The following is a 57,671-nucleotide window of genomic DNA, read 5'->3' as shown; positions in this document are numbered from 1 at the left end:
ATTCTTAAAGAATTAGAAAAAAGAGAAGTTCCTACAACAGCAGAAGATATTTACAATGCTATTTCAACAAAAGGCGATAAATATAGTATATCAAGTGTATATAGAGCATTAAATCAATTTTGTGATAAGAATATCGCTAAAAAAACAGCAGAAATCGACGGAACTACTTATTTTCAATTAAATCAAGGACATACTCATAGTTTAATCTGTGAAAAATGCAAAAAAATAATGCCAATTAATCATTGCCCAATACATAATTTAATTCATGATATAGAACATAAAACTGATTTTATTGTTACTGGTCATTATTTAGAAATTAAAGGTATTTGTAAAAATTGTCAGGAAAAACTTTCAGAAGAAGAACTAAAAGATTTACAAGATTCTAGTAAAGAAGCTCATAGTACACATAAATGCAAAGACGAAAACTGTATATAATTTAAAAAATTTTTAAAAAACTATTGACAATTTTTTAATAAATTGTTATAATATACAAGCGTTTAGAATAAATGCAAAGTTTGGTGGGTGTGGCCTAGCTGGTTAGGGCGTCAGATTGTGGCTCTGAAGGTCATGGGTTCGAATCCCATCATCCACCCCATATATGCAGGAATGGCGGAACTGGCAGACGCGCTAGACTTAGGATCTAGTGTCATTGACGTGGGGGTTCAAGTCCTCTTTCCTGCACCATGTTACTATGGATAGTAGTTAAAAAGTAGAGTTTTTCGACTCTACTTTTTTTCTATTTAAAATCATTTTAAGAAAGGAGTTGTTATGAAAAAAGTTGTAAATATTGAAAAAACTGATTCAAATTTTGAAAATTATACTTTATTTGATATTGAAACAACAGGTCTAAACAGAAGTAAGGACTTTATGTATATGTTTGGAATTTGCGAAAAAAAAGATAATGAATTGATTTATTCTCAATATTATATCGAGGATGAAAAAGAGGAAAAAGAACTGATTTTAGAGCTTTCAAAACTTTTAAATAATAAAAAAATTATCTCATATAATGGTGATAGATTTGACTTTCCTTTCATCAGAAAAAAAATGGAAAAATATAATATTCCTAAATTCAATTTTGAAAACATTGATATTTATAGGCAACTCCAAAAGCTAAATTTCTTTTTAGGAGAGCCTAGTCTTAAAGCTATAAATTTAGGAAAAAGACTTGGTTTTGATGTGCATGATCATGTTAATCAACAAGAAATGCCAAAGATTTTTAAGATGTATCAAGAGCTTAAAGACAATGAAATGCTATCAAAATTAATATATCATAATTATATTGACTTACAAGTTTTAAGCCATATTTATGAATATAAAGAGAGTATTTTAAATAGAATACTTACAATTAATAATAAGAAATTTACTGGAGTTTTGAAAACTCTTTATATACAAAAAAACTTTCTAGTTGTTAGACTTTCTAATCCTAAAAATCTAATTTTAAATTTTCATCAACAAAATTACAGCATTATAAGTAATAAAGACGAAATAAAAATAGAATTGGAATTAGAAGAAGGTCTTATAGAAAACAATATTAAAGCTAAGGTTTTTAAGTCAAAATACGACAATAAAATCTTTAAAGAATCTAAAAATTTAACTGAAAATTTCATTCTTATATTAAAGCAAAATAAATTAATTAAAGAAAATTTACTGCTTTTACTCAATATTATTTAGTGTATAAAACATAATAGTCCTTTAACTTTTTTTGTATTTGGTGTATAATAGTATTGGAGGGTCGTTATGTAGTTGTTGGTTAAATTTTTAGGAGATTGCTATGGATGTTGGTGAAAAAATATTTTATCCTATGCATGGAGCAGGTTTTATTAAAAACATAGAAAACAAAGATCTCGATGATGTTCAAGAACGATTTTATGTTATAGAGTTCCCTTTTGAACAAAATTTGCATATTTTCATCAAAGAAGAAGATATAAAAAATTTTCAATTTAGAGAACTCGTAAACCTAGATACACTTGATAAAGTTTTTGATTATCTTAGTTACGAAAAATGCCCTATGCCGAACAATTGGGTTCAAAGGTACAAAGAGAATACACAAAGACTTAAGTCTTCAGATATTTTTGAAATAGCTTATGTTTTTAAAGGATTGGCTGTAAGAAATGAGAAAGGTAAACTTTCTCTAAAAGAATTGTTTATGTTAAACCTTGCTAAACGAATTTTGATTTCAGAATTTGTTATGGTAAGTGGTTTTCCAAAGAACAAAATAAACAAAATTATAGAATATTCAACAGAACATTAGGAGGAAAGTATGTTTAAAGTTTTAAGGTACTTGACCTTTGTTTTTGGTGGCCTTATTGGCATCCTGATTGCCTATGGCTTTGGTCAAGTTACGTCGTTAGAGTTAAGCAAAGATGTTTTAGTTTCAATTTATGCAGTGTTTGCAATTATTTTTGGTATTATTTTTTATTTATTATTCCCTGTCATAATTAAGAAACTTACAGATATATTTGAGGATATTAGAAAAAAAGCTCAAAAAACTCCAACTTCAGATATTGTTAGTGCAATTGTTGGACTTTTAGTTGGTTTAGTTATAGCTTTTTTAATTTCCCTACCGATTTCTAATATAGAGCTTCCTGTTGTAGGAACTCTTTTAAGTGCAACAATCACAATTTTCATTTATATTGGACTTGGATTTGCAGGAATTAAAATTGCAGTTGATAAAAAAGAGGAACTATTAAAGTTTAAACTTTTTTCAAGGGAAAAATCCGTAAAAAAAGGACAATCTTGTCCTAAGATTTTAGATACTTCAGTTATTATAGACGGTAGAATTTACGATATAGTTAAGACTGGATTTTTAGAAGGCCCTATTATTATTCCAATGTTTATGGTTAAAGAATTGCAATATATTGCCGATTCCGAAGATCCTAATAGAAGACAAAGAGGAAGACGTGGTCTAGATATCTTAGATTTGCTTAAAAACGAAAAAGATGTGGAAATAAAAATCGTAGATAAAGATTATAAGAATATTAAAGAAGTTGATCATAAGCTTTTAAAACTTACAGAAGATTATCATGGAAAGCTAATTACAAATGATTATAATTTGAATAAAGTAGCTTCTCTCCAACAAATTTCAATACTTAATATAAACGAGTTAGCTCTTGCAGTTAAGCCAGTTGTAATTCAAGGTGAAAAACTTATTGTAGAAGTTATAAATCGTGGTAAAGAACCTGAACAAGGTCTTGGATACCTTTCTGATGGAACTATGATTGTAGTTGAAGACGGAAAAGATTATATTGGACAAACTATTGAAACAACGGTAACAAGCATATTACAAACACCTGCAGGTAAAATGATATTTACTAGAAAGAATTTAAAATAAAATGTTTATTTCAAATGAATTGATTTCAACATACTTTTTTATATAAACCAAAGTATGTTAATTATAAAAAATTTATTGAAAGGAGAAATTTATGAACGAAAGAATCTACAAATCAACTTCTTTTCAATTTGTAAAAGAATTGATAACGTTGGTTATTGCTTGTGCATTTTTAGGCTTTATTTTACATTTCTTTGTCCAACTATATGTCAATGTAATAGTTGTAGCAATTGTAGGAATTGTGTCATTATATTTTACACTTAGTGATAAAAAACTATATGTTAAAGTTACTGATGAAACTTTAACAGTCGTAAAAGGCAAAAAAATTGATGAATATAATATAGAAGAATGTGCAATGAAAGCTAGAATAAAAAATAATGATATTCTAACTTTATATGTAACTGATTCAAATGATAATACTAAAAGTTATGATCTTTCATTATTAGGTTATAAACAATTTCAAAAGCTCATTGAAGATCTTACTATTATCGGAGATAAATCAGAACCGATTACGCTTAAAGCGGAATAATTTATAGGAGGGACATTATGGATAATATTTCACAAATAATTAAAAATATGGGAGTTATGGCTTATATAATTCCTGCAGTTTTAATAGTTTATGTTATCGGAATTGTAATTTGGATGAAAAAGAGAAAACAAGGATATGAAAAATGGCTTTCTGACCATCCGGATGCAGTTAAAATTTATCTAGTTACTAGCTTTAATGCATTTTCAAACAATAGTCTTGCCGGAAGAATTTTAAGTTCAAATGCTTATCCAAAAATAGCATATGAAGGAACTAAATCAGTAATTTATGCATTACCAGGAACAGTAGATGTTGAACTTGCTTATAGTTATACAAGACCAGGCTTAGTACATAAGAACGTAACTAAAACTTGGGGACCTACTAAACTTTCACTTGAAGTTGAAAAGGGAAAAACTTATGAATTAACTTTCGATAAGGATGAAGAAACTTTTAAATTTAATGTACAAAGATAAAAACAAACTTCGACAAAAGTCGAAGTTTTTTTAATATTTTTGTTTTTATTGTGAAATAACAAGGTTCCCGAGTACCCAATGTATCTACGATACATTTACTTTTGCTTGTAAACAAGCAAAGTTAGAGCTAAATTCACTACGGTCGAGATGACGTATAAAGGAAGTCTCTTTGTTTAAGAGCTAGACGTTAAAAGTAAATAAACTTCAAATTATTTTTATGAATATAGTAGAAAAAACATAATAACTTATTTAAAAATATAGGCTATAAAACAAAATAGTTCACGTCATAGCAATTAGAAAAGAAGTACCCCAAAACACGTCATCTCGACCGGAGTTGAGCTAAGCGAAACGAAGCGGAGAGATCTCAACTATTGCTTGTTTACAAGCAATAGTATTTCTGAAAGAAATAAAAAATATAATTTCTGTATGTATCTGCGATACATTTACTTTTGCTAAAGCAAAAGTATGAGATCTCTCCGCGTTGGTCGAGATGACGTATAAAGGAAGTACCTTTGTTTAAGAGCTAGACGTTAAAAGCTAATAAACTTCAAATTATTTTTATAAATGTAGTAGAAAAAACATAATAACTTATTTAAAAATATAGGCTATAAAACAAAATAGTTCACGTCATAGCAATTAGAAAAGAAGTCCCCCCAAACACGTCATCTCGACCGGAGTTGAGCCAAGCGAAACGAAGTGGAGAGATCTCAACTATTGCTTGTTTACAAGCAATAGTATTTCTGAAAGAAATAAAAAATATAATTTCTGTATGTATCTGCGATACATTTACTTTTGCTAAAGCAAAAGTATGAGATCTCTCCGCGTTGGTCGAGATGACGTATAAAGGAAGTACCTTTGTTTAAGAGCTAGACGTTAAAAGTAAATAAGCTTACGAAAAAAATAATAAGAAAAACCCTAGCATAGTAATAGCTAGGGTTTTTCTCTAACAAAATCTCATTCTATCAGGATTAATATCTTTTTCTTTTTCGTAGAATTTTAAAATCTCTATTTTATTTTCTAAAATCAACTTTTCTATCAATTCTCTATCCTCAATATTATAATATAAAATGCTTATTCCACAACAGTGATCTTCTGTTTTTGGTGTAGGTGCTATTGTGCATTTTATACCATTTTCTTTCATTAATTGATAAAGCTCCTGACCATTTTTTGTGTCCTTAAAAAATATATAATATAACATTAGCTCATCATCTCTATGAATGCACCAATTCTAGTTTTTAATTGTTCACTATCTGAATCTGTATAGTCAGTTTCGATTCCAAGAACAGGAATTTTTGCTTCTTTCAAAGCTTTTTCTACGATTGTTCCCTCTGTGTCATAAAGTGTACAGAATTTTAGGTTAATATCAATAACTCCGTCAATATTATATTCCTTAACCAATCTCATTATATCATCAACTCTTTCAGTATTTGGAGTAAAGCATGCACAATTTATACTTCCTAAATATCTACGAGTTAAGTTTTCTACCATTTCATCAATAGTATTTCCACTTTCGTCAACAAGATGTTCTGAATATCTATTACCTGTACACATTTCTTCGCATACAACCATTCCACCAATATTTTCAACTATTTGATGAATCTTCCAGTTAGGAATTGAAAGTGGAGTTCCTGTTAATAAAATTCTCTTTGCTCCTTTTTGATAAACACTTACATTATTTTTAGCTCTTTCTTCAAGTTCATCACAAAGTCTATTTACTTGTGCTGTAAATCTTACTGGATCATCATAAAATGCAATTTGTGTAATAAGTAAAACATCTCTACCTGAAATAGGAACATTTTCTAATTTTCTAAAGCTATTTAATCTTTGTAAAGCTCTTCTCTTATTATTCAATGTTATAATAGCATTCTTTAAACTTTCTTCAGTAATCTTATTTCCAGTTAATTTTTCTAATTCAGCCATATAGGAAATAATTTCTTCTTTCCACTTAGCAAAGTCTTTTTCTCTTTTCATTTGTGGAATATCCATAATATACATTGGAGCATCTTTCGCTAAAATTTCCCAAGCTTTTTTCTTTCCATCGCAAGTTGTTTCGCCAACAAAAAGGTCAGCAATTCTAAAGAAAGGACATGTTCTATCAAATCTTGCTCCAAGTGATGCTTTAATTAATGGACAAGTTGATGTTGGAAGAACTTTTTCTCCACCTGGAACCCAAAATTGAGATCCACTACAAAGACCAGTAGCGATTGCTCCTGCCCCTAGTACAACTTCATCAGGAACGTGTATACAGAAAGAACCTACAACTTTTCCACCTTGTTTTTGGAATTCAATAAGCTCAGCAGGTCTAATTCCGTGAATTTCTGCAACAACCATATTGAAATAATCCATACTCTCTGGTCTGTTTTCTTGACTTAAAAAAACATCTCCAAATGCAACAGGTAAAACTTCGCATAAGATATCATGAGTATCAACGTCCATATTTAAATCTTCCCACATTTTTCTGTAATCAGCCATTTTTTGCCTCCTAAAATAAATTTTTATTTATTATCATAGGGACAATTCTCAAATAAAATATCTAATTTATCAACTCTATTTTCATTATATTTTTCTTTTAAAAACTCATAGCCACTTTTTTTATAAGTTTTAAAAACTTCTCCTAGACAAAAATTTTCTACAATCTGATAGTCTTTATATTTCTTATCTATATCGTCCAAAACTTGAATTGCTCTTGGTACATACAACTTTTGTCTTTTTTTGTCTACAACTTTGTAATTCGACAATACCCTATCAATCATAGTAATTTTATCTTCCAATGAGAAGATAAATTGAGTATAAAATTCAACTTCGTATAAAAATCTGGAATCTATATCTGTTTTGGAAAGTTTTTCAAGCTTTGAAGAAATAATTTTGGATAATTCAACTGCATTTAAAAATTTATTTTCAAAAAAATCTCTATTGTAGACTTCTACAACTCTATTTTTTAATTTTTCTACATTTCCGTCATAGAAATAAATCTTATCTTTAAGTTTTTCTTTCATTGTTTTTAAAAGTAAAGGACAGGAATTATCCACAACAAGTAATTTTGCATTATAAATTAAAGGACATTTTTTTGTTAAAGCATAAGTTAGTGTTGAATTAACTATGCTACATAAATTTTTTTCATTAGAATAATTTAATATGTATCTATCTACCCCATCTAAAGGTAGAGGTACTAAGTCAAAACCATAAAAAATCTCTTTTGGAACAGTTTTTCCTAAGTATCCTATTATGTATCTTTCATTATCTAATCCCATTATTGTCTCTATAAATGCATTTCTTCTTAGCTCTAAAATTTCTTCTCTCAAATTTCCCATAATCTCTTTGATATAATCATATTCCCTTCTTTATAGTACATTATCATTTAGATATCTCTCAAGAATTTCTATGATAAATTCAATCTTTAAAAGTAAGTATTTGGCAATTTTTAACCATCACCTCCAAAAAATATTATCATTTAGTCAAACACATTACCTTGTATTACTATAATTGTATTATAACACTAATGTATTATTAAGTAAAATTAGAATTTTTAATTAATAATGCTTATTCATAATAAAGTTTAATAATAAGCTATTGATTTTATAATAGTAAGCATAAAAAACTCCGATGATATTATCGGAGTTTTTAATAATAATATTTATTTAACTAATACACCGTTTGAGTCAAATGTATAGTTTACATTGTTGATTTTAAGAGTTTTGCCTTGTGCGATTAATCCGCCTTTTTCAGCATAATACCACTTTCCACCTACCATGAACCATTCACTATCTGCAATACGTCCACTTGCATTTGCAAAGTACCAATTTCCATTTACTAATACCCATTCGTTTTGTGAAATTCTACCATCTGCATTTGCATAGTACCATTGTCCATTAACGATTATCCATTCGTTTCTAGACATTGTTCCATTTTTCTCAATATAGTACCATTTTCCATTTTCTTCAAACCATTGATTTGATAACATTTTTCCGTCTTTATCAAATCTATACCATTCATTATCTATTGATTTCCAGCTTTCTTTTACAGCTACTTGTCCATCTGCTGATTGGTATGTCCATGATCCATCATCATTTTTAACCCAATTATATGTTTCTGGATTTTCTGGATTTTTTGCCTTATATTCTACCCCATATTTAGAGAAGTGAGTTGCTACAAATGTTACAAAACTTTCGTCTTGTGTAAATTCCATTTCTTTATTTTCGTTATTATCGTTCAAATAGAATACCTTAATAGCTTCCCTACCATTTTCTTTTGGTATTTTAACAGTATATTCATCTATTGGTAATTGAACTTTTTCTTTTGTAACTGAATCTATAAAATAAATATCAAAAACAGCAACATCTTTTGACTTAATTATATCTACTTTATTAACTACTATTTCTTTTCCAGTTAAATTTTTACCTGTTACAGAAATATTAGTTTCTGAATCCGTAAGAGTTTGTACTTCATCTGGAGTTATATTGCTCTTGTAGATAAAAGTTATTTCCTTAATATCTTTAACTTTTTCTTCGTGAATATTTAAAATTTCTTTTTCTTCAACACTTCCATCAGCTCTTACAACTTTGTATTTAATAGCTTCAAAGTCTTCATTATCTTTAGGTCTTACATTAAAAGATCTAAGTTTAGACCATTTATATCCTTTAACAGTAGCTCCTTCAAACACTTCTTTTCCATCAACAGTTTCGTGTTTTACCTTAACTTCAGAGATTTCATCTGCTGTAAGATTTTCTTTTTTACCAACTTTGTCATTAACAACAGTTGCCTTTACATAAATTTCTTCATCAAAATTTTCTCCGTCAACTGCAACTATGAATTTGAAAGTCACATCTCCATTAGGATTTGTAGGAATAGTAACATTTCTTGGGCAGATTAGTTCAAACATTTGTGTATTTCCGTTTCCGTAAATTCCAGTTCCATCTGCACTTACCATTATGAAATTATCCATACTATCTGATGTTCCTTCATTTTGTAATGGATACCATTCAATTCCATTTTCATCTACAACTTTAATCTTTGTTAAAGCCTTATTGAAATTTGCTCCAAACATAGTAACCCAAGTTTTTTTACTTTCTTGTCCTACTGGAGTGAATGTATGAGTTACATCTGGATGATCAGTTCCACCACCTGTTGTACCATAAGATTGGATTGACATAAAGCTTAAAATTGGCTTGTCAGTCAATTTTTCTGTTGGTAAAACTGTTGCAACTAATCTTTTTGCTCTATTTTGTAAAATATTAACTCCAATTGCTGAAGAATATGTTTTACCTTTATCTAAAGATACCATAACTGAATAAGTTTCAGCTTTTTCAGTAGAATTTTGTGGTAAAACAAAAGTTATATTTTGTTCTTTATTATTTACTACTTCTACTTTTACATTTGCTGTATCTGTAATTTCAGAATTAGAAGTTTTATCTTTATTATTCTTTAAGATTTTAACCATTACAGCTTCACTTAAATTTTCACCAACTAATTTTACTTTTACATTTCCACCAATTTTAGTTAAAACTTCGCCCTCAACAATATTTGCCTGATTAACAGTTGGTAAAGCATCGTTTATAAATCTTTCAAAAGCTCTATTTTCTCTGTTTTTACCATCTTTGATTACTCTATCTTCTAATTTTACTTTTGCAGCTAATTTTATTTCGATTGGATTTGCTAAAGTAACTATAACTTTATCTTCAACAATTTCTACCTTATCTTCTGCTTTTAAAGTTTCAAATTCATCAGTTCCAGATTTTTTATATGAAATCCCAGATTTTAGAGTTTCAATATCTTTTACTGCAAATATTTCTTCATCAAATTTTAAAGTTATTTTTGTCTTACTATTATCAAGATATACATTACTTGGAACTAAGTCTACGATTTCTCCGCTTTCTTCTCCGCCAACAGTAACAATAACTTCTTTATCATTTAATTTAATCTTATAAACATCTTCTTTATCTGTCATTGACTTAGGGAATTCCAAAGAAGCACTTTGCACTTTTTCTGTTCCGTGGAATTCATAAGGTAGATTAACTTTAGTTTCTGCACCATTTTCAACTTTGAAAATTTCAAGTTTAATTTTGTCAGATTCAAGCTTTTCACCTCTTACAGTGATTGTATTTAAACCACCATCTTTAGGTAAATTTGGAGTCTTTACTTTAATTTCATTAATTACCATATTACTTTCTTCAGCACCAGGAGCAACAGTAACATTAACTGTTGGATTATCTTGGAATTCTGTTTCAGAGCCATTTGTATTAAATTTTAAAGTATAAACTTTTTCACTAGTAGTATTATTTTTAGGAAAATCAATAGAAATAGTCTTTCTAGCCTTATCTCCTTCAACTACAGCTTTCTTTCCTAAATTAGTATCAACATTATTTAATAATACTTGTACCTTTACTTGATCAGCTGTAATATGATTATCATTAACTCTTTTAGTAATTAATTCTAAATTAGCTTTTCCACCTTCTGTAGGTAAGTTTTGATTTTCCGGCGTAACTCTAACAATTGCATTTTCTTCAATTATTTGTTCACCTGGAGCAACTTTAATTAAGAATACTGGTTCATCTTGAAATACTGTTTCAGAACCATTTGTATTAAATTTTAAAGTATAAACTTGTTCACTAGTAGTAGTATTTTTAGGGAAATTTAAAGTCATTGTCTTTTTAGCTTTTTCACCTTGTACTTCTACATTTTTGCCTATTTCAGTTACAACTCCATCTAATGATACTTGAAGTTTTACTTTATCTGGAGAAATGTGTTTATCATTAATTCTCTTAGTAAATACTGTTAAATTAACTTCCCCACCCTCTGCTGGAAGATTTTCAACATCTGCAGTTATATTTACAATTGCATTTTCCACAACAGGTTTAGGATCTTCAGGTACTACTGGAGTTACTACCCCACCACCTTCAGAAGAAGATTTTCTAATTCTAACAACTTTTTTAAATTCTTCGTAAAATGATCCATTATCACCATTTACACTAAAAGTAACTTCATATTGTATACTTTTTCCAGTTTCATTTTTTGGAAAAGTTAAAGTAACTACCTTTCTACTTGAACTTTCTTTTGTGTCTTCAGAAAAAGTAATTGAGTTTTCGACATCTGCTAGACGTTCTGTCTGACCTTTAACAACTACCTTTGCCTTAATATCATTATCCTCTAAATCAGAACCTTTAAGTGTGAAAACTCTCTTTCCATCTTCTTCTGGAGATGTAATACTAGAATCCACCACTTCCGTTAGAGCGCTTGATTCTTTTGCATATGTACTTATTCCAATAGAACTAAATACTATCGAGAACAATAGTACGAATGCAAAAATCTTTTTAAGCATTTTCATAATAAATTACCTCCGTAAAATAAATTTTGTGCTATTAAATTATATACCATAAAAAAATAAATTGCAAATATTTTGACAATTGATTAGTATTCCTTATGAATACAGCTTTATATATTAGGATATCTTATTAAAGTTAAAAAAATTTTGTCTTTTATTGACAATGCTTATTAATTGTGATATACTCAAATTGTCTTCAGGGCGAGGGTCGTTTCCTCACCGGCAGTAAAGTCTGCGAGCATTATGCTGAATTGGTGAAATTCCAATACCGACAGTTAAAGTCTGGATGAGAGAAGAAATTGTCATGCCCTAAAGATGGCATTTTTTTTTGCTAAAATTTAGGAGGTTATTATGAATAAAAAATTTGGTATTTCAGAAATCACAAAAATTGCAATTCTTGCATCTATATCCGTACTTTTAATGTTTATTAAAGTTCCACTACCATTCGCACCAACTTTTATGGAAATGGATATTGCAGAGCTACCTGCTCTAATAGGTGGATTTGCAATGGGACCACTTGCAGGATTTTTAATTGTTTGTATCAAGCTTTTATTAAATATTATAATTAATGGAACAAAAACTTTTTATGTTGGAGAGCTTTCAAACTTAATAGTTTCATCAGCTTTCGTTTTAACAACAGCTTTTATCTACAAACACAATAAAAGCAAAAAATCTGCTTTACTAGGACTTGTAATAGGTAGTATTACAATGTCTTTAGTTGCAACATTAAGCAATTATTTTGTTATTTTCCCACTTTATGCAAAACTTTTAAAGATTGACTTAAATGCTTTTGTAGGAATGGTTGCAAAGATAAATCCACTTGTAAAAAGTTACTTTACATTAATGTTATTCTCAATATTACCTTTTAACTTAGTTAAAACAGCTGTTACTTCAATAGTAACATCATTATTATACAAAAGAATATCACCAATATTAAAGAAAAAAGCATAGATTTCTATGCTTTTTATTATTACAAATTAAGAAACAACAAAATATAAAACTAATCCTTACACGATACTTTGCATTGGATAGTTTTTTTATAATATTGTTATTTAACAATAAAAAAACGGCTATTTTTACAAATTAACCGTTTTTTTTATTTTTAATTTTCTATAAATACTTTCCCATCTGATACTCTAATTACATTATCAAATTTTTTAAGATGTTCAATTGATGTATTATGTGTTACAACTAAAACCGTTTGATCTGATTTCAATAAAATATCCTCTAGTTTTAATACACTTTCAGTATCAACACCTGTAAAAGGTTCATCTAAAACCAGTATCTCTCCTTTTCTACACATTATACGAAGTAATGCAAGAACTCTTTTTTCTCCACCGCTAAAATTTGAACAGTCAGTGGTATTTCTACCAAGAATATCCTTAATTATTGCAACTTCATTAGCATTATTCGGAATATAATCATAAGAATATGAATCAAAAACAGTTACATTTTCCTTTACAGATGCACGATAAATATGCTCATGTTGACTCATATAAAGTAATGTATTTGATAAATTGAGCTCTCTTACATTTTCTCCGTCAATAATGACTTCCCCTTGATTTGGCTTATGTATTCCAAGTAATAAATTTAAAAAAGTTGACTTTCCTGCACCTGATTTACCAATAATTGCATATTTTTTTCCTTTTTCTATTTTTAAGTTTATATCTTCTAGTTGTAGTTTATCAATTGTAAGATTTACATTATCAAAAATTAATTCATTTTTGAAATTTTCCAATTCTCTTTTATTTTCTGTTTCTATTTTTTTATTTAAAAAAGAAAGAATATTTTGTTTTGTAGAATTTACTGAACGGATAGCTGTAATGTCATAGAGTAAACTATCAATAGGGTCAATAAAAGCTGAATAATAGCTTAATGTCGCTATTGCCACACCTACAGTTATCTCCTTTTTATAGAATAAATATCCTACAATCGCAAAAGTAAAAGCCCTAACCATTTTAGTCATTAAATCGCTTAATCCAAGTACCATAGCCTTTTTCTTACCAAATTCATATCTTTTATCTGCAGTTTTATGTAGAATTTCATTATGTCTGTTTTTTATATTTTCAATTGTTTTAGAATTTATTAACCCAAAACCTTCAAGCAAATCGGAAATGGTTGAAGTATATTTTCCAAGATGCCTTTGGTAATTACTTCTGCTATTATCCAACATTTTTCCGAATATCTTTGGAATTAAAATAGCAAAAATAGAAGATAAAACTACTACTAGACCAATTTTATAGTTGATATTCATAAAAATAATAACTCCATAAATCAACATCATATTTACAGAACGAATTACATCTACAATAGGTTGTAAATAATCTTGTTCTAATGCAGTAATATCATTTGATTGAATAGAAATATATTCCCCTATTGGTTTCTCGTGAAAAACTTTACTATTCATATTAAAAATTTTATCAAAAAAATTCTTTTTAAGTCTTGTTTCAAACGCAATTCCTGATTTAAATGCTACTAAAATACAAAAATATTGCATTAATGAATAAATTCCAAGTAACAAGGCATATAATAGAATGGCTAAAATGATTTGACTTGAGGTGCTTTGTAATCCATAATCAAATAACCACTTTTGAATAAGTGGTGTTAACGCTAAACAGATAACTCCAATAAAATCCAATACTACTTGAAGAATAATATATTTTTTAACTTTAGATAAATAATCTTTCATTTTTTACTCCTAAGTATTTATAGTAAAATAAAACTCTATTTTTAAAACTAGATATATTCAATTAAATTATATCATACTTTTTATTTCTATAACTTTTTTAGCGGTTAAGTATGATGAAATTAAGTTCTCTTTTTAAAATGTTTATGGCAAACTTAATTATATCATACTAAAAGTCAAAATGAAATCTTTAATTTTTAATAAATTTATGCAATTTAAAACTTTACTTTTTCCTTTTTATGATGTATAATTGTGAAGATAAATTTAAGGAGGTAAGTTATGACGAATTTAGTTAAGCTTTTTGTTACAAATAAATCTAACTATTTTTATTTTGTTTTGACGACTCCTTTTTTCAATTTTAATAACAGACTTACTGTCTTTAAAAATATTATATTTAATTATTAATGAAATAACTTTTGTTATTTCATTTTTTTATATATTTTTTTAGACTTAAGTCAAAGGAGGTTTTATGAATAATAAAGAAATTATTGGCGTAAGGGACAAAGTACCTTTTTCAATGCTTATCCCTTTAAGTTTGCAACATACTTTTGCAATGTTCGGAGCTTCTGTTTTAGTTCCTATTCTATTCAATGTTAACCCTGGTATTGTTCTTTTGATGAACGGTATTGGAACATTGTTATTTATCTTTATCACAAAAGGAAAAGCTCCTGCATATTTAGGTTCAAGCTTTGCCTTTTTAGGAGTTGGCGGTGTTATTATAAACACTATGGGTTATAGATATGCGCTTGGTGCTTTTGCAACTACTGGATTTTTAGGTTGTATCTTGGCTTATATAATCTACAAATTCAGAACAGATTGGATAAATATTGTACTTCCACCCGCAGCAATGGGTGCAGTTGTATCTCTTATAGGTCTTGAGCTTGCAGGAAATACAATAAGAGGCGGAAAAATTGGTGCAAATATATTGACTGAAACTTCAACTAATGCAGATGTATATGTATTCTTAATAACACTTTCTGTTGCAATTTTAGGTTCAGTAGTATTTAGAAAGTTTTTAGGGACTATTCCTATACTTATTGCAATTATATGTGGATATATTGCAGCTCTTGCTTTTGGAATGATAGACTTTTCAGCAGTTACATCTTCAACATTATTTACAATACCAGATTTTCAATTCCCTATTTTTGACTTCAAAGCAAGTTTAATAATGTTTCCTGCATTACTTGTAATAACTTCCGAACATATAAGTCACCAAGTTGTAACAAGTAATATAATAGGTCAAAATCTTTTAGAAGATCCGGGCTTACACAGAAGCATTTTTGCCGATAACTTCTCAACTATGTTATCAGCTCTTGTAGGCGGAGTTCCAACAACAACTTATGGAGAAAACATAGGCGTAATGGCAGTTACTAAAGTTTACTCAGTTTATGTAATTGCAGGTGCTGCAGTAATTTCAATCTGTATGGCATTTATAGCTCCTTTAAGTATGTTAATTCAAAGCATACCAGGAAATGTAATCGGTGGAATAACATTCTTACTTTATGGAATGATTGGTACATCAGGAATAAGACTTTTAGTTGATTCAAAAGTTGACTACTCAAATAGCCAAAATTTGATTTTAACTTCAGTTGTATTCGTAACAGGACTTAGCGGAATTTCAATAAATTTCTTCGGAATGGAATTAAAAGGAATGGTTCTTGCAAGTATGGTTGCAGTAGTATTAAGCTTAATATTCCATTTCTTAAATAAATTTGGTCTTTCAAATCATAAATAAATAGGATAAAAACAAAAACTCAACTTTTTTCAAAGTTGAGTTTTTTTAAATAATATAAAAAGTTAGAATAGCAAAAATATTCACGTCATAGTACTTTTAAGATAAATCCCCCAACACGTCATCTCGACCGAAATGAGTGAAACGAATGAAGTGGAGAGATCTCAACTATTGCTTGTATACAAGCAATAGTATTTCTGAAAGAAATAAAAAATAAAACAGCTAGATATAATTGCAACGAAATTTTCCTAAAGACTTATAGTTAATATATCTTTTTTGATGTATCTTCGATACATTCACTTTTGATAAAGCAAAAGTGTGAGATTTCTCCGCTCCGTTTCACTTCGGTCGAAATGACGTATAAAGAATAATCTTCGCCTATTAGCTTAACGTGAAAAGTAAACAAACTTTAAAATTTCTTTATAAATTGAATAGAAAATTAAATATTTCACGTCATAGCAATTAGAAAAGAAATACCCCCAACACGTCATCTTGAGCGAAACGTAGTGTAGTCAATCTAGCCCTAACTTTGTTTACTCGTAAACAAAAGTAGGTCTGACGGGATAATTGTATCGTTAGATACAATTGCTCTGAAGATCTCAACTATTATTTGTTTACAAATAATAGTAAGTCCTATAAAGGACTTATAAAACATCTATATATAATCATAACGAAATTATCCTAAATACTTATAGTTAATATATCTTTTTTGATGTATCTTCGATACATTCACTTTTGCTTGTAAACAAGCAAAGTTAGGGCTAGATTCACTTCGCTATCACTTCGGTCGAAATGACGTATAAGGGAAATAGCGTCGATTAGTAGCCAGACGTTAAAGGTAAATTAACTTCAAGAATTCTTATAAGAAATTGTATAAAAATAGCATAGAAAAAACTCAACTTTTTTTAAAGTTGAGTTTTTCTATAAAATCCATAATTCTATAAATTTTTTTCTAACCATTTTTGTAATTCATCAAAATCATAAAATCCACTTAATGCTAATCCATCTTTTACTGTTGAATTTTTACATTCTTTCTTTATATAATCAATCATTTTTCCGAATCCTCCACCACCATGAGTGCAGAAAGGAATAATTGTTTTGCCATCCAAGTTGGCAGAACGTAAAAATGTAAGAACCGGTGGTGCAAAAGTCTTAAGCCAATTAGGTGAACCTATAAAAACGACATCTACATCATCAATATTTCCTATTTCTTCAGTTAAAGGTGGACAGTATCCCTTATCAATTTCAATTCTAGCTTCTTTTACAGCTGTATTATACGAAAAAGAATAAGGTCTTAGTGGTTTTAATTCCAATAAATCTCCGTCTGTGATTAAAGCAATATCTTCTGCTAATCTCCTGGTTATTCCCGAGTAGGAATAATATACAACCAAAATTTTCATCAAAATCTCCTTAAATTTCAATTTGAAACTAAAAATTTAATTGTTTTTTAAGATAGCTTTGAAAAATTCTTCGTTGTTTTCAGTTTTCTTAATATTCTTTACTAGATTTTCCATAATTTCATTAGTATTTGTATTTGAAAGTTTTCTACGAATTAAATTTGCAGATTGAATTTCTTCTTCACTCAAAAGTAAATCATCTTTTCTAGTACCTGATTTATAAATATCTATGGCAGGGAAAATTCTAAGTTCTGAAAGTTTTCTACTCAAATGAATTTCCATATTTCCAGTTCCCTTAAATTCTTCATAAATCATATCATCCATTTTACTTCCAGTATCTACAAGTGTTGTTGCAATTATAGTTAAACTTCCACCATTTTCAACATTTCTAGCTGATCCAAAAAATCTTTTTGGCTTATGCAATGCAAAAGGATCAAGTCCACCTGTAAGAGTTTTTCCAGAAGACGGTGTATTTACATTGTAGGCCCTTGAAAGTCTTGTTATGCTATCAACTAGAATAACAACATCTTCTCCAAGTTCTACAAGTCTTTTTGCTCTTTCAAGTACAAATTCCGCAAGTCTTATATGATTTTGAGGCAATTCATCAAAAGTTGAAGCAATTACTTCCGCTTTTGTAAATCTCTTCATTTCCGTAACTTCTTCAGGTCTTTCTCCAATAAGTAAAACAAAAATCTTGCTCTTTGGATTATTGATTTCTATTCCTTTTAAAATTGAACGAAGTAGGCTTGTCTTTCCTGCCTTTGGAGGAGCAACAATCAAAGCTCTCTGTCCCTTTCCAATAGGAACTAAAAAGTCAATTATTCTAGTTGAAACCTCTTCTTTTTCTGTTTCTAAAGTGAATTTTTCATTTGGATAAATTGGAATTAAATCATCAAAATCTTTTCTAGCTTTTAGTTCTGAAACCTTAATATCATTTATTTCATTTATATAGATAAGCGGAGAAAATTTTTCAGTTTCTTTTCTTTCTCTAGTTAATCCTAAAATTTTATCTCCCTTTCTAAGTCTAAATCTTCTTATTTGAGTTGGAGAAACATAAGTGTCTTCCTCTCCAGAATCATAGCCATTTGAACGTAAAAAACCATAACCATCTGCTGTTATATCAATGAGTCCACAAACTGTTGTAGTATTAGACTTTGAATCATTTTCATCTGGTTCATTTATAATAATTTTTTCAGAATCTTCACTTTCAAAACCATTATCAGCTTTCAAAATTTCAGAAATCAACTCATCCTTTTTATACTTTGAAACATTTGCTATTCCATAAGACTTTGCAATAGTCTTTAATTCATCAAGATATTTTCCTTTTAAAAGTTCTATATTCATACTATCTCTTTATCTTAGCATATTCAGGTTTTTTAGAAATTCTATGAGTTGCTTCAATTCTTCTAATTGTTCCTGTTTCAGCTCTCATTACTACTGAGTAAGTCTTAACTCTATCATTACCAATATGTCTTACTCCATCTAATAATTCTCCGTCAGTTACTCCAGTTGCTGCAAATAGAACTTCATCACCTTTTACTAAATCATTCATTTCTAATACTTTTAGTGGATCTTCAAGTCCCATAGCTTCACATCTCTTAAATTCTTCTTCATCAGCTGGAACAAGTCTTCCTTGGAAAACACCACCTAAAGCTTTAATTGCAGCAGCAGCTAAAACTCCTTCTGGAGCTCCACCAATACCAACCATTAAATCACAACCACTATTTTCAATACAAGTTGCAATAGCTTGAGCAATATCTCCAGCTTCAAAAAGTTTAATTCTAGCACCAAGTTTTCTAACTCTATCTATAATATCTTGATGTCTTTCTCTATTTAAAATACTTACAGTAACTTCACCAACTTCTTTTCCTAAGGCTCTTGCAAGTCTTCTAATATTCATTTCAATTGGTAAATCAATATGTATGCAATCAACCGCTAAAGGACCAGCCGCAATTTTATCCATATACATATCAGGAGCATGTAATAAACATCCCTTAGGAGCACATGCAGCAACTGCAATCGCATTTGGTAATCCATTTGCTACAAGAGATGTACCATCAACTGGGTCAACTGCAATGTCAACTTTTGTAGCACCTTGTTGTCCATTACCTACAACTTCTCCGATATATAACATAGGAGCTTCATCCATTTCTCCTTCACCAATAACAACAGTTCCTTCCATTGGAAGTTCATTGAACATTGATCTCATGGCTTCAACGGCAGCACCGTCTGCTCCATTTTTATCTCCTTTTCCTAAAAAGTAAGATGAACGAATTGCCGCAGCTTCTGTAACTCTGACTAAATTTAAACTCAAATTTCTATCCATAGTTTCCTCCTATTATTTAACACTTTCCCAATCTTTTAAAAACTTTTCAATTCCTATATCAGTAAGTGGATGTTTTAACATTTGTTTGAACACTTTATATGGTACTGTTGCAATATCTGCACCACTTTTAGCTACTTGAAGAACATGCATAGGAGTTCTTACAGATGCAGCAATGATTTCAGTTGTAATTGCATAATTACTGAAAACTTCAAAAATATCTTCAATTAAAATCATTCCATCAGAACTTATATCATCAAGTCTTCCTAAGAAAGGACTTACATAAGTTGCTCCTGCCTTAGCTGCAAGAAGTGCTTGAGTTGCTGAGAAAATTAAAGTAACATTTGTTTTAATGCCATCTTTACTTAAAACATTAACAGCTTTTAATCCCTCTTCAGTCATTGGAATTTTAATTACAATATTCTTATTAATCTTACAAAGTTCTCTAGCTTCTTTTACCATTCCTTCTGCTTCAAGACTGATAACTTCTGCTGAAATAGGTCCATCAACAATTGAAGTGATTTCTGTTATAACTTCAACAAAATCTCTTCCTTCTTTTGCAATTAAAGACGGATTTGTTGTAACTCCATCAAGAATTCCCCATTTGCTAATTTCTCTTATCTCATCAACATTAGCTGTGTCAATAAAAAATTTCATCTATTGCCTCCTAAAAAAATAAATCTATTCGTTTATATTTTACCACAAAATTATTTAAAATGCTAACAACTACAACTTATAATAACAAAAAAAGATAACAATTAAGTTATCTCTTTTATAATTTAAATTTATCACTTGAAACTTTTCTGTTATAAGGAGCAAGAATTAAATTTCCGTCAATATACTCTCCTAAAAATACTTCGCTATATGATTGTAAGCCCTCTTTTTTAAGCTCTTCTTTTAACCATTCTTCATCTCTATCAATTACTTCTAAAATATCAGTTTGTAAATGACCGTCAGTAATCAATGGGTATCTTGGATTTTCTTCTCCATGACGAATAATAATAAGTTGACCATTTTGTTCAACAATAGCTCTTTTTACATCTTTGATTGAATTCACTTTATTTGTTCTAAGTTTAAAAGAAACATCATGCGCAGACAATCCCATTCTTCTACAATTATCTATATTGATTTCTCCATCATCAATAATTATTAATGCTTTTCCATCTATAATCTGTTTTACTTTTACAACATGTTGTTTAAGCCATTTTAAACCTAATACAAGAGCACACCAGATACATAGAATACCTATAAAGTCAAGTATTTTAATACTATTATTGTAAATTACACCACCTATAATTCCCCCAAGTACATAGTTTTGAACTTGATCACTTGCTGAGTTAGGTGCTAAGTTTCCTTTTCCTGAAATATTTATTATAGTTATTAAAGCTAAAAATCCAAGTAATAATTTTATAGCCACTAAAAGAAATGGATTCATTTTATTCCTCCTAAAGAATTAATATTCTTAAATATTTTATCACAAAAATATATATAATGCTATATTTTTTAAAAAAGTTACATTTGAAAAAATGGGTATATTTATATTAATATTATATTTGTGAGTGGAGGATTATATGAATAAATTTTATAATGAAATATGTAAATATTATGAAGATATTTTTCCAAAAAATGAAGCACAACTTAATTTTCTAAACAGTATTTCAGAAGGAAAAGACTATTTAGACATTGGCTGTGCAACAGGACTTGTTGCTAAAAACCTAGAAAAATTAGGTAAAAATGTTACATGTATCGACCTAGAAGAAAGCATGGTAAATGAAGCAAGGAAAAAAGGACTTAAAGTATATGAAAAGAATATGCTTGAACTTGACTTTGAGGAAAAATTTGATGTTTGCTATTGCATTGGAACAACAATTGCTCACTTAGAGGATATAAATCAAATATGTAGCTTTATACTAAAAACTCTTGAACTTTTAAAAGAAGATGGAAAATTAGTATTAAGTTGGGTAAATTTTAAACCATTTATCCTTACACATGACCTATTCCTTGGAGCATTACCAACACTTGGAACAAAAGTAAAATTCACAAGAAATTATTATAGAGAAAATAGCAAAATCCGTTTCAATACAGTTCTTACTACAGAAAATGAAAGTTTTGAAAATACTCAACTTCTAGTTCCTCTATTAGTTGACGACATAATTTCATTTGTAAATAGACTAGGACTAAAATACGAAATCTACGGAAACTTCAAAAAAGAAGAATTTGACGAAGAAAACTCTCCATCAGTAGTATTTGTAATAAGTAAATAGATAAAACAAAAGCCTTTAGAAATTCTAAAGGCTTTTTTAATATTTATTATTTTCTTTTTTTAGAACTAATTACAATTCCCATTGCTCCTGTTAAAACAGTTGCCACGCTTAGTAATGCGCTTGAGTTTGCGATTCCAGTTTTTGGTAATTGACCATTTTGTGGTTCTTTTTCAACTGGTTTTTGTGGTTCCAGTTTTGGATTTTCTGGCTTTCTAGGTTCTGGTTGTGGTTCAGGTGTTTTTTCAACTAATTTGTATTCGAAAGCCACATTAGTTGTACCTTCTTTTAATTTACCACTTTCTGGAGCAGATGTAGCTGAAACTCCAACATATTCATATTCTTTACCATCATAAGTAATTTTGGCAGGACGTTCATTTTCGTTTTCTGCAGCATTATACTTAAGTAATTTTCCGTCTTCTCCATAAATAGGAGTTTCTTTTGTATCGTTATATGTTTCTTTTATTTTTGTATTTGTTCCTTTGATAACATAATCAACATCAACTTTTCCAAAATATAATGCAGAAACATCTTGGTCAGCCATATCTTCTTTTTCAGAAATATAATAAGTTACAGCTCTGTTAGCTCTTAAAGTAAAGATTTTTGCATAATGGAAGAAAGTATCTTCTTTAATATTTGTATCTTCTGGAATATTAGTCCAATCTCCATTATTTGGAGTTATATAAGTGCTTGGATTCGCAACAGATTTGATAAGATGTCCATTTTTTACATACTCTTCTGTTACTAAAGTAGGGTTCTCCTATTCCGCCATAATTAGGAATTGGAGTTCCTTCCTCATCTTCCTTTTCAGATGGTAAACCTAAAACGTGATTATGGTATTCTTCTAAGCTTTGAGCTCCAGACTCATAACCAGGTGCTCCATCTTCTTGACTTGCTTTCCATACCATTCTAGCATCAATCGGTAAATATTTAATTTTCTTTGCTTGTTCTAAAGGAACACTAATTTCAAGTTTAACAGCTTGACTTCCATTAACATTATGAAAAACACCTAATGTAGTTATATATTTTTGATCATCATAATTATATCCTAAAAGATAATAACCTTTTTTTCCTGCAGCAACTTCTTCTGCACTTGGTAAATCAATATCATCAGGGTCATCAAGTGACGGATCATCCATTTTCAATCCTTTTAATGGTAGATTTGCTTTTACAGGTTTCCCATTTTCGTCTCTAGTTCCTATTAATGTTAAATTTATTTTAGCATTTGGTATAGGTGCAAAACGAATTGTAACATCACTTACTGTTTGACCATGGTCACTTGAATGCATTCTTTGAAAAGCAATGATATAAGAGTAAATTACACTTTTACCATCTTCGCTTAATCTAGCTTCTTGTCCTTCAACATTAATATGTCCACCTTCACTAATTAAATTATCAGCTTGCGGTATTGGATCTTCAGCTTTAACATAGTTAGAAGCATTTCCAGATACTAGAACACTAGCTGAAACTGCCATGCAAAGAACTATATTTTTCAAACTCTTTTTCATTAAAATTCCTCCTAATTAAAAATAAAAAAATTTTTTAATTTTATAAAATATCACATAAAAAAATGTGAACAATATGCTTAATTGTATCATTAAAAAAATAAAAAGTCAATTAAATTTTACTGTTTTTAGCATATATTTAAGCATATATTTAGAAAAAGAAAAGCCTTTAGAAATTTCTAAAGGCTTTATTCTTTAAATAATATTTAATTATTTTCTTTTTTTAGAATTAATTACAATACCCATTGCTCCTGTTAAAACAGTTACTAAACTTAGTAATGCAGATGAGCTTGCAACACCAGTTTTTGGTAATCTATTACCCTTTCCTGGATCTCCTGGTTTTCCAGGTTTTCCAGGTTCTCCTGGTTTTCCAGGTTCTCCCGGTTTTCCAGGTTTTCCTGGAACTACTGGTTCTTCTTTAAGTTTATAGATATAAGTTACGTGCTTATCTCCTTCAACTACCTTTCCAGTTGTAGAATCTGAAGATTCAAGATGTCCTTCACTATCTACAGAACCAACTGTATAATTTCCTGCTGGTACTAAAACATAAGTTTTACCATCTTTTACAATTTCTTGTGGTCTATTGTCTACTACTGTATCGTAATCTTTATCTACTGGTTGAGCATCTTCATCAGTTACTCTAGATTTAATTACATTACCTTCAGTATCTTTATAGTAAACATATACATTACCTTTTGGTTGTGCTGGATCTGGTTGTGGTTGAGGAGTTGGATCTTCTTTAAGTTTGTAAATATAAGTTACATTCTTATCTTGTTCAGCTACTTTTCCTGTTGTAGGATCTGATGATTCAAGATGTCCTTCATTGTCAACTTGACCTACTGTATAGTTTCCTGCTGGTACTAATACATAAGTCTTTCCATCTTTTTCAATTTCGTTTGGTCTATTATCTACTACTGTATCATAATCAGAGTCAACTGGTTGTTGATCCATATCTTTTACAGAAGTTTTTAATTCATTTCCTTCTGTATCTTTGTAATGAACATATACATTACCTTTTGGTTGTGCTGGATCTTCTTTAACTTCTTTATAAACATAAGTTACAACTGATTTTGGTTTATCAACTTTTCCTGTTATTGGGTCAGAAGATACAAGATGTCCATTTTCATCAACTTTACCTACTGGATAATCTCCCTTTGGTACAAGTTTATATGTTTTACCATCTTTTTCGATAGTATTTGGTTTTTCACCTTCTTCAGTTGTATCATATGGTGTATCATATGGTGATTTTGGTGTATCTTGTTTTGGATCTTTAAGTTCATTACCATTTTCATCTACATAAGTGATAACAACTTCGCCTTTTTTTGGATCTTCTTTAAGTTTGTAAATATAAGTTACATTCTTATCTTGTTCAGCTACTTTTCCTGTTGTAGGATCTGATGACTTAAGATGTCCTTGGTTATCTACTTCTCCTACTGTATAGTTTCCTGCTGGTACTAATACATAAGTTTTACCATCTTTTTCAATTTCGTTTGGTCTATTATCTACTACTGTATCATAATCAGAGTCAACTGGTTCTTGATCCATATCTTTTACAGAAGTTTTTAATTCATTTCCTTCTGTATCTTTATAATGAACATATACATTACCTTTTGGTTGTACTGGATCTTCTTTAACTTCTTTATAAACATAAGTTATAACTGATTTTGGTTTATCAACTTTTCCTGTTATTGGGTCAGAAGATACAAGATGTCCATTTTCATCAACTTTACCTACTGGATAATCTCCCTTTGGTACAAGTTTATATGTCTTACCATCTTTTTCGATAGTATTTGGTTTTTCACCTTCTTCAGTTGTATCATATGGTGTATCATATGGTGATTTTGGTGTATCTTGTTTTGGATCTTTAAGTTCATTACCATTTTCATCTACATAAGTGATAACAACTTCGCCTTTTTTTGGATCTTCTTTAAGTTTGTAAATATAAGTTACATTCTTATCTTGTTCAGCTACTTTTCCTGTTGTAGGATCTGATGACTTAAGATGTCCTTGGTCATCTACTTCTCCTACTGTATAGCTTCCTGCTTCAGGTACTAATACATAAGTTTTACCATCTTTTTCAATTTCAGCTGGTCTATTATCTACTACTGTATCATAATCTGAATCTATTATTTCTTTATCCATATCAGTTACAGAAGCTTTTAGTACATTTCCTTCTGTATCTTTGTAATGAACATATACATTACCAACTTGTTTGTATACATAAGTTATTGTTGATTTTGGTTTTTCAACTTTACCTTTAATTGGATCAGATTTTTCAAGACGTCCATTTTCATCAACTTTACCTACTGGATAATCTCCCTTTGGTACTCTCTTATATGTCTTACCATCTTTTTCAATAGTGTCAGGTCTTTCGCCTGGTTCATCTGCATTATATGGTGTATCATATGGTGATTTTGGTGTGTCTTTTTTAGGATCTTTGATCTTATTACCCTTATCATCAACATATGTGATTTCAACTTCACCTTTTAGTTTACGGAAATAATAGTTTACATCAGTAGACCCATTTGGTGGAGTTGGAATTGAGTAGTTGTTTGAGAATGAAGTAAATCCTTCCAATCCTATATAAGTAAAACTTCCATCTGGTTGAGTTACTTTAGTTTTTGCTACAATAGCAGTAGTCTTTCCAGCAATTACATTCTCTGCATTATTACCTTTACCAGCTGCTGTAAGTGCAACATCTGGACCCTTTGTAAATGGCTTGTCATATTGTCTTGGTTGCTTATCTTCATCAGCTATATAAGTAACTTTTTCAGTCTTTGAAAACCAACCAGTTACAACAAGAGATCTGCTACCTGCTGTTTCAGTAACTTCGATATAGTAGTCTCCATTTTTACTATTTACTTTAGTAACTTTACTTTCCGGAGCTGTCCATATTTCTCCCGGAGCGTTTACTTTAGTTGTATATAATAAAGTGTATTTTGAAACATCTGTTGATCCAACATCATCTCCATTGAAATTATCAACTTCTGATGGATCAAGAGCATAAAGTCTAGTTACTGTTGAACCCTTTGAATCTACAACTTCAGAAATACGTTTAACATAGTAATGGTTAGCTCCACCTTTAAGTTCAACTAATTTTTGACCTGCAACATGTTTAACAAGACCTGTTTTTGGTTGATTGTTATCAGTTGTAGCTTCTATTCTTTCATATTTTTCAATATCTCTGTTATCTGATGCTACATATTGTTGACCAGAAATACCATTTTGAACGTATTTTGTAATAACTTCTTCATCACCTGTTGGTTTATAAGGTTGTCCTTCAGTGTATTTTGACTCATCAATTTCTCTGTAGTAAGTTATTTGTTCAGGTTTTTTAAATGGTACTGTAGTTTGAACATTTGGTTTGTCTTCATTTTCGTTTCCTGGAAGTTCAGTATCACGAACTTGAAGTGTTTCATACTCAAGATTTGCATGTACTAATGAGAATGTTAAAGTACCAGGAGTTGGTCCATTTGCAGGTACATAAGTCAATGTGTTTGTAACCCCTGCAGCATTATTTGTAATGTAGCTTGGTAATTGAATATCGCTATCTCCCGCATTAAGTTCTCTAGTATAAACTTCAGCACCTGTTGATTTTTTAACTATACGTAAGTATACTTTTGGATTTGATCCAGGATTACCTGTGATAGCATCTCTATCTACAGAAAGTGTTGCATAGTAATCAAAATTTGTTTTTGTTTTTGTGTTTGGATCTGTTCTAAGGAACTGCCAAACTCCAAATGTGTAACGACTAGTATTTGGATCTAAAGCATAACCCGCTTTATTGAACGGAGCATCTGCAATTGACGCATTATTTGGATCTGTAATTACAGGTGTTGTTGTTACGTTCTCGTCAGCTTTAACTGTATCTATCACGTTAAAATATTTAACGGTGTTTCCAGAAACTAGAACACTTGTAGATAAAGCCATACAAAGAACGATCTTTTTTAAATTCTTGTTCATTAAATTCCTCCTTTTTTAATATAAAAATTTTCCTTAAATTTACTAAATTATTATTCAAAATTAAAAAATTTCTCTAAATAATCACTTTAAATTGTATCATTTTGTATTGTAAAAGTCAAACATTTTTATAGCTTTTAGTCATAAAAATTTTTATTAATAGATTTTTTTACATTAAAAACTAAAAATAGATTATTTTTTAAAATTAAAAATGTCGATATTTTCTAATATATATCGACATTTTACCCTCTTATAAAGCTGTAATTGCAGCTATTGTTCCAAAAATAACTCCTGGTACATTGGCAACAATAATTGGCCAATCTTTTTTCTTTTGAAAAAATCCATAACTGCACCATAAAATACAGTTGATTGCAGCAACCATAGGTTGTAAAAATCCACTCTTATTACCATTTAAATTGTTAATAATTTGTGGAAAATAAGAAATGTACATAAGCATTGCAGTACCTGTTGCTATCCATCCCAAAATTTTAAGGGTTTTTTGACTCATTACTTTTCCTTCTTTCTTTTTAAAATATAGAATATATTATACCATATTTTTTTAATTTATAAGATACTGCATAATAAATTTATTTTATTTTTTATAAAATTCAGGATTAAATACAATTGTTCCATATTTTAATTTTGGAAGTTTAATTATCTCATCATATAATTCATTAACCTCTTTAGACGGCTTTATAGATAAATGCTCTATATTTTCAAGACTCAAAAGTGGAGTATAATCTTTACTTTTTACAACACTTGTAAAAAATCTAAAAAATCTTAATTGCTTCATATCTTTCAAAAAATCAATAGAATCTATATGAATGTTTTTCGGAGCAAAGCTATCTCCCTCAATAGTAAGACTTTCCAATTTTTTAAGATTTGTAAGTGGAGTATAGTCAAGAATTTTTTGAAAATTTTCAACAGTTAAAGCTACTAAATTTTCTAACTTCGAAATTGGTTCAATACTTCCAACACTTGAACCTGAACCTAAATGAAGAAATTCAAGATTAACAAGATTTGAAATCTTTGATATATCTGGATAAACTCCCCATTTAATATATAATTTTTTAAGATTTTTTTGAGAGCATACCGCATCAAAAAGTTCTTGTGGCATTCTTGTACAAAATGTAAGTTCTGTAAAAGCATTCGGATTTTTAATTAAAAAATCACACCATTCATTTACAACATTTTTTCTTGCCTTTGCAGTTTTGTACTTTGAATTAGAACTATCATCTAACTGAGTACAATTTATTATAATTGCACTTTCTCCATTATATTCAGAAACTTCAACAATACTTCTAGGTCTATTTTCATTTCTGAAGTAATAATCATAACCGTATATTAATTGTTTTTCATTTAAAACCATTTTTTACTCCTTTCTATTTAAGAAGATTATATCTAAATTTTCATTGTAAATACTTTATTCTGATTATATCATAAGAATATATTTCATTCAATTATAGCAACTTGTAAAACAATGCCCCTAACACGTCATCTCGACCGAAATGAGTGAAACGAATGGAGTGAATCTAGCCCTAACTTTGTTTACTTGTAAACAAAAGTAGGTCTGACGGGGTAATTGTATCGTTAGATACAATTGCTCTGGAGATCTCACTACTATTATTTGTTTACAAATAATAGTAAGTCCTGTAAAGGACTTATATAAAAACAAAAAATATTATAAGAAAAATTTTTTATTTATTTTAAAAAATAAAGTCATTTTATTTATATATTTTATTAATTGAAAAGTTTCGCGTCAATCTCATTTCCACAACAAAAAAAGACGATATTTCTATCGCCTTAATTTTTTATCCTTATAAATCGCATTTGACTAAAAAGTTCTTTTTACTTAATCAGTATTTAAAGTTTTTCAATTGTAAAACTCATTGGTTCAAAATCATCTTCATCATATTCATAATCACCTGGATTAGACATATTTAGAATTTCCGCACCAGTTCTCTGATAACTTTGAAGCTCATATGCATATTCTTTAGCTTCTTGTCTTGAATCAAAAATTTCATCTTCTTCTTCTCCTGTTTCCCAAACAATTTTATACTTTGCCATAACATTCTCCTTATTTTTAAAAATTTTTTACCAAATTATTAAATTTAATTTATTAATATACGACTAAAGGACAATTAAATTTTGATTTTATATTTAGCCAATTTTGTTATATATAATGCTCAAAATGCACATCTATAGGTTATAATTATTTTTTTCGCATTTTTCCCAAAACTCATCACAGTAATTATTATGTTGATAATAATTTAATATTGGTACATTTTCATCTACCAAATACTTACCTATACAATGTTCTACACCATTTCGACATTTTAATATATTTTTTACATTCTTATAACCAGTACTTTTAATGTCTAATCCTCTTACCGGAATAACTATTACTTTTGATTTATCCCATTCATTATTAAGGTGGTCTAAAAATCTCCAAGTTCCATAGTTTTTATTAGTTGAAAATCCTATGTCAATACCAGCTCCTACCAAAGCAATGTGACCGCTTTTTAAAAATTTAATCCATATAATATGTTTTTCATCGTTAATTTTTGAATTTTTAGTTATTTCTTTAGTTATTTTATTATAATCACACTTTTCAGTACTTAAATCAAACTCTATTATATCTCCATCTATATTTTTATTTTTTAAGCATTCTGATAGTTTTTTCTTAATTTTGTTCAAATCAACTATTGGTTTTTTAAATTCTTCTGTAGCTTTTTCTTTTCTTTTATCAATAGACAATTTTTTAACCATATTAGGCTTTTCTCCTTTTTATTAGATTATATTTTTACGATAAATTATATTTTATTTAATATTTTTAATACTTTTAAATCAATAATCAATTTACGAGTTATCTCTACATATTTATTTCTATTAGCTAAATACATATATAAATGAAATATCCCAATACTAATTACTAATAAAATTATTAATGCAAAAGAAATAGTATATGTTTGTACTTTATTAGTTTTAAAACTTTCTGATATTACATTTGGAATAATCGCGCCAATAATTAAATAAAAAATTTTAGAAAAAAAATCAATAATTGGTTTCATAGAATTAGATTCATTATATAATTTACTTATAGGTTCTATTTTTAAATTAAAATAGTCTATCACATAATCAATATTGTTACTATTAATATTATATTTATTCAAAATACTACAAAATTCATTATCTCTAATTTTATTTATATCATATGTATAATCATTAAATCCTTTCAAATTTTTTACTATTATTAATATAGTTAACAATATAAAAATTATCCACAATATAATTGTTATATTTGGTTTGTTATTCAATATAAAGACTAATCCCATTATATAAATTATTAAATCAGCAAAAAGTATAATGATAATACGGTTACAACTTTTATTATTATTACTTTGTTTAGCTCGTTTTAACACACTTGTTAAAGAAGATAAATTCTTATAATCTTTATACAAATTTGATAAGTTAATCTTTAGAGTATCTTTATTTTCAAAAATTATTTTATTATTTCTATTTTTAATCATAATTGTTTATCCTAGTCAAAAAATATTCCTTTATTAAAATTTTTCTTTTAACTTATTCTTTTGAAATGTTAAAATGCATTTCCCATAATTTTTCAACATCCTCATAACTTGCATTTTTTCCTTTTGGTGTATTAGTGTCGCCAACTCTAGTATATATATGAAAAGGGTTAACATCTCTGTATTTTTCAGTTAAATATATAGGTATGTATTTAGATTTTTTACATACAAGAACATCTATTTTTTTACTTTGATAATATATATGTTTTAGTTCAACTTTTGGCGTATGATCCCCCGCAAACTTTATATTTTTGAGCAAATCATAAATTTCTTCACTATTTTTTTGTTTATTAACACCACAGATTTCAAAGTTATTTGAAACTCCAAATATCAAATAAGAATCTTTTCCGCTTGTGTTATTAGATAAACACAAAATATCATGAATTAAATCACCCTGTTTACCGCTATCATACCATTCTCTTTTAAAATCATAATTTTCATCTTCTTTTTTACTATTAATTAAATTAACTATTTCAGAATTAATAGAATCAATTTCTATTCTTTTACATTTAATATTATCGACTAATTCTTTAAGCTCCTTATTTTCTTCACCTTCACATTTCCCATTAACACATGTATTATTCTTATTATTTGTATCGTATATATTAACAATAGCTCCGCTATTATGGAATTTAATTTGCCAAAATTTTCCATTATTTTCTTTTTCTATACAATCAGAAATTTGATATCCTATTTTTGACAAACAATCTTTTACATATTCAATATCTATCGTTATTTTTGACATTTTTAAAAAAACTCCTCCATTATATAACTTTTCACAATAAAATTTCTTTTTTACTTCTTCTTTTTTATATACAATTATCAATTTTTACATTTTCAACTTTTATATCTTCATAATTAAAAATATAAATCACTATTATATTCTTATTTAAAACATTAAAATTTTCTTATTCATTATCTTCCAAATCTTTTTTTAAATCCTTAATTGCTTTAGTAAGTAAAATATCAATACTTTTAAGGTAATCTAATCTTTCTTTATTTGAATCATGTTCATCTTTTAAAGCGTTTAAAATTCCTTCATGTTTTTTTAAAGCGTTTTTATAAACTTCTTCTTTCTCTTGCTTTAATTTTTTATACTTATTTTTATTTGCTATACTAATTCCGATACCTGACATTATAACCATAGGTGCAGCTAATACAAATACTCCTGCAACCATTCCGCCACCAATAATTCCTCCAGCTACAGCCAATCCCGATGTAATTCCTGCTGCAGATAAACCTACAGTTCCTAATGTATATAGAGCAGCAAAAGAACCCGTTGCTCCAACTCCAGCACCCAACGCCCCAAATAACACATCACTAATAGGACTTTTACTAATTATACGAGTTTTATCTTCTAATGCCTCTGCCGCTTCATTAATGACATTGATAACAGGTTTTAAAGCATCCAAACTTTCAAAAATCATATCTTTTCTTTTTTTCATTATAAATACCTCCCTATACAATCATTTATAGCTATATTATAACATATTTTAATTAAATATTATTATTTTTTCCATAATTATATATTTAAGTTCATAAATTTATACTGTAAAAAGTTAATATGTTTAATTAATCTTCAATAAATTCGCTTAAACTAGTAAAACAATATTACTAATATACAATCTTTGATGAAGTGCAACGAAAACTAAAATTCTCATCTTTTATTACAAGCAAAAAGACGATATTCATATCGTCTTACAAAAACTTTTTAAATACATATTAAATCATAGAAAGTTTGTTCATCTAAAACATCTATATCTTGTCCCTCTAGCTTTAATTTTTCTGCCTTTTTGTGCTTTGAAGATTTTTCTCCTTTAAGTATTGCATTATAATCATTGTTTCCTAAAATTAAATAATTTGTACTTTTAGTAACATTATTATCTAAAATTCCACCTAAATTAACAACTATTTTCATAGCGTCTTTCCTATCCATTTTTTGAAGTTTACCAGTAAATACAACATGTCTATTAAAGAAAAAATTATCTTCATCTATTTGATTATCATCAGGAATAATAGATGCTATATTTATTCCATTTTTACCCATCCATAAATCTTTAATTTCAAGATTCTTGACTTTCATAACTTTTTTTATATTATCATAAAGATTTTTTGTTGATAAACAATCAGATAAAGCTCTATGTTCTTCGATATTAAAATTTAAATATTTATTTAAGTCTGATAATCTGTGATGAGACAATTCTGGATAAAGCTTTCTAGCAAATTGTAAAGTATCCATATATTTATTATTAATAGCAATATTAAAACTATTATTTATAAATCTAATATCAAAAGAGGTATTATGTCCAATAAGAATATCATTTCCTATGAACTCTAAAACACTGTCTTTTACCTCATTTATTGAAGGCATATCTTTAACCATTTCATTACTAATTCCTGTTAATTCTGTAATAAACGAATTAATTCTAAATGTTGGTTTTATCAATTGATTATATTTCTCAACAATTTTATTGTCTCTAACTTTTAATATTCCAATTTCTATAATTTCATCAAAATATGATGATTTTCCAGTAGTTTCTACGTCTAAAACACAATAATTATCTATAATTTCTTTTGTATAGTTTTCATTTAAGCCCATAATATCCCTCATTTTAACTTATACTATCTACCAACGTTTCATATTTTTTTCAAATTTTGTCGTATATGCTTCTTTTAGTTCGTCAGCATCTATTCCATAGCAAAGAAGAACATCATTGTAATACATAAGAACATCTGCCATTTCTTCTACTAAATGTTTACGAAGTTCTTTGTCTTTAAGAGATTTTTCATCTCCATTCTTTTTTATTATATCTATAACTTCTCCAATTTCACCAATCATCCATAGTAGTTTATTCTTGCCAACTTCTGGACAGATTTTTTCCCATTTATCCTTATACTTATCTTGTAATATTCTTTGCATTTCAAGCATTTCATTTATATTAAAATCACTCATTCTACACCAACTTTCTAATTATTTTTTAAAAAACGAACTAGGAATAAGATTAAAAATAAATATTATAAGAACATAAATCAATATTCTTCTATAATCCGTTGATGCTACTTCAAAAAAAGCTTCCCAACTAGTATTAGTAAAGTAACTATCATATTTTATAACATCGTAAATAAATTTAGTTAAGCATAATATCGCTATTAAATAACTTATAAGTTTATAAAATATGAAACTCCTATTTTGAATTTCCATAATACGACCAATTATCGTGAAAATGACTCCTCCAATTGCTATTATTAATAACATAAAGCCTCCTATAAAATATATTATTTAAACTTTTTAAATCAATAACTTTTTAGCATTTTATTTCCTATATATTTTACATTATATATACTTTTATTTCAACATAAATTTTTACATAAAAAAACAGCCGATTTCTCGGCTGTATTATAAACTATTTAATTATATTCTTATTAAATTCAATTTCAGAATTTTTAAAAAATTTTATCTTTCTAATTCTTTTTTCAACCTTTTTAGTTTAATTAAACAATGAACAAAAGCAAATAAGTATATCAAAAATAAAATTAGCAAAAATACTCCAGAATATATATCTACAGTTCTATGAGTATCATTAGTAAGTCTTAAACCATTTACACCTATAGCGATAAAGAAAAAAGTTAATGAAGGAAACATTCTAGTTTTAAAAATATGATTAATCATATTTAGTTTAGATTCAGAATCAGAAAAAATCTCTTTTTCAGCTTCTGAATCATCATTAATATTTATTTTTCTAAAGTAATTCCAACCAAAACAGGAACCTATATATTCCCAACCATAGTCCTTATACATTTGTACATAATCTTCTGTTACTTTTTCATTTTTAAAATCTAATCTATAATTTGAGTCTTCTTTCTTACATTCTTCAAAAATGAAGAAACAAGGAAATCTAGACTTAACTAACTTCCAGCCATTTCTATGATTTTCCTCTAGCCATTTTTCTATTTCAACATAATCGCCAATTGTAAAAAATCTTATTTTAGTTTTTCTTCTAGCCATAATATTCATCTCCAATGCTATTTTTATACAATCTTTTTATTCTATCTAATTCTAAATTTAATATGTCTCTACCTATTTCAGTTATTAAATAAATTTTTCTTTTATCTTCTTCTCTAACGAAAGTGATCAGTCCGTCTTTTTCCATTTTTGACAAAGTTCCATACATTGTTCCCGGACTTATATTTATTTCATTTTGAGTCATTTTTTTGACTTCCTGCCCTATACCATATCCATGATTAGGAACTTGTAAACTAAACAGAATATAAAAGGCAGTTTCTGACATAGGCGCATATATTTTCTTTAATTTTAAATCCATATTTGACTCCTTATATCAAATTATTATGTATCGTATCTCGATGTATCTATAATATATCACACCTCGATATATCTGTCAACATTTTTTTAATTTTTTCTTAAATTATCCCACAAAAAAACAGCCGATTTCTCGGCTGTATTATAAACTATTTTATTGATGCTTCAAATATACTTTGAATTGAGCTGTCTAACATTTTGTCAAATTCTTCCTGAGTTTGATTTACATTAAGTCCTTCTGATAAAGCTCTTGAGAAACTTGCGATAACTCCATGGTTTTTAGCAAGAAGTTCATTTGATTCTTCTCTTGAATATCCACCTGAAAGAGCAACAACTCTAATAACTCTCTTATGGTCAACTAATTCTTTGTAGAAATTAGGAACAGTTGGTAATGTAAGTTTTAACATCACTTCTTGTCCTTCTTCTAATTTATCAAGTTCTTTTAAAATTTCTCTTTTTAAAATTTCTTCGCATTTTTCTTTTTCATCTGAATTTATATCAACTTCAGGTTCAACTATTGGAACAAGTCCACCTGCGATAATTTGTTTTGCAAAGTCAAATTGTTGAGCTACAACTTCTTTGATAGCTTCTTCATTTGCTTTTTTAATTACTGAACGCATTTTTGTTCCAAAAACTCCATATTCAACGCCTTTTTTTACTATTTCAGCTAAATTTGGAATTTCTTTCATAAGTTGAACACCATCTTTTTCTTCTGCTAAGCCTTTGTCAACTTTTAAAAATGAAACTATTCCTTTTTCATTCCATAAATAGTCCGGAGTGAATTTACCGTTAACTTTTCTTTCCATTGTCATTTCAAAAAGAATTGCTCCTAATATACGTTCTTTATTAAACGCCTTTGAAGTAACAATTCTTGAACGCATTTCGTGAATTAAATCGAACATTTCAGCTTCATTTGAATAAGCATCTTCGTTTATACCATATAATCTAAGCGCTTTTGGTGTACTTCCACCACTTTGATCTAAAGCTGCTATAAAACCTTCATCGTTTTTGATTCTGTTAAATTTTTGTAAATCCATATTTTCGCTCCTTAAAAATTATTAAGTAAATTTTACTCTAAGTATATTTTAACATATTTTTAGTTATAAATCTATTTATATTTGATTTTATGAATAAGTATAATTAAAACTAAAACAAATGAAATGCTGTTTGCAAAAATCAGTGGAAAATCTTTTATCATTAATCCATGAACTAACCAAAGAAAAATTCCTGTTGTTTGCATAATACACATTATCAAAGAAAGAGATTGTGTATTTTTATCTTTTATTATCTTTATTACTTGCGGTGCTAACGCAAAAGTTGTTAGGCAAGCTGCAATTATTCCTATCATATATCCTCCTAATCTTCATTTAATGATTTTATCACAATTTGACCATAAAATACAACTTGACAAAAGATTTTATTTATTATAGTATAGACTAAATAGCTAATTAGGAGGTAAATATGGAATTTAAGACACTTTTTCCTGAATTTGAATCATTCGATAAAGGACATTTAAAGGTTGATGATATTCACGAAGTTTATTATGAACAATCCGGAAATCCTAACGGAGCACCTGTTGTATTTGTTCACGGCGGACCTGGATGTGGATGTGGCGACAAATCTAAAAGATTTTTAGATCCATCTTTTTATAGAATTATAACAATTGACCAAAGAGGTTGTGGTAAAAGTAAACCATTTTTGGAATTAAAAGATAATAATACACAAAATCTTGCAAAGGATATGGAAAAGATAAGAGAACATTTAAAGATTGATAAATGGTTAGTTTATGGTGGTTCTTGGGGAACTACACTTTCCTTATACTATGCAGAAAACTATCCACAAAGCGTTGTAGGTTTAATTTTAAGAGGAATTTTCTTAGGAAGAGATGAAGATGTTAAGTGGTTATATCAAGGTGGAGCAGGAATGTTCTTCCCTGAAGCTTTTGAAATCTTTAAATCTCCTTTTAACGAAGAAGAAAGAAAAGATTATATTAAAAGTTACTATAAATACTTAACTTCAGACAATTACGAAACAAAGAAAAAATACGGAAAATCTTTTAGTGCATTTGAAAATTCAGTTGTTGCTCTTGAACCAAGAGTTATTTCAGAAGAAATCACTGATGAAGATATTTCAATGGCGATTATGGAATGCCATTACTTTGTAAATAATTGTTTCTTTGAAGAAAATTACATTTTAAATAATGTTGATAAGATTAAGGATATTCCTACAATAATTGTTCATGGCAGATATGATGTAGATTGCAGACCTGTTGGAGCTTATTTATTACACGAAAAACTAAATAATTCAAAATTGATTTTCCCTATTTCAGGTCACACTTCTTTCGATCCTGCAATGACTCACGAGCTTATTTTAGCACAAGAGGAATTTAAGAAACTTTTTTAGATTCTTCTAAATAAAGGAGGTTACTATGGAAACAAAAAAATTACCAAAAATAGTTTTTACTCTATCTTTGATTTCATTTTGTATCATAGTATTATCATTTATTGTAATTAATTTTACAAATTGGGTAGATAATTTGAGTTCGATATATTTTTATATATTATATATAACAACTTTTATTTTGCTTGGGCTCTCAATGTATTTTACAAGAAATTTAAGTAAAATTTATTCTATAATAAGTGTAATTCTTTTCTTAATTACATTTAATATTAAAAGTATTATGATTTTCATATTGATTTTATTAAATTTAAATTAAAATAATTTAGTAAAAATATTATCACAATAACAGAGTTATATTTTATAATGTATTTTATATTGGTTTCTGGAGGTTTAATATGAAAAAAGAAAATTTATCAATAATACTATTTTTAATTGGTGCTATAGTGGAATCAGTTTTACTCCTATATGTAAAATCCTTTGAAACAGGACAAGGAATTCATCTGCCAGATTATATTTTGTATTTAGGATTCTTTTTCCCACAGATAGTTGGAGCAGAAGGTGCTTACTTTTCAAGATATTCAAAAAAAGTAGGATTGTGGTTACTTTTAAATCTAGGTTTAATCATTTCAACTTTATACTTTTTTAAAGCATTTCTTGAAGTAGTTGACTAGGAGAAAATATGCTAAAAAACGATTATATAATGAGAAAAATTGAAGAATGGATAAGTATGATTTTAGAATTTGTCTTTAAAATCGACAAAAATTCTTCACCAGAAAAACTGTTGAAACTAGAAGCAAGTAAGGAAATTTTAAAAGATTTAAAATCAAAAATTGATGCTGGTAATATAAATGAAGCAGAAGATGCTTTATTTAACCTAATAAAATTCAAAACTCAAGATAGTTTATTAATAGGACTTTTATTTTATTCACATCTAAATGAAAAGAGTTCAAAATTCTTAAACGAACATGATTTTGATAGAGAAGAGATAAAAACAGGCATAAAAGACTTGCTTAACGAATGCAATATGAATAGTTTATCAGACTTAATTTAAAAAAGCTGACTTTTTAGTCAGCTTTTAGTATTAAATTGAGTATTAAACTAGAAATTAATAGACTTTTATGTTAATATTATTATATTAACCAAAAAGGAGAGTTATATGTTTAATCCAATTAAATATGAAGGAAACTTAGGAGAACAATACTCCTATTTAATAAAAGATCTTTACGAATTATGTAATAACGAAGAAAATACAATAGCAAATTTATCAAATGCGTCTGCCCTATTAAATTTCTTTTTAGAAAAAATTAATTGGGTAGGATTTTATATACTAGATGAAAAGACAGATACTCTTGTTCTAGGACCTTTTCAAGGACTTCCAGCCTGTGTTAGAATTCAAAATGGAAAAGGTGTTTGTGGAACAAGCGCAAGTCTTAAAAAGACTTTAAATATCGAAAATGTTCACAATTTTGAAGGTCATATCGCCTGTGATAGCAAGAGTAATTCAGAAATTGTAATTCCAATATTTAAAGACAATAAATTATTTGGTGTGTTGGACATTGACTCACCAATTTTTAACAGATTTTCAAATGAAGAACAAATATTCTTAGAAGCATTTGTTAAACAGCTAGAAAAACATATTTAAGGAGGCACTATGAAAAGACTATTTAAATTTTTTCTATTCGTAGGTTTTTGCTTAATAATCCTTATTCAATCGTTAATTTTCGCTTCACAAAAAAATGATATGGATACTTATGAAAATTATGTTCTAGTTCTTGGAGCAAAGGCAAATAATGGAAATCTTTCAAAAACTTTAATAAATAGACTAGATACAACAATCGAATACTTAAACAAACACAAAACAGCAAAGGCTGTTCTTTGTGGAGGAAAAGAAAATAACAACGAGTTTTCTCAAGCTGAATATATGCAAAAATACTTAATTGAAAAGGGAATTGATAAAGATAGATTAATCCTTGAAACAAAAAGTAAAAACACTTTTGAAAACATAAAGTTTGCATTAGAAAAACTAGATAAAAAACCTTCAGAAATTATGGTAATTTCATCAAGTTATCATTTATTTAGAGCAAAACTTATACTTTATAGATTTGGAGTTTTAGCAAAAACTGTTCCTGCAAAAACACCAACAGGAGCTTTTGTTTCATCATATTTCAGAGAAACTTTTGCAGTTATAAAAACATATCTCAAAGATAAACCAACAACAATGGATATAATAAACTTACACCAAAAAAACAAATAATTGCGATTAAAATATTATATTACCAATGATTTAAACAAAAAAATTAAAAAAAAGTGTTGACAAATCAAAATAAAAGGTATATAATATGTAGGTAATCGTAACGGGGTGTAGCGCAGTTTGGTAGCGCACGTGGTTTGGGACCATGGGGCCGGGAGTTCGAATCTTCTCACCCCGACCAATTCCTATGAGTTTTGCTCATAGGAATTTTTTTATGAATTTTTTTCTTTTTGTTTCAAATGCAACAGATTTTCATTCTAAATTAGATTATAATATTATTACAATAAAAAATAATTAAAAAAATCAAATATAAAGGAGAATTAAAAATGAAATTAGAAAGAAGCACAAAAATTGGTGAATTAGTAGAAAATTATCCTGAAGTTAAAAACTTCCTAAAGACTTTAAATCCAGAATATTCAAATCTTGATAACGAAGAACTTTTCGCTATGATGAAAGATATTGCAACTCTTGAAATGGTTGCTATTAAAGGTGGATTTGAATACGACGAATTAAAAGAAAAAATAGAAAACTTTATTAATGCTTAAATGCATCCATACTAAGACAAAAAAAGCAGGGTTTACCCTGTTTTTTTATTTATATATTTTATTAATTGAAATATTTCACGTCAAAATACTTTGCAAAGAGATGCCCCCAACACGTCATCTCGACCGTAGTGGAGAGATCTCAACTATTATTTGTTTACAAATAATAGTAAGTCCTTTAAAGGACTTATATAATAAAAAAGCAGGTTTTACCCTGCTTTTTACTTATTTATTATTTTTCTGTAAATTTATACATTGCTATTGAACTTGCTATTGGCAAATTAAAGCTGTCTATGTCTTCACTTTGTTCTATGAATACCGGAATTGTACCTTTTAAGTCAAAGTTTTCAAGTCCATGTGATTCATTTCCAAACATTAATGTAAAAGGCTTTTTGATTTCTACATTTTTTAGAGATACTGAGTCTTTATTTAAAATGAAAGAATAGATATTATTTTCTTCAAATGAGTTTTTGTATTCTTCAAAAGTCTTAAAGATTTCTACATTCATCTTAAAGATCGCTCCCATTGATGCTCTAATAGTTTTTGGATCAAAAACATCGCAACCATCTATTATTGCAATATTTTTAAAACCAAATCCTAAAGCAGTTCTTAAAATTGTACCTAAATTTCCCTTATCTCTCGGCTCACATAATAATATGTGATTGTCTTTTTCTATTTTTACGAAATTCTTTTCAAAAACTCCTATTACAAATGTATTTTCTTTGCTTTGAAGTTTATTTACAATTTTATCATTGTAGATTAAATTAATTCCTTTTTTATTACAAATTTTTTCAAGCTTTTCTTTATCATCATATTTTGAATGTACTAAAACTGCAATAGTTTTGTACTTCTTTGACTCCAAAAGCTCGATTGTAGGGAAAGCTCCCATTGTGTATGAAAAATTCAAATCTTTTTTATATTTACAAAATTCCATAATTTACCTTAAATTAATTTTTAAATTATCTTCTCTTTTTATCACGTTTAGGTTTTTCACCCTTTTCGCCTTTTTTATCCTTCTTAAATTTCTTATCTTTTGGTTTTGCAGAAAATTTTGAAGAATCTTCTTTTTTATTTGCAAGTTCAACCAAAACCTTAAAGCCCTTAATATGAGCATTATTTAAGTTATTTACTGCATCTTTAAGTGCATTTTTATGAATGTTTACAAAACTGAACTTTTCGAAAATTTCAATATCTCCAATATCTCTTGAGCTAATGTTTGCATCATTACAAAGTGCTGAGACTATATGTCTTTGAGAAACTCCCTTTCTTGAACCTATATTGATATAAATTCTTCCAGAGTTCTTTTCAGTAACATTAGACTTTCCACCTTTGTTTGAAATTGAAGTCTTATCATTTCCTTTTTTCTTATTATTTTTCTTAATATCGACATCCATAAGCTCTTCATGATTGTTAAGCTTATTATTTTCGTTATAATGTTTTAAAAGACAAGCTGCAATATCTATTGGAGAATAATCTTCACTCATTAAAATATTTATAAGATTTAACTCTTTTGTATGCTCATTCTTATTGATTTCTTCCTTTATTTCTTCTATAAATCTTTCTTCATGTCTTTTTATTAAGTCTTTAAGAGTTGGCATATCTCTTTTTTCTATTTTTGTCTTTGTATATTTTTGGATTTGTGATAAAGTATTCATTTCTCTTGGAGAAACAAAACTTATAGCAGTTCCTTCTCTACCAGCTCTTGCAGTTCTACCTATTCTGTGAACATAATATTCAACATCTTGAGGCATATCATAATTTATAACTAAATCTACGTCATCAACATCAATACCACGAGCAGCAACATCTGTTGCAACTAAGATATCAATTGTTGAATTTCTAAACTTATTCATTACTCCATCTCTTTGGATTTGTTTTAAGTCTCCATGAAGTCCATCTGCAAAATATCCACGAGATTGAAGTCCTGCTGTTAGTTCATCAACCATTTTTTTAGTATTACAGAAAACAACTGTAAGTTTTGGATTTTGAACATCTAGGATACGAGATAAAATTTCAAGTTTCATATTGTGTTTAAGTGCAAAATAGTATTGAGTTACCTTTGGAACTGTTAATTCCTTTGGCACAACTTTAATAAGTCTTGGCTCACTTTGGTATCTTGCAGCAAAATCCATCATTTCTTGATCCATTGTAGCTGAGAAGAAAGTTGTTTGTCTTTCGTAAGGTAAAAATCCTATAATTTTTTCAATATCTTCTCTAAAGCCCATGTCAAACATTTCATCAGCTTCATCTAGTACAAAAGTTCTAATATTTTCTGTTTTTAAAGTTTTTCTCTTGATATGGTCTATAACACGTCCTGGAGTTCCAACAACAACTTGTACTCCCATTTTCAAAGAACGAATTTGTCTTTCTATTGGTTGTCCACCATAAATTGGAATAACTGAAACTCCCTTATATTTCGCAAGTTTTGAAATTTCTTCTGCAACTTGGATTGACAATTCTCTTGTTGGACAAAGAACCATAGCTTGAGTTGTCTTATTATTTCTATCTACTTTTTCTACTATTGGAATACCAAAAGACGCAGTCTTTCCTGTTCCTGTTTGTGCTTGACCGATAATGTCTTCATCATTTAACATAGTCGGTATTGCTTGTTTTTGTATTGGAGAAGGTTCTTCAAATCCCATTTCAACGATGGCTTTTAAAACTTCCTTCGACAAATTAAAATCACTAAAATTTTCTATCATATTTTTTCCTTTCTTTCTTTCGTGAACCTTAACGTTAGTTCCGAAAGAAAAAGACAAAAACAAACTACACATTAAACATCACGACATATTAAGAGCATAAAATTAGGAGTATAATTACTCCTTGATTGCTCAAGTGTATATTATACCATAAAAAGCTATCTATTTTCAAGTTAAATCCACAATTTATTCGACTTATCCACAAAAATTGTGGATAAATAGAGAATAATTTAGAAATTAAAACTACAAACAAAAAAAGCTATGAACTATTCATAGCTTTTTTTGCATTTATTTATTTATTTTTACGGAGGATTTATAAAAAAATCTCTACTAGTATGCTATTTAATCTTCGTCATTACCGTTATTATCGTTATTTATATCATTACGATTGTTTCTGTTACGGTTATAACTGTTAGTCTTTTTTTCAACATTCTTTAAGTTAAATTCTGTGAAAGTAACTTCTAATGTTGTGGATTTTCCATCTCTATAAACTTCAATCTTTACTTTGTCTCCTATTTTGTAATTCAATAGAGCTGTTTTTAAAGTTGAGTTTGATGTGACCTTTGAGTCGCCAACTTTTGTAATAATATCTTTTGATTTTAATCCAGCTTTGTCAGCAGGTGAACCGGATAACACTTCATGAACATAAACTCCAGAATCAACTGGTAGCTTTTCTTGTCCTAAAACATTATATTTTGTAACATCTATTCCTTGAACTCCTAAAACAACACTTTCAAACTTACCATTTTGAATAATTTGTTCTAAAATAGGTTTTGCAAGGTTTATAGGTATTGAAAATCCGATTCCATCACTGTTACCAGCTTTTGCCGTATTTATTCCAATAAGTTGACCTTGATCATTGAATAATCCACCACCACTATTTCCTGGATTTATTGCGGCATCTGTTTGGAATAAACCTTCCATTGTAGAACCGTCTTGTAATGTAATTACTCTATCTTTTCCTGAAATATATCCAGATGTTAAAGTTGATTTTAAATTTATACCAAGCGGATTACCGATTGCTATTGCTTTATCACCAATTGAAACTTGTGAACTATCTCCAAATTCAACAGCTTTTAAATCAAGTCCTTTCGGATCTATTTTAATAACTGCTAAGTCTAAAGTCTTATCACTCCATAATACCTTAGCTTCTTTTTTTGTACCGTCACTTAAAATTACTGTTACGGATGTTGTTTTTGAAGGGTCAACAACGTGATTATTCGTTAAAATATAACCCTCTGAACTCACAATTACCCCTGAGCCTAGTCCACTGGTTTGTTTTTGATTAGAAAACATATCTTCAGAAACTCCAACAGTTGTAATTCCAACTACGGAACTCATTGCTTTTTCTGCAACTGCTTTTTCTACTGTTGTACTTCCGGAATTATTTACAGTGGTTGAATTTGCATTCTTATCAGTCGGAGACTGATTAAGAGTTGACTTTTCAGTTTTGTTACTATTTAGGTATAAACCTGTTCCACCAATACTTATTGAACTAGCTAGAATAATAGCTAATACATATTTTGCAAGTGATTTTAATCTACCTTGCTTTTGTCTTTTTTCAAATTCTTTTTGAACAAGTCTATCAACATAAGATTCAAAATTCTTATTATTTGTTTCCGTGTTTCCTAAATAGTCTTCATCAACTATATCATTTATTTCTTCTTCAGTAAAAAGTTTTTGTGTTTCGTTTATTTCGTTTTGAAAATTTTCATTTTCATAAAAATTATCTCTTTTATCATTCATATTATCACCTCATTTTTAATAATTATAATTATCTTGGTTATATTTTAAAATATTAACCTTAAAGTAAACTTAAAGAAAAAACTTTTTTTTAAAAAATTTTTTAAATTTTTAAAATATCTACTTTTTGTTGAAATTTAGTGATTTATGAATAATTTTCAAATACATTATCCCTTTTACTGACTATATTATATAATCTGAAACTTAAATGAACTTAAAAAAAGAGGAGAAAATTTCTCCTCTTTAAAAATTTTGATAATATTATGAAAAGTTATTGCTCTATTAGATAATTCCCATGTCTTTTCCAGCTAATTCGAATGCTTTTACAGCTTTATCTAATTCTTCTTTAGTATGTGCTGCTGAAATCATACAACGAATTCTTCCTGTTCCTCTTGGTACAGTTGGGAATACTATAGCTGAACCAAATACTCCGTATTCTCTTAATTTCTTAGAAAATTCCATAGTCTTTGCTTCTTCTCCGATAATTACAGGAGTAATTGGAGTTTCTGAATGACCAGTGTTAAATCCTAATTTTCCTAATTGTTCTTTAAAGTATTTTGCATTATCCCAAAGTTTCTTTTGTAATTCATCAGTTTCAATTAAAGTTTCAACAGATGCGATACAAGCTGCAGTATCTCCAGGAGATAATGTTGTACTAAATAGAACTGGTCTTGCTCTGTGGTTTAACCATTCGTAAGCAACTTCGTTACAAGCAACATATCCACCTTTAACTCCGATAGCTTTTGAAAGAGTTCCGATTACAAAGTCAACTTTATCATGTAATCCAAAGTGATCTACTGTTCCTCTACCATGGCTTCCCATAACTCCTGAACCATGAGCGTCATCAACATAAGTTAATGCATTATATTTTTCAGCTAATTCTACGATTTCAGGTAATTTTGCAAGGTCTCCATCCATTGAGAAAACACCATCAGTAATGATTAAGATTGTTTTATATTTTCCTTGAGCTTCCTTTAAAACTCTTTCAAGGTCTTCCATATCACTGTGTTTGAAAACTGCTTTATCAGCTTTAGTCATTCTAATACCGTCGATAATTGAAGCGTGGTTTAATTCGTCAGAAATGATTAAGTCGCCTTTTTCAGTAATTGCTTGGATAGTTCCTATATTACAATCATAACCTGATTGGAAAATGAATGCTCTTGGAGATTTTTTGAAAGTAGCTAATTTCTTTTCTAATTCTTCATGTAAATCCATATTTCCTATAATAGTTCTTACTGCTCCAGCACCAACTCCATATTTTTCAATAGCTTCTTGAGCTTTTTTCTTTAAAACAGGATTATTAGCAAGTCCTAAGTAGTTGTTTGCTGATAAGTTTACCATTTCTTTTCCATCAAGAATAATAGTTGATGAATTTCTTCCGTTTAATACAGGTAATGTACGATAAACTCCATCTTCTTTTAACTTATTAACTTTTTCTTTTAAAAATTCTAAATCATGAATGCTCATATCTTTATCTCCTATCTATAACTATTTCAATTTTTTCTTTAAATTTTCTAACATATCTACTGTCATCTTATCTAAATCAAAGCTTGGTTTCCATCCCCATTGTTCTCTTGCAGCAGAGTCATCTAATGAGTTTGGCCAACTTTCAGCTATAGCTTGTCTAATTGGATCTACGTCATAGCTTAATTTAAATTCAGGAATATATTTTTTAATACTTTCTTCTAAAATTTCTGGTGTTAAACTCATTGCAGTAATATTGAAAGCATTTCTATCTTTAAGTTTAGAAGGATCAGCTTCCATTAAATCTACAACAGCTTTAAGTGCATCAGGCATATAAAGCATATCCATTTGAGTTCCTTGTCCTATATAAGAAGTGTAAGCTTTATTTTTAATTGCTTCATAATAAATATGAACTGCATAGTCAGTAGTTCCTGCTCCTGGTAATGTCTTATAAGAAATAATTCCTGGATAACGAACTCCTCTTACATCTACGCCAAATTTATTATAATAGTAATCACATAAAAGTTCTCCTGAAACTTTTGTTACTCCATACATTGTGTTAGGTCTTTGAATAGTAACTTGCGGTGTATTGTCAAGTGGAGTTCCAACTCCAAACGCTGCTATTGATGAAGGTACAAATACTTGCGCATTTAATTCTCTTGCAACTTCTAATGTATTAACAACTCCGTCAACATTAACCTTCCAAGTTAATTGTGGCATACTTTCTCCTCTAGCAGAAAGTATAGCTGCTAAGTTTACTATTGTATCAGCTTTAAATTCTTTAGCTAATTCAAACATTCTCTTTGGATCAGTAACATCTAATGTTTCAAAACGAATATCTTCGATAGCCGCTTTGTTTGCATCTGAACAGTCAGTAGCTAATATATTTTCTCTTCCGTATATATCTCCTAAATAAAGAGCCAATTCAGTACCAATCTGTCCAAGTGCTCCTGTCATTAAAATCCTTTTCATATTCATTCTCCTTTCAAAATAATTGGGTAAAGTTTTTACTATCCAACTGTATTATACATCAATTTTTTAAACTTGACAACACCTAATATAGAAAAATTTAATATTTTCAAAGCTTTTAGTGGAATTAATAATTCAAATACTATTATAATATTAAAGTAGAAATAGTAATAACTTTTTTACTGCTAAAAAACTTTTATTTGGATATATGTACTATTTGACATCTAAAATATCGTTGTCCTGTAAGTTTTTAAATAAGAGCTCTTTTGAAATGATATAGTAAGTACAATTTTCTAATTTTATATATTTTTTATTACAAAGATATTTTTATATAAATATTAAGACTTCTATTTTAAAAAAACAGCAAAATTTTTTGCTGTTTTTCTAAATGTTATTTATTTTTCTTTTTCAAGAATTTCTGAAATCTTTTCAAATGTTCTTCCATTTCTAATCGTAATTCTCTTATAAAAATCTTGCTTAATTAGTTTTTTATGATAAGTAGATTTTAAATATTCAGACTCGTCATACTTTCCCCAAAATATTGCATTTTTCCCAATATAAACTATTTCATTATAGAATTCAGAGTTGTTTATAAAATCTATAATAGCTGTTTTGTCAATATTATTATTTACAAAAAGGACATCTTTTCTTGCAAAATCTTCTTTCCACCAATCAGGTAAGCCCGCTTTTTCTTCTAAATAATCTTCTCTACTAATCAAAGTAAAAGGGATGTGAAAGTCATAATTTCTTTCTAATAAAGATTTTATCTTAAAGATACAGTCCTCATAAGATTCATCAGTACTAAAAAATAAATTTCCACTGTTGATATAAGAATCAACATCTTCAAAACACTCGCTTGTCAATGACTTTTTTAAATCACTCATTGACACTTTGTTCTTTCCTCCTACATTTATTCCACGTAATAAAAGTATATATCTCATATTGTTTAGTTTTCCTTTTTTCAAAATGATTATGTTTTTTACTAAATTTACTATTCCGTTCTTAATGCTTCGACTGGATTTTGCTTTGCAGCACTCTTAGCAGGAATAAATCCACCAAGTAAAGTTAAAATCATACTGATTAAGATTAAGACTATTGCTTGTGGAATTGATAGATAAGCCGTTATATTTGGCATTTCAGAAACTTTTCTTATTATAATATTTATCGGTATCAATAATATATATGTTATTCCGATTCCAAGAAGTCCTGCAAATAACCCGATTATTCCAGTTTCTGCATTAAATACTTGAGATATATTTCTCTTTGAAGCTCCTATCGACCTTAATATACCAATTTCTTTCTTTCTTTCGAGTACACTGATATAGGTTATAACACCAATCATTATTGAAGAAACTATCAAAGAAATGGATACAAACGCGATTAATACATAACTTATTACATTTATTATTGTAGTTACAGAAGATAGTATTGTTCCAACTAAATCTGTATAAGTTATAATTTTATCTTCCTCGGAATTCTTCTTTCTCATTTCATTATAATCGTCAAGTAATTTTATTATAGACTGTTTTGCTTCAAAATTTTTAGGATATATGCTAATCTTACTTATATCATTATCCTCTACAAATCCAAATAATTTCATATTGTTTTCGTATGAACTCTCATTACTATTAGTCATTGCGCTAATTAAAGATTTTATTTCATCTTCATTTAAGTTCATAGAAAAAGCGCTACTAAATTTGCTTGGATCAATTGATATTGCATTTTTTAAGTTTTTCATAGATCCTGTTAGCATATCCTTAATACCATTTGCAACAGCTGAGGAAATATTTTTCATTAAACCATCTACAAAATTTTGTGAGGTGCCAGAATTATTAGAAGATAAACTGCTATTTAATAAGTCTTTTACTCCTGATGAAATCATACTTTTTGCTTCTGTCGTTGATAAATACGAATTAAACGATTCTTTAATTTTAGATGGATCGGGCTTATTATTATCTTTTGCATATTTTATATAACCATTTGATAAAGCATTTGATAATTCAGTTAAATCTTTACTATCTGGTTTAAAATTCTCCCCTAATGATTTTATTAATTTTGTAGTTTCAGCAGAAACTTTTGACTTAGCTTCTGATGATTGAAAATATGCAAGTAAATACTCATTAAATTTATTAGGATCATTGTAATTATTTCTTCTTGCAAAATCAGGATATCCAGACATAATTGATTTCATTATATCCGTTATTTTCTCACTTGTAATTAAATTCCCATTACTCTTAGCAATTATCTTTGAAAAAAACTCAGATAAAATATTTTTTACAGATTCTGTTTTCATATACTCGTAAATCGAATTTGATAACTGAGAATAATTAGTTGTTGGATCTTTAGAAGAAAAATTAAAATATCCTTTTAAAACATCTCCTATCAAGCTAATCATTTTATCCGAATCAAGTTTTATATCTAAATTTTTCATGTATTCACTATCTGCAACACTGCTTAAATATTTTGAAAAATCAACATTTTCCATTGAATTTGCATTAAAATTCATCTTTGAGTTATCTATTTTAAAAGCATCAAATATTTTTTTCTGGTCTATTGAAAATAGCTTTGAAAAATCTAAATTTTGCTTAATTTTTTCTCCAAAAGGAGTATTTGTTAAAATATTTGTTTCAGGCTTTTCTTTTTGAGCCTTAACAACCTCACTTTCTTTTGAGATATTTCTTAAACTCGTTTCTAAATCATCAGTATACCAAATACCAGTTGTTAAAATTAGAGAGCTTTCATCGCTATTAGGTGTAGCTATCCCAACAATTTTTAAATTCTTTGCTTTGTTTTTCAAAAGATTTTCAACAAATTCACTATCTGTTGAATTTTCAATATATACATTATTTTTAGAATCGTATGAATACAGTTGTGAATTACTTAAAACTTTAAGTTCTCTACCAACAATATCTTCATATTTCCAAGATTTATTTTCAACTTCTATATCGCCTTTTTCTCTATTCACTAATGCTTTTACCATTTTTGAAAGCTCTTCATTGTCTCTAAGTCCCAAAGAATAAAAAATAAAATCTGATAGAGAACCCTTTGAATTTGTAATTACTATTGCTTCATTTTCGTTTTGTGGCCAATTTCCATATTTTAAAGTATATTTATCCTTATATAAATCTTCATTCTTCGGTAATTTATAAAAAGTCTTTACCGAACTTCTTGAAAACGCAAAACCACCAGATGGAACACGAATATTATTTAATGACTCATTTGGATTAACTTTGACATATTTATCTTTGTTTAAAGTGTAGATTATAGGTGTTATATCATATTTATATTCAATAGTTTTTGAATAATCATAAACAGCCTTTCCGTCATTTTCAAAATATTCTTTTAAAGAAGCTAAGTCGTTTTTATTAATTGCTGATAGCATCTTTTGAATAGTTTGCACTTCGGAAATATCTCCATCAGTCCTTTCGTCTCCCGTATTTTCAAATGCTTTTCCAATGGAAAAACTACTGCTATCAATTTCTATTGGATAAGAAATCATAGTTTTCTCTTCTGTATCCTTAATAAATTGACTAACCCCATTAGAAAGTCCTAAAATCAAAGCTATCCCTATTATTCCAATTGAACCTGCGATTGCAACCATAAGAGTTCTTTTAAATTTGGTTTTTAAATTATTAAAACTTAAAGCAATGCTTGTAAGATATGACATTGAGGATTTTCCAAAATTTTTATGAATTCCATTATTATCATCCTCTAAAAGAAATGGATTACTATCCGAAATAATTTTTCCATCTTTTAACTCAACAATTCTAGTTGAATATTCATTCGCAAGTTTTGGATTGTGAGTAACCATTATTACAAGTCTATCCTTAGCTACTTCTTTAAGTAATTCCATAACTTGAATACTTGTCTCTGAATCAAGAGCTCCTGTTGGTTCATCAGCAAGTACAATGCTCGGATTATTTACAAGCGCTCTAGCAATTGCTACTCTTTGCATCTGCCCACCGGATAATTGATTAGGTTTTTTATGTATCTGATACTTTAATCCCACCTTATCCAAAACATCAATTGCTCTTTTTTCTCTTTCAGCTTTGGATATTCCAGAAATAGTTAAAGCCAATTCTACATTGGCTAAAATAGTCTGATGAGAAATTAAATTATAACTTTGAAATACAAAACCAATTGTATGATTTCTGTAGCTATCCCAATCTTCGTCTTTATATTTTTTAGTGGATATTCCATCAATTAAAAGATCACCTTGTTCATATTTATCCAATCCACCTACAATATTTAATAGAGTAGATTTCCCACTACCACTGGGTCCAAGGATTGATACAAATTCATTATCCCTAAAATTAAGGGAGACGTCATCTAATGCTTTTTGAATTAAATCACCAGTTTTATAACTTTTACTAATATTTTTAAGTTGTAACATCCTTGCCCTCCTTTTAATATATATTTTTTAACATAAAGGTATTATACCCCTTTATTAAAAAATCTAAATTAGTAAATTAAAGAAAAAAATATTATTTCTACTTTATAAAATTAAAGTTGAAAAAAATTTTTATCAATGTTATAATTAATATAATTTAATAAAATTAAATTATATTAATTTCATCATATTTACAATTCAAATAAATCAAAAAGAGAATATGATATAATATTTATAATTTAATGAAATTAAATTGTAAATATTTCATCGTGTTTACATTAAGAATTAATTAAAAATAAAATACTACATAATTATATCGAAATTAGCTTAAATGAATTTTAAAATTATAGATAAAATAATATATAAAGAGGTGATTTTATGAAAATATTAATCATTGGTAAAGGTGGCCGTGAACATGCAATGTTAGAGGCCTGTAAAAAAAGTAAGTTAGTTGATAAAATCTACGTTTTACCCGGAAATTGTATGATGAAAGGTGCAACAAGAGTAGATATTGATATGTATGATATTGAGCAAATTACAGACTTTGCATTAAAAGAAAAGATTGATTTAACATTAGTTGGACCAGCTGATGTTTTGGCTCTTGGAATAAAAGATGAATTCAATAAACATGATTTACGTCTTTTTGGACCTACAAAATCTGCAACAAGAATTGAATCAAGTAGATATTTTACTAAACAACTTATGGAAAAATTAAAAATTCCTACAACAGAATATGTTGTATTTACTGATAGAGAACTAGCATTAAAATTTGTTTCTGGTGTTGAAAAATTTCCAGTAACAATAAAAATAGACTCAATTCCAAAGAATATGGGAATCTTTATTGCAAGAAGCAATAAAATGGCAATAGATATCGTAAATGAAATTTTTGACGAAAATGAAAATTCAAAAATTTTGGTTGAAGAATATATTATAGGAAAAGAGTTTTCTATTTTTGCGCTTGTAAAAAATAGTAAAGTTTATCCATTACAAATAGTTAAAGACTATAAGAGAACTTCAGATACTGATGAAGCTGAACATACTGGTGGTATGGGAGCTTGTAGCCCTGTTGCAAAAATTACAGATATTGAAATTGAACAAGTTGTTGAAAAAATATTAAAACCAATGGCTAAATCAATGTATGAAGACGGATATGGTTTTGAAGGATTTTTATATGGAGAAATAATAGTAACAAAAGACGGAATCAAAGTTCTAAGTTTTAATGCAAGACTTGGAGATCCTGAAGCTGAAGTTCTATTACCACGTTTAGAATCCGACTTCGTTCAAAATATTCTTGATGTAATGGAAGATAGAGAACCTGAAATCAAATGGAATGATGATGTTTGTATTGGTGTAGTTCTTGCATCTAACGGATATCCTTCAAAAGAAAAATTCCAAGATAAAATAAATCTTGTTCCGGTTAAAAGTGAAGTTTACTTTATGGGTGTTGAAGAAAAGAATAATGAAATATATGCTAAAGGCGGAAGAAATCTAATCGTAACAGCAATGGCTGAAGATTTTGAAAAAGCAAGGGAGCTTGCCTATGCAGATGTTGAAAAACTAAGAAGTGATTCTTTCTTCTACAGAGAAGATGTTGGTAAATTTTAGAAAATTTAAGTAAATTTAAAAGCATACTTAATAAAAATAAGTATGCTTTTTTTATTTCTTTCAGAAATACTATTGCTTACCAGCAATAGTTGAGATCTTCACAGTCGATTGTACTCAAATCAAAGATTTGAACAATCTTTGCGTCAGACCTACTTTTGTTTACAAGTAAACAAAGTTAGGGCTAGATTGACTTCGTTACACTTCGCTCAAGATGACGTGTTAGGAGCTTTTCTTTACAACTAACTTTGACGTGAACTATTTTGGTTTATAAAATAATATATAATTAAAAAAGAGAGCTTATGCTCTCTTTTTTTATTTTATTTATCTATTATTTTTCTTTTTAGAAATTACTAAAAGTCCACTGCTAATTGCAGCTAATGCCATATAAGCTACCGCATTAGTTCCTACTGAAGTTTTTGGCAATTTTGGTTTTGAAGGCTTTTCTTTATTTGTAATTACAAACCCGTCTTTTGCATTTCCTTCTATTATTGTATCATATCCAGGAACTTGTACTTCTTTTACTGTGTATACAATTTCTTTGTTGTTTTCATCAACTTTTGGTAAGTTATTGAAAGTATGTTTCCATGAATTTGCATCATTTAACTTAACACTTTCTACTTCATTTCCGTTTGCTAAAAGTTTTACTTCAATTTCTTTTAGAGCTTTTCCAACCCATTTCTTTTCAACTGAAACATTTACTTTTTCAGATTCAATCTTTTTATTTGTAATAGTAAAATCATTTTTAGCATTTTCTGTTACTTCTGAAGTATATCCGTTGATTTGTTCTTCTTCAACAGTATATTTTACTTCAGTTTTTCCGTCATTTTCAAACTTATTTAAGTTTGTAAATTTATGTTCCCAATTATTTGCATCATTTAGAGTAACTTCGTCAACTTTTACACCATTAGCTAATAACTTAACAACAACATTTGAAGCCTTTTCTCCAACCCAAGTTTTATTAACTTTAACTTCAGTTTTTTCTCTCTTATTAGTAATAGTCTTTATAACTGCTACATCATCTTTAACTTCAACTTCAAGAGCTTCATCATTCTTTATCCAACCTTCTGGAGCTTCTATTTCTTTAATTTCATATTTTCCATGAACTAATTTGCTTGAAACAACTTCTCCATTTTCGTTTGTAACTAATTCAAAAGATTGATTGTTTTCTTTATTAGTAATTTTGAATTTTGCGCCTTTTAATAATAATTGATTATCTTCTTCATCAACTTTAAAAATTTTGATTTTTCCAAGTAAATCTCCATCTATAGTTGCACTTGAAATTGCATGTCCATATTTAACAACTGATTGATAAGTTTCAGTTTGTGATGTCATCTTTACTTTATTTTTTAGTACAATGCCTGATTTATAAGTTGATTGATATCTTAGCATATATTGTTCTGCATTATCTATATCACCAAGTACAAGTTTAAACTTAGTACCATTTTCAGATAATTCAATTCTATCTCCAACATTCTCCTCTGAAATATACCTTTTAACGTCTCCAAATTCGTCAATTTCTGCTTTTTGAAGTTTAAAACTTTCTTTAATGTAATGCAGTCCATCAAAATTACCATCAGTAATTGTTAGTTGATCTTCAATTACAACATTTTTAAAGTTCTTTTTATTAACATTAAAACGTACATTCCAATCTACTACATCACTTTTTCCGTTTAATAAACTTGGCCATTTGCCTAAAACTTCATCAAGTGGTTTAGGATTGTCAATATGAATAGTTTTTTCAACTGATTTTCCGTTCATTTCAATTTTAAACTTATTATCTTGTCCAATTTGTATTTTATCTTGGAAAAATACTGATTCTAGGGAAACTGTCCCTTTAACATTGTAGAGATTTTCAACTTTTTCGTTTAAAACGATCCTTAAAGTTCCACCGCCTATATTTTTAATATTAAGTGTTCCTTTTCCAAAAACAGTTGTTCCGTCTAAACCGTAAACATTAAAATTAACTGCTGAAGAATCTTTTAAAAATCTAAAATTCTCTGGCAGTTCAACTTCAAAGTAATCGCCTTTGTTCAATGTACTTTGATTTTTTGCATCCCATTCTATTTTAAGTGTAAATTTTTCCCAACGTGGTGCTCTATTAAATTCTTGTCCATTACCAGTTGTAACTGTAAAATCTGTAATAGTTACATTTGGTGAAATATTTCTTCCGCCTTCAGCTGAAACTTTGAAGGAAGGAAAAACAACGCTCAACACCATAAGGGCACTCAAAATAAAACAATAAATCCTCTTTTTCATTGTGCTCCTCCTAATAGAATATTCTTATCAATGTTTTAACTTAAAAACACTAATAATATATTAATAAGTAGTTATTAGAAGCCTCCTAAACTAATAACTATTTAAAAAATAAATAAATAAAAAACAACTATTAATTGTTAACATAATCATACCACTTTTAGACTGTAAGGTCAATTACGCTATGTAAATATTTAAATAAATAATTAAATTTGCAATGCTTGTTGTCGTATATTTCATAACAGTTCTGCATTCAAAAATTATGCTAAAGTAAATATTTATAAAATACTAAATAAAAAAGCGTACTTTTTATAATTTTTTCTATAAAAGTACGCTTTTTTTCCTATAATTTTACTAGAATTTTTTTCTACTTCCTGGTTTTACAAGTTCTATTTTTCCTTCTTTACAAATTGGACAATCATCTTTTTCAAATGCTTGTACATTTAATGCAATTGCTGGGAAAAGTGGATATTCAATTCCTGATTTTCCGTTTGTTCTATCAACTATTGAAGCAATTCCAACAACATTTGCTCCATGTTCTTTTAAAACTTTGATTGTTTCTAATGAAGATTTTCCTGTTGTAACAACATCTTCAACAACAAGTACATTTTCTCCTTCGTTAATGAAAAATCCTCTTCTTAAAGTCATTAAATCATTTTCTCTTTCTGTGAACATTGCTCTTACTCCTAAAGCTCTTCCTAATTCATAAGCAATTACAATTCCACCCATTGCAGGTCCAACAACTGCGTCAACTTTAACATTTGCATCTTCAATTTTTTTCTTGATTACTTTGCAAACTTCTTCAGCTTTTTCTGGATACATCAAAAGTTTTGCACATTGAACGTATTTATCGCTGTGTTTTCCTGATGATAATAAGAAATGTCCTTCTAATAAAGCTTCACTTTCTTTTAATAATTCTAATACTCTTTCTTCCATGATATCCTCCTAAATAATTCCTCTAATTTCTTGTAAATCCTTTATATTTTGTTCTTTACAGAATTGTTCCATTCCTTCGATTATATCAATCATAGCTCTTGGATTGATAAAGTTTGCTGTTCCAACTTGAATTGCAGTTGAGCCCGCCATTATAAATTCAATAGCATCTTGCCAATTCATAATTCCACCCATTCCAATTATCGGAACATCTACAACCGAAGCGACATCTCTTACCATTCTAAGTGCTATTGGTTTTATACAAGCTCCCGAAAGTCCTGCTGTTACATTGTCAAAAACAGCTTTTCTCTTGTAAATATCTATTGCCAAAGCATTAAATGTATTTACAAGTGAAAGACAATCAGCTCCCGCTTCAACACAAGTTTTTGCCATTTCTTTTATATTTTCAGCATTTGGTGATAGTTTAACCATAAGAACTTTATCTGTGTTTTCTCTTACTTTTCTTACTATTCCCTCAGCTATATCACATTTTATACCAAAAGCCATTCCACCTGATTTAACATTTGGACATGAAATATTTAATTCAATTATTTTTATATTTGTTTTATTGATAAGTTCTACAGATTTTAAATAATCTTCTAGTTGTGAACCTCCAATGTTTGCTAAAATCTGTGTATCATAACTTTCCATAAAAGGTAAATCTTCTTTTATAAAAGTTGGTACTGACGGATTTTGTAGTCCAATACTATTCATTATTCCTGCTGGAGTTTCATAAATTCTAATTCCAGTATTTCCATCTTTACCAGCAAAAGTAAGTCCTTTTGTAGAAATACCACCTATTCTATTTAAGTCAATATATTCAGCATATTCTCTACCGAAACCAAAAGTTCCTGATGCTCCAATAACTGGATTTTTAAATTTAACTCCACAAATATCTACTTCTAACATTAAAAATCCACCTCCTTAACTTCAAATATAGGTCCTTCTTTACAAATTCTTTGCATTCCACTCTTAGTTTTACAACTACAAGCTAGACAAGCTCCAATT

General features: G+C 28.3%; 54 protein-coding genes, 3 tRNA genes and 1 riboswitch (2 of these 58 running past the window's edge). Of the genes, 20 read left to right on the top strand and 37 right to left on the bottom strand.

Features of this window, described 5'->3' with window-relative positions; all coding sequences use genetic code 11:
• The 8 genes from LW893_RS04345 to LW893_RS04310 all read left to right on the top strand — a co-directional run.
• Window positions 1–435: the 3' portion of a Fur family transcriptional regulator gene (locus LW893_RS04345; RefSeq protein ID WP_233056000.1), read on the top strand. 66 nt of this gene lie to the left of the window's left edge; only the last 435 of its 501 coding nucleotides appear in the window; its start codon lies off the left edge, out of view; the stop codon is at window positions 433–435.
• Window positions 436–518: 83 nt separating this feature from the next.
• Window positions 519–595: transfer RNA gene (locus tag LW893_RS04340), tRNA-His, on the top strand.
• A 5-nt stretch (window positions 596–600) separates the two neighbouring features.
• A tRNA-Leu gene (locus tag LW893_RS04335) sits at window positions 601–684 on the top strand.
• An 84-nt stretch (window positions 685–768) separates the two neighbouring features.
• On the top strand, window positions 769–1,671 hold the full coding sequence (locus LW893_RS04330) for a ribonuclease H-like domain-containing protein (protein ID WP_233055999.1): 903 nt from the start codon (window positions 769–771) through the stop codon (window positions 1,669–1,671).
• Window positions 1,672–1,771: 100 nt separating this feature from the next.
• Complete coding sequence (locus LW893_RS04325; protein ID WP_233055998.1) at window positions 1,772–2,251, top strand: CarD family transcriptional regulator; 480 nt, start codon at window positions 1,772–1,774, stop codon at window positions 2,249–2,251.
• Window positions 2,252–2,260: 9 nt separating this feature from the next.
• Window positions 2,261–3,331, top strand: coding sequence for a PIN/TRAM domain-containing protein (locus LW893_RS04320; protein ID WP_233055997.1), 1,071 nt, complete (start codon window positions 2,261–2,263; stop codon window positions 3,329–3,331).
• A gap of 91 nt (window positions 3,332–3,422) precedes the next feature.
• Entirely contained in the window at window positions 3,423–3,857 is a 435-nt protein-coding gene (locus LW893_RS04315) for a hypothetical protein (protein ID WP_233055996.1), read from the top strand.
• A gap of 17 nt (window positions 3,858–3,874) precedes the next feature.
• Window positions 3,875–4,327, top strand: a complete 453-nt coding sequence (locus tag LW893_RS04310) for a hypothetical protein (RefSeq protein WP_233055995.1) — start codon at window positions 3,875–3,877, stop codon at window positions 4,325–4,327.
• Between the two features lie 943 nt (window positions 4,328–5,270).
• Here LW893_RS04310 and LW893_RS04305 read toward each other — a convergent pair.
• The 4 genes from LW893_RS04305 to LW893_RS04290 all read right to left on the bottom strand — a co-directional run bounded on the left by LW893_RS04305 (window position 5,271) and on the right by LW893_RS04290 (window position 11,648).
• Window positions 5,271–5,525 carry a DUF3343 domain-containing protein gene (locus LW893_RS04305; RefSeq protein ID WP_269836901.1) on the bottom strand — a complete coding sequence of 85 codons (255 nt, stop codon included), beginning with the start codon at window positions 5,523–5,525 and terminating at the stop codon, window positions 5,271–5,273.
• The gene (locus LW893_RS04300) at window positions 5,525–6,799 is read right to left on the bottom strand and encodes a double-cubane-cluster-containing anaerobic reductase (RefSeq protein WP_233055993.1); all 1,275 of its coding nucleotides are present in this window, start codon (window positions 6,797–6,799) and stop codon (window positions 5,525–5,527) included. The genes LW893_RS04305 and LW893_RS04300 overlap by 1 nt, the downstream gene beginning before the upstream one ends.
• Before the next feature lie 23 nt (window positions 6,800–6,822).
• Entirely contained in the window at window positions 6,823–7,638 is an 816-nt protein-coding gene (locus LW893_RS04295) for a 2-hydroxyacyl-CoA dehydratase family protein (protein ID WP_233055992.1), read from the bottom strand.
• A gap of 323 nt (window positions 7,639–7,961) precedes the next feature.
• Window positions 7,962–11,648 carry an N-acetylmuramoyl-L-alanine amidase family protein gene (locus LW893_RS04290; RefSeq protein WP_233055991.1) on the bottom strand — a complete coding sequence of 1,229 codons (3,687 nt, stop codon included), beginning with the start codon at window positions 11,646–11,648 and terminating at the stop codon, window positions 7,962–7,964.
• Window positions 11,649–11,833: 185 nt separating this feature from the next.
• Window positions 11,834–11,947: riboswitch (FMN riboswitch) on the top strand.
• Between the two features lie 46 nt (window positions 11,948–11,993).
• On the opposite strand from LW893_RS04290, the gene LW893_RS04285 reads away from it, so the two are divergent.
• Window positions 11,994–12,596, top strand: coding sequence for an ECF transporter S component (locus tag LW893_RS04285; RefSeq protein WP_399533163.1), 603 nt, complete (start codon window positions 11,994–11,996; stop codon window positions 12,594–12,596).
• A 151-nt stretch (window positions 12,597–12,747) separates the two neighbouring features.
• Here LW893_RS04285 and LW893_RS04280 read toward each other — a convergent pair whose 3' ends face one another.
• Window positions 12,748–14,334 (bottom strand): ATP-binding cassette domain-containing protein, encoded by a 1,587-nt coding sequence (locus tag LW893_RS04280; protein ID WP_233055989.1) that lies wholly within the window; start codon window positions 14,332–14,334, stop codon window positions 12,748–12,750.
• Window positions 14,335–14,800: 466 nt separating this feature from the next.
• Between LW893_RS04280 and uraA the strand changes: the two genes are divergently transcribed.
• Window positions 14,801–16,066 carry a uracil permease gene (uraA, locus tag LW893_RS04275; protein WP_233055988.1) on the top strand — a complete coding sequence of 422 codons (1,266 nt, stop codon included), beginning with the start codon at window positions 14,801–14,803 and terminating at the stop codon, window positions 16,064–16,066.
• 935 nt (window positions 16,067–17,001) lie between these two features.
• Here the strand turns inward: uraA and LW893_RS04270 are convergent.
• The 5 genes from LW893_RS04270 to LW893_RS04250 form a co-directional block, all read right to left on the bottom strand.
• The gene (locus tag LW893_RS04270) at window positions 17,002–17,463 is read right to left on the bottom strand and encodes a flavodoxin (protein WP_233055987.1); all 462 of its coding nucleotides are present in this window, start codon (window positions 17,461–17,463) and stop codon (window positions 17,002–17,004) included.
• 36 nt (window positions 17,464–17,499) lie between these two features.
• Window positions 17,500–18,804: a transcription termination factor Rho gene (gene rho, locus LW893_RS04265; protein WP_233055986.1), complete on the bottom strand. Its 1,305-nt coding sequence runs from the start codon at window positions 18,802–18,804 to the stop codon at window positions 17,500–17,502.
• Between the two features lies 1 nt (window position 18,805).
• Window positions 18,806–19,786 carry a class II fructose-bisphosphatase gene (glpX, locus tag LW893_RS04260; protein ID WP_233055985.1) on the bottom strand — a complete coding sequence of 327 codons (981 nt, stop codon included), beginning with the start codon at window positions 19,784–19,786 and terminating at the stop codon, window positions 18,806–18,808.
• A gap of 12 nt (window positions 19,787–19,798) precedes the next feature.
• Window positions 19,799–20,440, bottom strand: coding sequence for a fructose-6-phosphate aldolase (fsa, locus tag LW893_RS04255; protein ID WP_233055984.1), 642 nt, complete (start codon window positions 20,438–20,440; stop codon window positions 19,799–19,801).
• 115 nt (window positions 20,441–20,555) lie between these two features.
• Window positions 20,556–21,218 (bottom strand): DUF421 domain-containing protein, encoded by a 663-nt coding sequence (locus LW893_RS04250; protein ID WP_233055983.1) that lies wholly within the window; start codon window positions 21,216–21,218, stop codon window positions 20,556–20,558.
• Between the two features lie 136 nt (window positions 21,219–21,354).
• Between LW893_RS04250 and LW893_RS04245 the strand changes: the two genes are divergently transcribed.
• Window positions 21,355–22,047: a class I SAM-dependent methyltransferase gene (locus LW893_RS04245; RefSeq protein ID WP_233055982.1), complete on the top strand. Its 693-nt coding sequence runs from the start codon at window positions 21,355–21,357 to the stop codon at window positions 22,045–22,047.
• 46 nt (window positions 22,048–22,093) lie between these two features.
• On the opposite strand, the gene LW893_RS04240 is transcribed toward LW893_RS04245, so the two are convergent.
• The 16 genes from LW893_RS04240 to LW893_RS04165 form a co-directional block, all read right to left on the bottom strand.
• Entirely contained in the window at window positions 22,094–22,588 is a 495-nt protein-coding gene (locus tag LW893_RS04240) for an LPXTG cell wall anchor domain-containing protein (RefSeq protein ID WP_233055981.1), read from the bottom strand.
• Window positions 22,589–22,712: 124 nt separating this feature from the next.
• Window positions 22,713–23,552: a hypothetical protein gene (locus LW893_RS04235; RefSeq protein WP_233055980.1), complete on the bottom strand. Its 840-nt coding sequence runs from the start codon at window positions 23,550–23,552 to the stop codon at window positions 22,713–22,715.
• Between the two features lie 207 nt (window positions 23,553–23,759).
• A complete protein-coding gene (locus tag LW893_RS04230) occupies window positions 23,760–27,512 on the bottom strand; it encodes a collagen-like triple helix repeat-containing protein (RefSeq protein ID WP_233055979.1) in 3,753 nt (1,250 codons plus the stop codon).
• 247 nt (window positions 27,513–27,759) lie between these two features.
• Entirely contained in the window at window positions 27,760–28,017 is a 258-nt protein-coding gene (locus tag LW893_RS04225) for an SWEET family sugar transporter (RefSeq protein ID WP_233055978.1), read from the bottom strand.
• 84 nt (window positions 28,018–28,101) lie between these two features.
• Entirely contained in the window at window positions 28,102–28,878 is a 777-nt protein-coding gene (locus tag LW893_RS04220; RefSeq protein WP_233055977.1) for a leucine-rich repeat domain-containing protein, read from the bottom strand.
• A 494-nt stretch (window positions 28,879–29,372) separates the two neighbouring features.
• Entirely contained in the window at window positions 29,373–29,576 is a 204-nt protein-coding gene (locus tag LW893_RS04215; RefSeq protein ID WP_233055976.1) for a hypothetical protein, read from the bottom strand.
• Between the two features lie 132 nt (window positions 29,577–29,708).
• Window positions 29,709–30,278: a hypothetical protein gene (locus LW893_RS04210; RefSeq protein WP_233055975.1), complete on the bottom strand. Its 570-nt coding sequence runs from the start codon at window positions 30,276–30,278 to the stop codon at window positions 29,709–29,711.
• A gap of 44 nt (window positions 30,279–30,322) precedes the next feature.
• A complete protein-coding gene (locus LW893_RS04205) occupies window positions 30,323–31,039 on the bottom strand; it encodes a hypothetical protein (protein ID WP_233055974.1) in 717 nt (238 codons plus the stop codon).
• A gap of 52 nt (window positions 31,040–31,091) precedes the next feature.
• Window positions 31,092–31,841, bottom strand: coding sequence for an ATP-binding protein (locus tag LW893_RS04200; protein WP_233055973.1), 750 nt, complete (start codon window positions 31,839–31,841; stop codon window positions 31,092–31,094).
• Window positions 31,842–32,004: 163 nt separating this feature from the next.
• The gene (locus LW893_RS04195; protein WP_233055972.1) at window positions 32,005–32,541 is read right to left on the bottom strand and encodes a hypothetical protein; all 537 of its coding nucleotides are present in this window, start codon (window positions 32,539–32,541) and stop codon (window positions 32,005–32,007) included.
• 266 nt (window positions 32,542–32,807) lie between these two features.
• Window positions 32,808–33,695 carry an exonuclease domain-containing protein gene (locus tag LW893_RS04190; protein WP_233055971.1) on the bottom strand — a complete coding sequence of 296 codons (888 nt, stop codon included), beginning with the start codon at window positions 33,693–33,695 and terminating at the stop codon, window positions 32,808–32,810.
• Between the two features lie 27 nt (window positions 33,696–33,722).
• A complete protein-coding gene (locus tag LW893_RS04185) occupies window positions 33,723–34,049 on the bottom strand; it encodes a MazG nucleotide pyrophosphohydrolase domain-containing protein (RefSeq protein ID WP_233055970.1) in 327 nt (108 codons plus the stop codon).
• 501 nt (window positions 34,050–34,550) lie between these two features.
• A complete protein-coding gene (locus tag LW893_RS04180) occupies window positions 34,551–35,102 on the bottom strand; it encodes a DUF2812 domain-containing protein (RefSeq protein ID WP_233055969.1) in 552 nt (183 codons plus the stop codon).
• Window positions 35,095–35,418 carry a PadR family transcriptional regulator gene (locus LW893_RS04175; RefSeq protein WP_233055968.1) on the bottom strand — a complete coding sequence of 108 codons (324 nt, stop codon included), beginning with the start codon at window positions 35,416–35,418 and terminating at the stop codon, window positions 35,095–35,097. The genes LW893_RS04180 and LW893_RS04175 overlap by 8 nt, the downstream gene beginning before the upstream one ends.
• A 145-nt stretch (window positions 35,419–35,563) precedes the next feature.
• A complete protein-coding gene (locus tag LW893_RS04170) occupies window positions 35,564–36,451 on the bottom strand; it encodes a fructose bisphosphate aldolase (protein ID WP_233055967.1) in 888 nt (295 codons plus the stop codon).
• Window positions 36,452–36,522: 71 nt separating this feature from the next.
• Complete coding sequence (locus LW893_RS04165) at window positions 36,523–36,762, bottom strand: SemiSWEET transporter (RefSeq protein ID WP_233055966.1); 240 nt, start codon at window positions 36,760–36,762, stop codon at window positions 36,523–36,525.
• 113 nt (window positions 36,763–36,875) lie between these two features.
• On the opposite strand from LW893_RS04165, the gene pip reads away from it, so the two are divergent.
• The 8 genes from pip to LW893_RS04125 all read left to right on the top strand — a co-directional run bounded on the left by pip (window position 36,876) and on the right by LW893_RS04125 (window position 40,610).
• Window positions 36,876–37,817: a prolyl aminopeptidase gene (gene pip / locus LW893_RS04160; protein ID WP_233055965.1), complete on the top strand. Its 942-nt coding sequence runs from the start codon at window positions 36,876–36,878 to the stop codon at window positions 37,815–37,817.
• A gap of 25 nt (window positions 37,818–37,842) precedes the next feature.
• Window positions 37,843–38,130 (top strand): hypothetical protein, encoded by a 288-nt coding sequence (locus LW893_RS04155; RefSeq protein WP_233055964.1) that lies wholly within the window; start codon window positions 37,843–37,845, stop codon window positions 38,128–38,130.
• 79 nt (window positions 38,131–38,209) lie between these two features.
• Window positions 38,210–38,485 carry a hypothetical protein gene (locus tag LW893_RS04150; RefSeq protein WP_233055963.1) on the top strand — a complete coding sequence of 92 codons (276 nt, stop codon included), beginning with the start codon at window positions 38,210–38,212 and terminating at the stop codon, window positions 38,483–38,485.
• 8 nt (window positions 38,486–38,493) lie between these two features.
• Window positions 38,494–38,865, top strand: coding sequence for a DUF6483 family protein (locus LW893_RS04145; RefSeq protein ID WP_233055962.1), 372 nt, complete (start codon window positions 38,494–38,496; stop codon window positions 38,863–38,865).
• A gap of 105 nt (window positions 38,866–38,970) precedes the next feature.
• Window positions 38,971–39,456 (top strand): GAF domain-containing protein, encoded by a 486-nt coding sequence (locus LW893_RS04140; RefSeq protein ID WP_233055961.1) that lies wholly within the window; start codon window positions 38,971–38,973, stop codon window positions 39,454–39,456.
• A gap of 9 nt (window positions 39,457–39,465) precedes the next feature.
• Window positions 39,466–40,068, top strand: coding sequence for a YdcF family protein (locus tag LW893_RS04135; protein WP_233055960.1), 603 nt, complete (start codon window positions 39,466–39,468; stop codon window positions 40,066–40,068).
• A 101-nt stretch (window positions 40,069–40,169) separates the two neighbouring features.
• A tRNA-Pro gene (locus tag LW893_RS04130) sits at window positions 40,170–40,246 on the top strand.
• A gap of 145 nt (window positions 40,247–40,391) precedes the next feature.
• On the top strand, window positions 40,392–40,610 hold the full coding sequence (locus LW893_RS04125; protein WP_233055959.1) for a DUF1858 domain-containing protein: 219 nt from the start codon (window positions 40,392–40,394) through the stop codon (window positions 40,608–40,610).
• A 229-nt stretch (window positions 40,611–40,839) separates the two neighbouring features.
• On the opposite strand, the gene LW893_RS04120 is transcribed toward LW893_RS04125, so the two are convergent.
• The 7 genes from LW893_RS04120 to LW893_RS04090 all read right to left on the bottom strand — a co-directional run bounded on the left by LW893_RS04120 (window position 40,840) and on the right by LW893_RS04090 (window position 51,875).
• Complete coding sequence (locus LW893_RS04120) at window positions 40,840–41,541, bottom strand: TrmH family RNA methyltransferase (RefSeq protein ID WP_233055958.1); 702 nt, start codon at window positions 41,539–41,541, stop codon at window positions 40,840–40,842.
• Between the two features lie 25 nt (window positions 41,542–41,566).
• The gene (locus LW893_RS04115; protein ID WP_233055957.1) at window positions 41,567–43,309 is read right to left on the bottom strand and encodes a DEAD/DEAH box helicase; all 1,743 of its coding nucleotides are present in this window, start codon (window positions 43,307–43,309) and stop codon (window positions 41,567–41,569) included.
• A 339-nt stretch (window positions 43,310–43,648) separates the two neighbouring features.
• Window positions 43,649–45,052 (bottom strand): S1C family serine protease, encoded by a 1,404-nt coding sequence (locus tag LW893_RS04110; RefSeq protein ID WP_233055956.1) that lies wholly within the window; start codon window positions 45,050–45,052, stop codon window positions 43,649–43,651.
• A 279-nt stretch (window positions 45,053–45,331) separates the two neighbouring features.
• Entirely contained in the window at window positions 45,332–46,516 is a 1,185-nt protein-coding gene (locus LW893_RS04105; RefSeq protein WP_233055955.1) for a glycine C-acetyltransferase, read from the bottom strand.
• 21 nt (window positions 46,517–46,537) lie between these two features.
• Window positions 46,538–47,485, bottom strand: coding sequence for an NAD-dependent epimerase/dehydratase family protein (locus LW893_RS04100; protein WP_233055954.1), 948 nt, complete (start codon window positions 47,483–47,485; stop codon window positions 46,538–46,540).
• Window positions 47,486–47,877: 392 nt separating this feature from the next.
• Entirely contained in the window at window positions 47,878–48,423 is a 546-nt protein-coding gene (locus tag LW893_RS04095; RefSeq protein ID WP_269836900.1) for a DUF1697 domain-containing protein, read from the bottom strand.
• 50 nt (window positions 48,424–48,473) lie between these two features.
• Window positions 48,474–51,875 carry an ABC transporter ATP-binding protein/permease gene (locus LW893_RS04090; RefSeq protein WP_233055953.1) on the bottom strand — a complete coding sequence of 1,134 codons (3,402 nt, stop codon included), beginning with the start codon at window positions 51,873–51,875 and terminating at the stop codon, window positions 48,474–48,476.
• 375 nt (window positions 51,876–52,250) lie between these two features.
• Here LW893_RS04090 and purD point away from each other — a divergent pair, with 375 nt between their 5' ends.
• Window positions 52,251–53,477, top strand: coding sequence for a phosphoribosylamine--glycine ligase (gene purD / locus LW893_RS04085; RefSeq protein ID WP_233055952.1), 1,227 nt, complete (start codon window positions 52,251–52,253; stop codon window positions 53,475–53,477).
• A 321-nt stretch (window positions 53,478–53,798) separates the two neighbouring features.
• On the opposite strand, the gene LW893_RS04080 is transcribed toward purD, so the two are convergent.
• The 4 genes from LW893_RS04080 to LW893_RS04065 form a co-directional block, all read right to left on the bottom strand.
• Window positions 53,799–55,733 (bottom strand): Cna B-type domain-containing protein, encoded by a 1,935-nt coding sequence (locus LW893_RS04080; protein ID WP_233055951.1) that lies wholly within the window; start codon window positions 55,731–55,733, stop codon window positions 53,799–53,801.
• Window positions 55,734–56,084: 351 nt separating this feature from the next.
• Complete coding sequence (gene pyrE / locus LW893_RS04075; protein ID WP_233055950.1) at window positions 56,085–56,666, bottom strand: orotate phosphoribosyltransferase; 582 nt, start codon at window positions 56,664–56,666, stop codon at window positions 56,085–56,087.
• A 9-nt stretch (window positions 56,667–56,675) separates the two neighbouring features.
• A complete protein-coding gene (locus tag LW893_RS04070; RefSeq protein WP_233055949.1) occupies window positions 56,676–57,572 on the bottom strand; it encodes a dihydroorotate dehydrogenase in 897 nt (298 codons plus the stop codon).
• Window positions 57,572–57,671 carry the final stretch of a dihydroorotate dehydrogenase electron transfer subunit gene (locus LW893_RS04065; RefSeq protein ID WP_233055948.1) on the bottom strand. Its footprint extends 629 nt past the window's final position, so only the last 100 of its 729 coding nucleotides appear in the window; its start codon lies beyond the right edge, outside the window; its stop codon occupies window positions 57,572–57,574. Before LW893_RS04065 ends, LW893_RS04070 begins: the two co-directional genes overlap by 1 nt.

Origin of the sequence: Parvimonas micra, assembly GCF_021300775.1 — a bacterium.
Lineage (GTDB): Bacteria > Bacillota > Clostridia > Tissierellales > Peptoniphilaceae > Parvimonas.
This window is presented reverse-complemented; position numbering and strand designations above follow the sequence as displayed.

Coding starts and splice junctions, on each gene's coding strand:
- LW893_RS04135 (WP_233055960.1), top strand. CDS start 39,466: ATGAAAAGACTATTTAAATTTTTTCTATTCGTAGGTTTTTGCTTAATA.
- LW893_RS04295 (WP_233055992.1), bottom strand. CDS start 7,638: ATGGGAAATTTGAGAGAAGAAATTTTAGAGCTAAGAAGAAATGCATTT.
- LW893_RS04175 (WP_233055968.1), bottom strand. CDS start 35,418: ATGGATTTAAAATTAAAGAAAATATATGCGCCTATGTCAGAAACTGCC.
- LW893_RS04305 (WP_269836901.1), bottom strand. CDS start 5,525: ATGTTATATTATATATTTTTTAAGGACACAAAAAATGGTCAGGAGCTT.
- LW893_RS04315 (WP_233055996.1), top strand. CDS start 3,423: ATGAACGAAAGAATCTACAAATCAACTTCTTTTCAATTTGTAAAAGAA.
- LW893_RS04250 (WP_233055983.1), bottom strand. CDS start 21,218: ATGAATCCATTTCTTTTAGTGGCTATAAAATTATTACTTGGATTTTTA.
- LW893_RS04190 (WP_233055971.1), bottom strand. CDS start 33,695: ATGGGCTTAAATGAAAACTATACAAAAGAAATTATAGATAATTATTGT.
- LW893_RS04165 (WP_233055966.1), bottom strand. CDS start 36,762: ATGATAGGAATAATTGCAGCTTGCCTAACAACTTTTGCGTTAGCACCG.
- LW893_RS04170 (WP_233055967.1), bottom strand. CDS start 36,451: ATGGATTTACAAAAATTTAACAGAATCAAAAACGATGAAGGTTTTATA.
- LW893_RS04290 (WP_233055991.1), bottom strand. CDS start 11,648: ATGAAAATGCTTAAAAAGATTTTTGCATTCGTACTATTGTTCTCGATA.
- pyrE (WP_233055950.1), bottom strand. CDS start 56,666: ATGGAAGAAAGAGTATTAGAATTATTAAAAGAAAGTGAAGCTTTATTA.
- LW893_RS04100 (WP_233055954.1), bottom strand. CDS start 47,485: ATGAAAAGGATTTTAATGACAGGAGCACTTGGACAGATTGGTACTGAA.
- LW893_RS04070 (WP_233055949.1), bottom strand. CDS start 57,572: ATGTTAGAAGTAGATATTTGTGGAGTTAAATTTAAAAATCCAGTTATT.
- LW893_RS04205 (WP_233055974.1), bottom strand. CDS start 31,039: ATGATTAAAAATAGAAATAATAAAATAATTTTTGAAAATAAAGATACT.
- LW893_RS04195 (WP_233055972.1), bottom strand. CDS start 32,541: ATGAAAAAAAGAAAAGATATGATTTTTGAAAGTTTGGATGCTTTAAAA.
- pip (WP_233055965.1), top strand. CDS start 36,876: ATGGAATTTAAGACACTTTTTCCTGAATTTGAATCATTCGATAAAGGA.
- rho (WP_233055986.1), bottom strand. CDS start 18,804: ATGAATATAGAACTTTTAAAAGGAAAATATCTTGATGAATTAAAGACT.
- LW893_RS04120 (WP_233055958.1), bottom strand. CDS start 41,541: ATGGAATTTTGTAAATATAAAAAAGATTTGAATTTTTCATACACAATG.
- LW893_RS04125 (WP_233055959.1), top strand. CDS start 40,392: ATGAAATTAGAAAGAAGCACAAAAATTGGTGAATTAGTAGAAAATTAT.
- LW893_RS04325 (WP_233055998.1), top strand. CDS start 1,772: ATGGATGTTGGTGAAAAAATATTTTATCCTATGCATGGAGCAGGTTTT.
- LW893_RS04080 (WP_233055951.1), bottom strand. CDS start 55,733: ATGAAAAAGAGGATTTATTGTTTTATTTTGAGTGCCCTTATGGTGTTG.
- LW893_RS04270 (WP_233055987.1), bottom strand. CDS start 17,463: ATGAAAATTTTGGTTGTATATTATTCCTACTCGGGAATAACCAGGAGA.
- LW893_RS04185 (WP_233055970.1), bottom strand. CDS start 34,049: ATGAGTGATTTTAATATAAATGAAATGCTTGAAATGCAAAGAATATTA.
- purD (WP_233055952.1), top strand. CDS start 52,251: ATGAAAATATTAATCATTGGTAAAGGTGGCCGTGAACATGCAATGTTA.
- LW893_RS04215 (WP_233055976.1), bottom strand. CDS start 29,576: ATGGCAAAGTATAAAATTGTTTGGGAAACAGGAGAAGAAGAAGATGAA.
- LW893_RS04105 (WP_233055955.1), bottom strand. CDS start 46,516: ATGAGCATTCATGATTTAGAATTTTTAAAAGAAAAAGTTAATAAGTTA.
- LW893_RS04320 (WP_233055997.1), top strand. CDS start 2,261: ATGTTTAAAGTTTTAAGGTACTTGACCTTTGTTTTTGGTGGCCTTATT.
- LW893_RS04095 (WP_269836900.1), bottom strand. CDS start 48,423: ATGAGATATATACTTTTATTACGTGGAATAAATGTAGGAGGAAAGAAC.
- LW893_RS04220 (WP_233055977.1), bottom strand. CDS start 28,878: ATGGTTTTAAATGAAAAACAATTAATATACGGTTATGATTATTACTTC.
- LW893_RS04140 (WP_233055961.1), top strand. CDS start 38,971: ATGTTTAATCCAATTAAATATGAAGGAAACTTAGGAGAACAATACTCC.
- LW893_RS04115 (WP_233055957.1), bottom strand. CDS start 43,309: ATGATAGAAAATTTTAGTGATTTTAATTTGTCGAAGGAAGTTTTAAAA.
- LW893_RS04090 (WP_233055953.1), bottom strand. CDS start 51,875: ATGTTACAACTTAAAAATATTAGTAAAAGTTATAAAACTGGTGATTTA.
- LW893_RS04225 (WP_233055978.1), bottom strand. CDS start 28,017: ATGAGTCAAAAAACCCTTAAAATTTTGGGATGGATAGCAACAGGTACT.
- LW893_RS04280 (WP_233055989.1), bottom strand. CDS start 14,334: ATGAAAGATTATTTATCTAAAGTTAAAAAATATATTATTCTTCAAGTA.
- LW893_RS04150 (WP_233055963.1), top strand. CDS start 38,210: ATGAAAAAAGAAAATTTATCAATAATACTATTTTTAATTGGTGCTATA.
- LW893_RS04110 (WP_233055956.1), bottom strand. CDS start 45,052: ATGAATGATAAAAGAGATAATTTTTATGAAAATGAAAATTTTCAAAAC.
- LW893_RS04310 (WP_233055995.1), top strand. CDS start 3,875: ATGGATAATATTTCACAAATAATTAAAAATATGGGAGTTATGGCTTAT.
- fsa (WP_233055984.1), bottom strand. CDS start 20,440: ATGAAATTTTTTATTGACACAGCTAATGTTGATGAGATAAGAGAAATT.
- LW893_RS04155 (WP_233055964.1), top strand. CDS start 37,843: ATGGAAACAAAAAAATTACCAAAAATAGTTTTTACTCTATCTTTGATT.
- LW893_RS04240 (WP_233055981.1), bottom strand. CDS start 22,588: ATGGCTGACCAAGATGTTTCTGCATTATATTTTGGAAAAGTTGATGTT.
- LW893_RS04230 (WP_233055979.1), bottom strand. CDS start 27,512: ATGAACAAGAATTTAAAAAAGATCGTTCTTTGTATGGCTTTATCTACA.
- LW893_RS04210 (WP_233055975.1), bottom strand. CDS start 30,278: ATGGTTAAAAAATTGTCTATTGATAAAAGAAAAGAAAAAGCTACAGAA.
- LW893_RS04245 (WP_233055982.1), top strand. CDS start 21,355: ATGAATAAATTTTATAATGAAATATGTAAATATTATGAAGATATTTTT.
- LW893_RS04235 (WP_233055980.1), bottom strand. CDS start 23,552: ATGAAAAAGAGTTTGAAAAATATAGTTCTTTGCATGGCAGTTTCAGCT.
- glpX (WP_233055985.1), bottom strand. CDS start 19,786: ATGGATAGAAATTTGAGTTTAAATTTAGTCAGAGTTACAGAAGCTGCG.
- LW893_RS04145 (WP_233055962.1), top strand. CDS start 38,494: ATGCTAAAAAACGATTATATAATGAGAAAAATTGAAGAATGGATAAGT.
- LW893_RS04180 (WP_233055969.1), bottom strand. CDS start 35,102: ATGGCTAGAAGAAAAACTAAAATAAGATTTTTTACAATTGGCGATTAT.
- LW893_RS04300 (WP_233055993.1), bottom strand. CDS start 6,799: ATGGCTGATTACAGAAAAATGTGGGAAGATTTAAATATGGACGTTGAT.
- LW893_RS04330 (WP_233055999.1), top strand. CDS start 769: ATGAAAAAAGTTGTAAATATTGAAAAAACTGATTCAAATTTTGAAAAT.
- uraA (WP_233055988.1), top strand. CDS start 14,801: ATGAATAATAAAGAAATTATTGGCGTAAGGGACAAAGTACCTTTTTCA.
- LW893_RS04200 (WP_233055973.1), bottom strand. CDS start 31,841: ATGTCAAAAATAACGATAGATATTGAATATGTAAAAGATTGTTTGTCA.